We start from the raw sequence: 57,671 nt of genomic DNA, 5'->3' as shown, positions 1-57,671 counted from the left end.
ATGCTAAGAGCAACACGGGGCAAGTCAAAAAACAGACATCCAAAGGCTGGTTTGTTGATTTTTCGAGTTACCCTTAACACAACACCTAGAGGTACGTCATGTCAAAACGCATACATATAGTGAAATTATGTGTAGGCATCGAATCGTATGAGGATTTGGAGCAACGCCTTACCATGCGTGGGGGACAGACTTCAGGTCACGTCACCCGTATGCGCCCAAAACAAGAAGAGGCCCTTTTGAACGGCGGCTCTTTGTACTGGGTCATCAAAGGCGACATTCAAGCGCGTCAAGAAATCAAAGCACTAGAGGAAGTGATCGGCGAAGATGGCATCAAACGCTGCCGCATTGTTTTGGCGAAACCTCTGATCCGCACACAAAACGCGGCGCGGCGCGCGTTTCAAGGCTGGCGTTATCTTAAACCCGAAGACGCCCCTGCCGATATGCCAAAGGGGCGTAAAAACGAAGAAGAGCTGCCCCCAGAGTTGGCCCAATCCCTAGCAGATCTTGGGCTGTTTTAATCCGTCACGCTGGAATTGGGCGCGCTAGTCACCCAATTCCAATTTGTTTTTCAACTCTGACATCACCAGACGATCTTCGTCCAACCAAGGCGCAGTCCGGCTTTTGAACAACGTGGCTTGCGATTTATGAACAGGCTCACCTGACAAAACCTTTAAGTGGTTCGCACGCAAAGTGTCCCCCGTTGATGTGATATCGGCGACGGCCTCAGCCGTCAGGTTTTTCACAGTGCCCTCTGTGGCCCCTTGCGAATCCACCAGTTGATAATCAGCAACGCCATGCGCTTTCAAAAACTCATGTACAAGGTGATGATACTTGGTTGCGATGCGCATGCGAAACCCGTGGCGCGCGCGAAACGCAGCCGCCGCAGCATCCAAATCATCCAGCGTGTCAACATCGACCCATGCTTTTGGCACGGCGATAATCAAGTCGGCATGACCAAACCCCATCGGGGCCAGTTCGCCAAGTTTGCGGTCCCAACCGACAAGTTTATCGCGCACCAAATCAGAGCCAGTGACACCCAAATGGATGCGGCCAGCAGCCAATTCGCGTGGAATTTCTGATGCAGATAAAAGCACCAATTCGATGCCCTCCATGCCCTCAACCACACCCGAATATTCACGTTCGGCACCGGTTTGCTTAAGCGTGATTCCACGCGCTGCGAACCAGTCAAAGGTTTTGTCCATCAAGCGGCCTTTGGATGGAATGCCAAGTTTGATCGTCATAGCACATCCTCCTGAACAGCCAAAATCATCGCGGGGCGCATCACACCACCGACGGCCGGAATAGACCGCCCCTGCCCCAACACAGAGCAAAGCGCATCATAGCGCCCGCCCGTGGCAACCGGCGGCAAATCTGCGCGGCCTTCTGCGTAAAACCCAAAGACAAACCCATCGTAATATTCCATCGATGTGCGGCCATATGATGTTTCAAACTCAAGGTTTTCAACATCCACACCGCGTGCATCCAACGCATCTACACGGGCGCGCAGTTGGTTCACTGCGGGCAAGATCGCTTCCATATCAACGGCAATATCGCGCAAGGCAGACAGCACATTTGGCAAGGTTTCTTTGAGCGACAAAATATCATTGAGTAGCTCAATTTCACCGCTGGAAATCGGTTTCTCAGACGCATCTGTGGACAGTGCCATAACACGATCTAGAATTTCAGTTTCCGTCCGCAGCCCAATCGCGGGCGCGTTTTGGGCAGCCATATTGGCACGCACACGGGCAAAGTTCTCTTCGCGAATTTCCGTGCCTTTGTCGGAAAAGCGGTTCATCAGCGACCGGAAACGACGTGGTCGCCAAATGTGGCGCAGCAAGGCATTGCGACGCGCTTGCGTGGTGTTCAGACCACGCACAGCAGCCATCAAAATACCGATATCGCCTGTGGCAGCACGCAGCCCAAGTGGCGCCAGAACATTTGAAAACAAAGCAAAAACTTCGGCATCAGCTGCCGCAGGATTGTTGCCATCAAACACCTCGTACCCCACCTGAATGTATTCAGGATCGCGGTCCAGCATATCGTCTTGCTTACGAAATACTTCGCCCGCATAGGTGTAGCGCGCTGGGTCAGCACCGCTGTCCATATGCATTTGCACCACGGGCACTGTGAAATCAGGGCGCAGCATCATTTCGCCGCGCGCAGGATCGCTGGTCACATAGGCACGGTGACGAATGTCTTCACCATACAGGTCCAACAGCACCTCGGCGGGCAACAAAATATCCGTTTCAACGCCAAGCGCCCCTTGGCTTTCAAAGTACGCTTTCAGACGTGCAGCTTCGGCCTGCACACGGGATTTGGAAATAGAAGTGACGGGCATTAGGAATACATCTCAATAATTTCGCGCACTTTGGCGATGATATCACCGCGTGGCACCTCATATTGTGAGGGGCGTTCTTTCCATTCTTCAAGCGTGGCATTCTCCGCCAATTTTGCGCCCAAGATCAGGTCTTTGATTTGAATAACACCGCGTTCATGTTCATCGTCACCTTGGATGATCGCAACAGGGCTTTGACGTTTGTCAGCGTATTTCAACTGGTTGCCAAAGTTCTTGGGATTGCCCAAATACATCTCGGCGCGAATACCAGCTTGGCGCAATTCCGAAACCATTTCCATATAATCGCCGATCCGCGCTTTATCCATCACGGTGACCACAATAGGCCCCGCAGGCTGATCGCCCATACGGCCTTTGGCGCGCAAAGCGGCCAGCAAACGGTCAACACCGATGGACACGCCCGTGGCAGGGACTTCTTGGCCAGTAAAGCGTTTGACCAAATCGTCATAACGTCCCCCGCCTGCGACAGACCCAAATTGACGTGGACGGCCTTTTTCGTCTTTGACTTCGAACGTCAATTCGGCCTCGTACACAGGACCAGTGTAGTAGCCCAAACCACGTACAACGCTGGGGTCGATCACGATGCGGTCAGGGCCATAGCCGCCTTGAGCCATCAAATCTGCTATGGTTTCCAACTCGGCCACACCCTCAGCACCCACCTGTGAGTCGCCGACAAGTTCCATGAGACGCGCGACTGTTTCGGCGCCTGTTTCACGTTTGGCATCCATAAAGCCCATGACAATATCTGCCTGCGCATCGGTCAGGCCGGCACCATCGGTAAAGTCTCCACTGTCATCCATGCGGCCTTTGCCCAAAAGCAACCGCACCCCCGCATCGCCAAATTTGTCGAGCTTATCAATGGCGCGCAACACAGTGCCTCGTTCGTCTTCAAACTTGGTAGGATCGCTTGGGTCCAAAACGCCTGCAACCTCCATCACGCCGTTCAAAACTTTGCGGTTGTTGACGCGAATAATATAGTCGCCACGTGGAATGCCAACGGCTTCCAATGTGTCAGACAGCATCATGCAAATTTCGGCATCGGCGGCGACACTTGGCGCACCAACTGTATCAGCGTCACACTGGTAGAACTGACGGAACCGGCCTGGGCCAGGTTTTTCATTACGCCACACAGGGCCCATTGCAAAACGACGGTATGGTGATGGCAAATCATTGCGGTACTGTGCCGCAACCCGCGCCAAAGGGGCGGTCATGTCATAGCGCAAGGCCATCCAATCACCGGGCTTTTCTAGGTCCGCATCCTCTTGCCATGCAAACACACCCTCATTGGGGCGGTCCACGTCTGGTAAGAATTTCCCCAGCGCTTCGACCGTTTCCACAGCCGAGGTTTCCAGCGCCTCAAACCCGTATAGATGATAGACTTCAGCGATCTGATCGAGCATCGTTTTGCGCTCGGTCACTTCAACGCCAAAGTAATCTTGAAAGCCCTTTGGCGTGATGGCCTTGGGGCGCGGGGTCTTTTTGGGCTTTGCCATTGGGGCAGCTCCTGAGGTCTCACGGCACAGCTTTGCTCGCTGCACTTGTGGTTGCACTTGCGCGCGGCATAGCCCAAGGGGGGGATCAGAGCAAGCAATTGGCGCAGATTGCAGGTGAAATCCCCGATGATTTCACCTAAGTTACACATTGTTCAAACATAAGATCGCCAAAGGACCACCCAGATGACAGAGCACGCAAGCCACATGACCCAATCCGAGACACGTATGTTGGCGCTGGAAGAACAGATCGCACATTTAACCAAAACGGTTGAAGACCTGTCTGATGTTGTCGCCCGCCAAGAAAAAGTGATCGATATCTCGACACGCCGTCTTGCCATGCTGATGCAGCGTGAAGCAGGGCGCGAGGCGGATGGTGGCGGCACAATCGCACTGGCAGATCAGCGCCCTCCGCACTGGTAAGCACCTATCAAATGCGGCGCGTTCACCGCATTTCTTGGGTTTTCATACTGCCATCGTGCAGCAATAACTCCAGCCAACCTTTGGCATCGCCGAACTGTTTATAGATCGATACAAAGGCAAGGTTTTGTTCCAATGACTCAATCTTACCTGCGGGGCATGGCGTTTTGTGCGGCACACCGCAAGCAGAGGATTTAATCGCCTCGTATGAATTGTCAGCGCTCGACCACAGCACTTTGTTTTGTGCCGTGGAATAGCGATGCACCTCATGCAGGCTGGGCGCGCCAAACAAGATCAACGCAGCGGTCACTTGCCGCGCGCATCCATCTGAAAACCCAGTGATATACTGCGTGCGCGGCGTGATACTTGTGGGGTCAGTGTCAAACAACTGCCATGTTGCTTTGCCTTTATGCGGGAACTGAGCGACCGCTTTGCCCATGTCTTTTTTACGAGCTTCACAGGTGATCCCCACCGTGCCAAACGGCAAAACTTCGCCGCGTGCAACGGTCGACAACGGTATGTGACGCGCACGGGTCTGACCGTTGGATTTGAATAACCCCAAGAGCGACCGTTTTGGGGTCACGGCCTTTGGCACCACTGGAATTTCAGATCCTTCCGGCACAACCGCTTGCGTATCCGATATAGGTACATTCAAGGGGTTAGGCGCTTTGAGCGCAACGACTTGGGGCGCGCCCGTTGGTTTGCGTTTCAAAAACCCAAACACACCGCCAAGACCAGGTTTCGTCGGTGTGGCGGCGTCTATAACGGCGGTGTTTCCAGAAGTTTCAGCGGTCTCAACCGGAAGATTTATGGCCACGATACCGTTGAGCGCAGTCGCGTCATCTGCCCCCGTTTGCGCGCCATCCACGACTTCAATTTCCGTGCCAGCCAAAACAGATGGTTGCGACTGTTTCGCAGGTTTTAAAAATCCAAACAGACTTTTTTTCTGAGGCTTAGGCTGATCGGCGACACCCAATGCGGCTTGTTCAAAAGCATCGGACAAATGCGCTTGTGCAGTTGAGGTTTGTGTGGCTCCATCCGTGTCGGGACGTGGCGCTGATGCCATGTTTTGCGTGACGGGCAAGCCCATTTGACATGCAGGCAAAACCGCGAGTGCCGCTATAAAACCTATGGCCCGCATCAATAATCCTCCACCATTACCACCCCATCCAGCGACTTGATCGCGCCTTTGATCTCGGGGGTGATATGGAATGGTTGCTCGATTTCGATATCAACTTCACCCGGTAGATCAGGCGCCATCAGACAAAAACTGATCATGCCTTTGGGGCGGGTTTTGGCCTCGGCCGTCACGCGGATCAACAGATCATTCACGGTGCCGACAGCAGAGACTTCGTCACAAAAAATCTTGAGCCCAGCGGCACCGGCATCAGCCACAACGGTTTCCATCACCGCGACAGATCGAATCGTCGGATCAAACTGACCGTCGTTGAATTTGGCTTCTAAAGTGGCCACAACTTTGTCAGTTTGCTCAAACACGGCACGTGCGGCCATCAGGTCTTCGACCTTGCGCGCAAACATGGCAATACCCGAAATCTGCCCCGTGCTGTCAGAAATATTCATCCGAAAATAACGATTCCCTTTGGATGATTTCATCTCGCGAAAGCCCGACACCATCACGCCGACCTGCACCGTCGCGGACCCGTGTTGTTGTGCAAGTCTTTCGGCCTCGGCAATGGTTTGAACTTTTTTACGCTTCAAGGCTGCGGCGTAGTCATCCAGCGGGTGCCCCGATAGGAAAAATCCGATGGCTTTTTGTTCTTCCATCAGGCGCTCGGACGACACCCAATCACTCGCGGGGGACAGGCGCGGCTCGGGCAAATCATCGCCAGCCTCACCAAACAAAGACACTTGGTTAGACGCCTTTTGTTCATGGATCGCAGCGGAATACTGCACCAAGCTGTCCAAACTGTCGAACACGCGGCGACGATTGCTGTCGAGTTGATCAAAAGCACCTGCGCGCGCCAACATTTCCAACGGGCGCTTGCCAACACGTTTGATGTCAACGCGGCGGGCAAAATCAAACAAGGTGACAAAGTCTTTGCCGCCTTCAATGCGCGCATTGACGATCAATTGCATAGCATCGCCGCCAACGTTTTTCAAAGCGCCCAGCGCGTAGACCAGCTTTTGATCGACCACATCAAACGTCGCAAGCGAGCGATTGATGCAGGGTGGAATGATCTCGACATCCAAGCCGCGTTTGACCTCTTCGGCAAAGATCGACAGCTTGTCCGTAAGATGGATATCGCAGTTCATCACACCGGCCATGAATTCAATCGGATGGTTCGCTTTGAGCCACCCCGTTTGGTAGGATACAACCGCATAGGCGGCCGCGTGAGATTTGTTAAATCCGTAGTTGGCGAATTTTTCCAAGAGATCGAAAACCTCAGAGGCCTTTTTCGCAGGGACGCCATTTTTGGCGGCGCCCTCTTCGAATTTCGGGCGCTCGGCGTCCATCGCCTCTTTGATCTTTTTACCCATCGCACGTCGTAGCAAATCAGCCCCGCCAAGCGAATAACCCGCCATGACCTGCGCGATCTGCATCACCTGTTCTTGGTAAACGATGATCCCTTGGGTTTCGGCCAATATGTGATCAATAGACGGATGCACAGATTCAAGTTCTTTGGTACCGTTTTTCACCTCACAATAGGTCGGGATATTTTCCATCGGACCAGGACGATATAGCGCAACAAGCGCCACGATATCTTCGATACAGGTCGGTTTCATCTGGCGCAGCGCTGACATCATGCCCGAGCTCTCAACCTGAAACACAGCAACGGTTTTCGCCGCAGCATAGAGCTTATAGGTTTTCTCATCATCGAGCGGGATCAAGTTAATCTGGTTTTCACCGCCAGCGGCAGGTTCGTACAATGTGTTGCCAGCGGCATCGACATGCAGCGGGCGCCCCGATTTGAAAATCAAATTCATCGCGGATTGAATGACTGTCAGGGTTTTCAGGCCCAAAAAGTCAAATTTCACCAGTCCGGCTTGCTCGACCCATTTCATGTTGAACTGGGTGGCTGGCATGTCAGAACGCGGATCTTGATACAGCGGCACCAACATATCAATAGGCCGATCGCCAATCACAACACCCGCCGCGTGGGTGGATGCGTTGCGCAGCAGGCCTTCGACCTGTTGGCCGTATGTGAGCAGCCGGTCCACGACCTCTTCGTTTTTCGCCTCTTCGCGCAAACGCGGCTCGTCTAACAGCGCCTGTTCGATAGACACAGGTTTGACGCCCTCAACAGGGATCAATTTCGACAAACGGTCGACTTGCCCATATGGCATTTGCAGCACACGCCCAATATCGCGCACGGCCGCTTTCGACAAAAGCGCACCGAACGTGATGATTTGCCCCACTTTGTCACGACCATATTTATCTTGCACATAGCGGATCACTTCTTCGCGGCGATCCATACAAAAGTCGATGTCGAAATCGGGCATGGACACACGTTCAGGGTTCAAAAACCGCTCGAACAGCAAAGAGTATCGCAATGGATCAAGGTCTGTGACCAACAGCGCATAGGCCACCAGTGACCCCGCACCAGATCCACGACCCGGCCCAACAGGAATGCCCTGATCTTTGGCCCATTTGATAAAGTCAGCAACAATCAAAAAGTAGCCCGGAAACCCCATACCTTCGATGATTTTAAGCTCAAAATCCAGACGGGCTTCATATTCACTGACCTCAACCGCGTGCGGAATAATGGCTAAACGGTCACGCAGACCTTGCTCGGCTTGGCGTCGCAGCTCGGCGACCTCGTCATCGGCAAATTTGGGCAAAATCGGGTCGCGTTTGTAAGTTTTAAACGCGCAGCGCTTAGCGATTTCAACTGTGTTCTCAATCGCTTCTGGCAAATCAGCAAACAAGGCCGCCATTTCCGCAGGGCTTTTGAAGTAATGCTGTGGGGTCAAACGGCGACGCGGGCCAGATTGGTCCACATAGGCCCCAGCGCCGATACAAATCAACGCGTCATGGGCCTCATACATGTCAGTTTTCGGGAAATAGACATCATTGGTTGCAACCAGCGGGATATCCATCGCATAGGCCGTTTCAATGAACCAACGCTCTGTCGCCATTTCACCAATGGTGTATTGGCCATTTTCACCGGGATGGCGTTGCAATTCCATATACAAACAGTCGCCATAAATCGTTTTTAAACGATCGACCAAAGCTTGAGCTTTAGGCGTTTGACTGGCTTGGATCAGTTGCCCCAACGGCCCACCCGCGCCGCCTGTCAAACAAATCAACCCTTCGGAATATTGCTGCAACTCATCAAGGCTGACCTGCGGTAATTGCCCACCGTTGTCGATGTACAGACAGGAATTGAGCTTCATCAAATGCTCATACCCGCGTTCGGTTTTCGCCAGCAAAACAACAGGCGCAGGCGGTCGCAATTGTTCGCCCGGTGCCGGCGCGTCAAAGGTCACATCGACCTGGCACCCCACGATAGGCTGCACGCCAGCGCCTGACGCATATTCGGAAAATTCCAATGCACAGAACAGGTTATTGGTGTCGGTCACGGCAACAGCAGGCATGTTCATGTCTGCCACCATGCCACTGAGTTTTTTCAGCCGAAGCGCGCCTTCTAAAAGCGAATATTCGGTATGGGTGCGCAGATGTATGAATGTGGGTGTGCTCATTTGGTTAAGCTACATGAAGCGGATGGGCGGGGCCAAGAGCAAAAGCACTCAAGGCTCCAGTGATTTTTACGCTCATTTTTTGACCAAAAGAACAATCTATAAGCACTTTTTTAAAGATAATGCCTTGCTAATTGGCGCTCAGACACGTTTTCTACTAAAAAGAAACGCATTTTCCGCCGCATCGGATGTGTTTCGTGACAAAAGAAAGCGGCAGGTCAAAGACATGGAGATCACGTTCCGTTTGAATGGCGCGCTCGTAAAAACAGAGCAAAACGCCACCAGCACATTGCTAGATTACCTACGCGAAACACAGCGCCTCACTGGCACAAAAGAGGGCTGTAACGAAGGCGATTGCGGCGCGTGCACCGTGATGATCGAAGACGAACAAGGCCCGCGCGCTTTGAATGCTTGCATCTTGCTCATGCCGCAAATTCACGGAAAATCCATCACAACGGTCGAAGGTCTCGCCCCCAAAGGCGCCCTACACCCTGTCCAAAACGCCATGATCACAGAACATGGATCGCAATGTGGATTTTGCACACCGGGCATAGTGATGTCTCTTGCGACAGCACATGCAGCAGGCGATACAAACATCGAAGACGCGCTTGCAGGCAACCTGTGCCGTTGCACGGGGTACGCCCCTATTTTGCGTGCGGCCCAAAAAGCGGCCAGCGAATCCCCTGTCGCCAAAGTCCCCTTTGAACCAATGGATGAGCCAGCGCTGATAGAGCGCCCTGAGACCATCAATGAACTGGCCGCGCTCTACGCATTGCGCCCCAACGCGACGTTGATTGCAGGGGCAACAGATGTGGGGCTTTGGGTGACCAAACAGTTGCGCTCGCTGGAAGATGTGATTTTCTTGAATGGCGTCCGCGACCTAAAAGGCATCACTGAGACAGCAGACAGTTTCGTGATCGGCGCGATGACCCCTATCGCGGATCTAGGCCCTCTGTTTGCGCAATCCTGTCCGTCTTTGGCCGAAATGTTTCGACGGTTTTCATCCAAGCAAGTACGTTCGGCTGCGACACTGGGCGGCAACATCGCCAACGGGTCCCCGATTGGCGACAGCCCGCCTCCGCTGATCGCACTGGGCGCGACCATCACCTTGCGCAAAGGCGAAGACAGCCGCACAGTTTTGCTTGAAGATTTTTTTGTGGAATACGGCAAACAAGACCGCACGCCATCAGAATTTGTCACGCAGATCACAGTGCCAAAAGCGGGCTTGAATGACCTAAGGGTCTACAAACTGTCCAAACGGTTTGACCAAGATATTTCCGCCGTTTGTGGTGCATTCAATATCACGGTGACAGACGCTAAAGTCAGCGCCGCATGCATCGCTTTTGGTGGCATGGCCGGCACCCCAAAACGCGCCACACATGTGGAACAAGTCCTGATAGGCCAACCTTGGACAGAGGTGACGATTGATGCCGCCCTGCCCGCATTTGATCAAGATTATGAACCTATGACGGACATGCGCGCCTCAGCCGAATATCGTCAAACAACAGCCAAAAACATGCTCAAACGTGTTTTTGCTGACAGCAAAGGCCACACTGTATCAGTGCTTGATGTTCGGGGAGAATCCTCATGAGCGTCGGCACATCTCTCACCCACGATTCCGCTGAACTGCATGTGACAGGGGCCGCGCGCTACATCGACGATATCCCCACGCCAAACGGCACGCTACATCTTGCCTTTGGCCTAAGCCAAGTCGCGCACGCAGACATCACATCGATGAATTTGGATGACGTGCGCAATGCTGATGGAGTTGTTGCGGTCTACTGTGCCGATGATTTTGATCATGTGCCTGACTGTTCTCCTGCGCCTGTTCCCGACGAGCCTTTGCTTTGCACGGGCACAGTGCATTTTCTGGGACAACCTGTGTTTTTGGTTGTGGCCACATCGCACTTGGCCGCGCGCAAAGCGGCGCGTTTGGGCCAGATCACCTATGCTGAAAAACCAGCCATTCTAAGCTACGAAGACGCGCTAGCCGCTAACGCACGCTTTGAAGACGGCCCGCGCATCTACACCAAAGGCGACCCGGCAGCGGTGATTGAATCTGCGCCGCATGTGATCCACGGTCAGATTGATATGGGCGGCCAAGAGCACTTTTATCTCGAAGGCCAAGCCGCCCTTGTCACCCCGCTTGAGGGCGGTGATATGTTGGTGAACTCTTCGACCCAGCATCCAACCGAAATTCAACACAAAGTCGCCCACGCCCTGCACCTTCCTATGCATGCTGTGCGCGTTGAAACGCGACGGATGGGCGGCGGGTTTGGCGGGAAAGAAAGCCAAGGCAACTGGCTTGCCATCGCCTGCGCTATCGCCGCGCGCGATACAGGTCAGCCCTGTAAAATGCGCTATGATCGCGATGACGATATGATGGTCACAGGCAAGCGCCACGATTTTCGCATTTCTTATACCGTAGGGTTTGACGACACGGGTAAAATCGCAGGTGTTGATTTTATTCAAATGACGCGCTGCGGCTGGTCCATCGACCTGAGCATTCCCGTGGCGGATCGTGCGATGCTGCATGCCGATAATGCCTATCATCTGGAACACGCACGCATCGAAAGTCACCGCCTACGCACCAACACACAAAGCGCCACCGCCTATCGCGGTTTTGGCGGACCGCAAGGTATCCTTGGAATTGAACGCGTCATCGACCATATCGCGGCCACTCTAAAACTTGATCCAGCCGATGTGCGGCGCACGAACTATTATGCCGATATGGGAACTGAACCCAAAACCGGCCAAACCACGCCCTATGGCATGCCCGTCACGGACGCCATTTTGCATGCCATGACTGATAGACACTTGGCAGATGCCGATTACACTGCGCGCCGCGTCCAAATTGCCGATTGGAATGCCAAGAACCCGATCCTCAAAAAGGGTATTGGCCTATCCACTGTCAAGTTCGGTATCTCATTCACGCTCACCCATTTGAACCAAGCTGGCGCTTTGGTGCATGTCTATCAAGATGGCTCTATTCAGCTTAATCATGGCGGCACCGAAATGGGCCAAGGGTTGTTCCAAAAGGTCGCCCAAGTCGCCGCCAGCGAATTTGGTGTCAGCATGAACGCCATCAAAATCACAGCAACAGACACCGCCAAAGTGCCCAACACATCGGCCACGGCTGCGTCTTCTGGCGCGGATTTGAATGGCATGGCGGTCAAAGCTGCTTGCAGCACAATCCGCGACCGCATGTCTTTGTTCTTACAAGACTACTTTGGCGCAGACACTGTTTCGTTCCAAGATAATATGGTCACAGTGGGCACGCACAGCCTGTCTTTTCCAGAGGCCGTGAAACTTGCCTATGAAAACCGGATCAGCCTGTCCTCTACTGGGTTCTATAAAACCCCTAAAGTCAAATGGGACCGCATCAAAGGGCAGGGTCGCCCGTTTTACTACTTTGCCTACGGCATCGCGCTGACCGAAGTTGTGCTCGACACACTCACAGGGGAAAACCGCATTTTGCGCAGCGATATTTTGCATGATGCAGGCGCCTCATTGAACCCAAGCTTGGACATCGGTCAAATTGAAGGCGGATATGTGCAAGGCGTCGGCTGGCTTACCACCGAAGAATTGGTGTGGGATGCAAAAGGCCGTTTGCGCACGCATGCGCCCTCGACCTACAAAATCCCAACCGCCAGCGATGCACCTGATGTGTTTAACGTCAAACTGTGGGATGCGCCCAACCCTGAGAAAAGCATCTATCGATCCAAGGCCGTGGGCGAGCCGCCCTTTAATCTTGGCATTTCTGCATTGTTGGCTCTATCAGATGCGGCAAGTGCCTGTGGCCCCAACTATCCAGCGCTTAACGCCCCCGCCACACCAGAAGAATTATTGCGCGCAATCGGGCGTGCACGCGCATGAGCTTTGATCGCAACGCCTTAGAGTTGGCTATCGCAGCCCATGGTCGCGTCGCACGAATCGTTGTGGCCGATGTCAAAGGCTCAACCCCTCGCGAGGTCGGCGCATCAATGCTCGTGTGGCACGGCCCAAATGGTCTGGAACAATCGGGGACGATTGGCGGCGGAACACTTGAATTTGAAGCAATGAAAGCCGCCTTTCACGCTCCGCGCCTGCAACGTATCCCCCTTGGTCCAAGCATGGGACAATGTTGCGGTGGATCCGTCACGCTTTTGACCGAAATCTTTGAAACTGTGGAAAACATCCCACAAGATGCCTATGCGCGGGGACCAAGTGTCATGCCCTTGGCCGTACAAAAAGCGCTCAAAGGCATACGCCGTGAAGGTTTGGCCGCGCCGCGTCTTTTGGGCGACTGGATGATAGAACCAGTCAGCCCACCAGTGCGCCCAATATGGCTATGGGGCGCAGGTCACGTGGGCCGCGCCATCGCAAACGTGCTTGCGCCTTTGCCTCAGTTTTCACTGACATGGATTGATACCAAACAGGATCGTTTTCCAACACTTTTACCAGCAGGCACAACACAACTGATCGCTGCCAATCCCGCCGATTTAGTCGCCCATGCCCCCCAAGATGCAGAGCATTTGGTGCTGACCTATTCCCATGCGCTTGATTTAGAGCTGTGTCATCAAATTCTGTCGCATGAGTTTGCCTTTGCAGGTCTCATTGGCTCCGACACAAAATGGGCACGGTTTCGATCGCGACTTGGGGCACTCGGACACACACCGGCTCAAATAAGCCGCATATGCTGTCCAATTGGGCAACCTGAGCTTGGAAAACACCCCCAAGCCATTGCGGTTGGCGTTGTTGCCCGCCTAATCTGTGGTGAAATCCAAGCTGAGTCTTTGAAATCGCACGCGGGGGGCGCCTAAATTGACAGAACTGCTAAAACTTCAAGGACTCACCAAGGCCTATCTCGGTGTGATCGCCAATGATCACGTCGGGTTTTCAATTGCAAAAGGCGAGGTCCACGCACTGCTTGGCGAAAACGGTGCTGGGAAATCCACACTTGTGAAAATGATCTATGGGCTGACCAAGCCGGACAGTGGCACCATGACACTTCACGGTGCGCCCTATGCGCCAAACTCACCTCAAGCTGCACGTGCCTCAGGTGTTGCTATGGTGTTTCAGCATTTTTCCCTATTTGAAGCACTCAACGTGGCCGAAAATGTCGCGCTTGGGATGGAAAATCCACCAAAAATGAATGACTTGGCGCGGTCAATCCGTGAGGTGTCTCACACCTATGGCCTGCCGCTTGATCCGCACCGCACCGTGGGTGACTTGTCTGCGGGGGAACGCCAGAGAGTCGAGATCATTCGCTGCCTTCTACAAGACCCCAAGCTGTTGATCATGGACGAACCGACGTCGGTGCTGACCCCGCAAGAGGTCGAAATCCTTTTCACGACCCTGCGCAAACTGCAATCTGAAGGCACGTCTATTCTTTATATCTCGCACAAACTCGAAGAAATTCGCAGCCTGTGTGATGACGCAACGATCCTACGGATGGGCAAAGTTGTTGGCACATGCGACCCAAAAACCACAACAGCGCGCGATATGGCCGAGTTGATGGTGGGGGAAACACTGCACATTCCGACACGTGAGGCCAAGGAAAGCGGTGCAGAACTTTTGTCGGTGCAAGGCATTGAATTTGCCCCGCAAAGCCCTTTCGGAACGCGATTAAAAAACCTATCACTGTCAGTGAAATCAGGCGAAATTTTGGGCATCGGCGGCGTGGCGGGCAATGGGCAGGATGAATTGCTGTCCGTGCTCTCAGGCGAAGCCAAAGCCCAAAGTGGTAGTGTCGTATTTGAAGGCCAAGATATCAGCACTCTAGGGCCAAACGCACGACGGGCATTGGGGCTTTTGTCTGCACCAGAAGAGCGGCTCGGCCACGCGGCTGCGCCCAACATGAGCTTGATTGAAAATACAGCGCTCACCGCGACAATTCGCAAAAAACTGAGCAAGAATAATTTTATAAACTGGTCCAAGACCGAAAAGTTTGCGCAAGAAATCATCAAAACCTTTGACGTGCGCACCCCAAGTGCAAATGCCGCTGCACGATCTTTGTCCGGCGGCAATCTGCAAAAATTCGTTATTGGCCGCGAGGTGATGCAAGACCCCAAAGTGTTGGTGGTGAATCAACCGACTTGGGGCGTTGATGCGTCTGCTGCGGCCAGCATTCGCCAAGCGCTGCTCGATTTGGCCGCTGGCGGCGCTGCGGTCATTTGTATCTCGCAAGACTTGGATGAGCTCATGGAAATTTCCGATCATTTCGCAGCCCTCAACGAAGGTAAACTCAGTGTACCCCGTGTCGCCAAAGGGCTAACAGTCGATGAAATTGGCCTGATGATGGGCGGCGCGGAAACCTCCAGCGATACGCAAATCGCAGGCCACGAGGTGTCAGCATGATTTCGTTGATCAAACGCCCGCAACCTTCCAAAACATGGATGGTCGCCACACCGGTTTTGGCTGTGATCGTGACGATGATTTTGGGCGGACTTTTGTTTGCGGCGATGGGCAAAGATCCCTTTGTCGCCATTCGCACCATTTTTTGGGACCCTTTGTTCAGCCCTGATTTCGCAGCCTATTCACGCCCGCAACTTTTGGTAAAAGCCGCCCCGCTGATTTTAATTGCCATCGGACTGAGCCTTGGGTTCAAAGCTGGCATTTGGAACATTGGCGCCGAAGGGCAGTATATTATGGGGGCGATTTGCGGCGCAGCTATCGGCCTTGCTTTTTACCCGATGGAGGCGTGGTTTATCTTTCCATTGATGGTGATCGGTGGGGCTTTGGGCGGTTTCTTATGGGGACTCATTCCGGCCCTGTGCAAAACCAAATTCAATGCGCCCGAAATATTGGTATCGCTAATGTTGGTGTATTTTGCTGAGCAGATCATGATCGCCGTCTCGTTGGGTGCGTTGCGCAACCCCGAAGGCAACGGCTTTCCCGGATCGCGCAACTTGGCGCAATATGCCTCAAGTGCGAACCCTGAATTGATCGCGGGCACTGGCGCGCATTGGGGTGTTATGGCAGCCTTTGCCGCTGTGGTTGCGGCATATGTTTTGCTGAGCAAACACATGCTTGGGTTTCAAATTCGGGTGACTGGCGAAAGCCCCCGCGCCGCTGGGTTTGCAGGGGTCAATTCCAAACGTTTGATTATTTTCTGCCTCGGAACATCTGGCGCTTTGGCAGGGCTGGCGGGGCTTTTTGAAGTCACCGGGCCTGCGGGACAGATCACCACATCCTTCAACACAGGCTATGGGTTTACCGCGATCATCGTCGCCTTTTTGGGCCGCTTGAACCCAATTGGTATTATGTTGGCGGGGCTTTTGCTGGCGCTGACATTTATCGGCGGCGAATTGGCACAATTCATGCTATCGCTTCCCTCGGCCTCGATCCAAGTGTTCCAAGGCATGCTGCTAATGACGCTTTTGGCGATGGATATCTTGGTGAATTACAAAATCGTTTGGCGTAAAAAGGAGGCCGTGTGATGGACCTAGGATCGATCTCACTCGTCGCATTTTTTGCAAGCTTAATGGTTGCCTCAACCCCTATTCTATTGGCGGCTTTAGGCGAAATGGTCACCGAGCGCGCAGGCGTGCTGAACCTTGGCGTTGAGGGTATGATGATCATCGGCGCGATCTGCGGTTTTGCGATTGCGATTGAAAGCGGCTCGGCTGCTGCTGGCTTTTTGGGAGCTGCAGCTGGCGGTGCCTTGCTATCGATGCTGTTCGCGATTTTGACCCAGTTCTTATACGCCACTCAGGTGCCAAGCGGCTTGGCTTTGACCCTGGTTGGGGTTGGTTTGGCATCTTTGATCGGGCAGCCCTATGTGGGCGAAAGCCCGCCCTTGATGGGGAAATTGCACATTCCAGTGTTTGAAAGCATTCCGTTTTTCGGCCCCGTGATGTTTCAGCATGATCCAATTGTATATCTATCGTTGATATTAGCGGTCTTGGTGGGTGTCTTTTTAAAATACACACGTGGCGGTTTGATTTTGCGCGCAGTGGGTGAAAACCACGATGCGGCGCATGCTTTGGGCTATAAAGTTCGGCTGGTGCGGGTGATGGCAATCGGGTTTGGCGGCGCTATGGCTGGATTGGGCGGAGCCTATATTTCCCTGATCCGCGTGCCGCAATGGACCGATGGCATCACGGGTGGCATTGGTTGGATCGCGCTGGCCATTGTTGTCTTTGCATCATGGAAACCTGAACGCGTTGTTTTTGGGGCTTACCTGTTTGGGGGGCTGACAGCATTGCAATTGAACTTGCAAGCCGCGAACATTCCATTGCTGTTTGTACTGCCGTATCTGGTGATGTTGGCAGGCGTGATATATTTTGTGATTGCCGTAGCGGTAGGGTCGTGGAAAAAAACGCTTGATGTTAAGCCAACGCTTAAGACGTTTGCGCAATTTATCGGAGTCGGTCTAGTGCTGTTGTTGATCGGGATTGCGACCAATTACGCATCAAGTCTAGACTTGCTGATGCTATCATCCGCGCCTTTTGTAGCAACGATTGTTGTGTTGGTTGTGATTTCTGCCCGCAGCAAAGGGGCCTCAAATGGGCCTGCGATGTTGGGCAAGATTTTTCAGGCTCACTAGAGCTTGAAACGAAACAGGCTCATATGAGCTTGGGCAAATGGACCGTAAGGTTCGCATTTAAAAGGGGCGTGACAGCCTCAAAACTCTGGGAGTGAACACATGTTCAAAAAAATTCTCGCAACGACAGCTTTGGCTGTTGGTCTTGCTGGTGCGGCATTTGCGGACGACAAAACCAAAGTTGGTTTCGTCTACGTTGGCCCAATCAATGATGGCGGTTGGACCCAAGGTCATGACCATGGACGCCAAGAGCTTGAAAAACATTTTGGCGATAAAGTCGAAACTGTTTTCGTTGAAAACGTACCAGAAGGTCCAGACGCCGAACGTATCATGACGCAAATGGCGCTCACTGGCACAGACATCATTTTCGCCACATCCTTTGGCTTTATGGACCCAACCATCAACGTGGCAGCCAAATTCCCAGATGTGAAATTTGAGCATGCAACAGGCTATAAACAAGCTGACAACGTATCTGTTTACTCTGCACGCTTTTACGAAGGACGCGCCATCCAAGGCACAATCGCGGGTCGCATGACCAAATCCAACATCGTGGGTTACATCGGGTCTGTGCCTATTCCAGAAGTTGTGCGCGGCATCAACTCAGCCTACATCCACGCGAAAAAAGTAAACCCTGATGTCGAATTCAAAGTCATCTGGATCTACGAGTGGATGAACCCAGCCAAAGAAGCCGACGCAGCCAAAGCTTTGCTTGAGCAAGGCGCTGACGTGATTTTGCAGCACACAGATTCTACAGCGCCGCTTGCCGCCGCAAAAGAAGCTGGAGCAATTGGTTTCGGCCAAGCATCTGATATGTATGACTTTGCACCAAACCCACGCGTGTCATCCATCATCGACGACTGGGCGCCATACTACATTGAGCGCACCCAAGCTGTCATGGACGGCACATGGTCTTCCACGAACACATGGGGCGGCATTGCATCAGGCATGGTTGGCATTGGCGAGATCACAGACGCAGTTCCTGCTGACGTGAAAGCCGAAGCATTGGCGATGAAAGATGCCATCGTTGCTGGTACATACCACCCGTTCACAGGACCGCTGAACAAACAAGACGGCACACCTTGGTTGGCCGAAGGCGAAGTGGCTGACGACGGCGCGCTTGCCGGTATGAGCTTCTACGTTGAAGGTCTGACAGGCGAAATTCCACAATAAGCATTGCTTGGATCACGCTTAGGTCACAAAGACCAACACACTGGACAAGGCCCGCCCCACGCGGGCCTTTTTCTTTGCGCAAATGCATGCACTCGAAACTCTGATAGAACACAATCCACTCTATGTTGATGCGCATCAAAGCCAGCCGCTTGACCATATGGGATGTTAAATTACAGTCATTTCCCCAAAAGGTTTCACCATGCATTGGAAAACACAAAACGATGAGATGCGCAGCGCTTTGCGTACATTGAACACTGCCAACAAAGAGATGGCACAGGGCTTTGGAGCGCTTTCAAAAGCAGCTCAAAAAGGCGGTGTGTTGGATTTAAAAACCAAAGAATTTGTAGCGCTTGGCATCGCAATCGCAGATCGCTGTGATCCTTGTATCGGCTTTCATGTCGACGCGCTGAGCAAAACAGGGGCCACCCGCGAAGAGCTTGCCGACATGCTAGGCATGGTGGTGCAAATGGGTGGAGGACCGTCATTGATGTATGCTGCGAAATGCCTTGAATGTTGGGACCAATTGACCGCCTAATCTACTCAGATGTCTTGGGATCAAATCCCTTCAAGATAAAACCCAGGTTTTTCAACAAATCCGCTATATTCACTCAAGCCAATTTCAGGCTCTTCAACCACGATGGGGTCGAAAACAATGATCGCCATGCCGTCATCGCTCTGACTGCGGCCACTATAATAAGACGGGACATCTTAAAACAAATCCAGTCTTGCGCGCAAAACTTGCCGCGATGCCGCAAGAACGCTAGAGTTCGCGCCAGACTATGTCGCGAAGGGAATATGCGATGCGGATTTGCCGAACCAAAGCCGACGTGCGTGATGCCGTCAAAGACTTTCGTGCCAAAGGCGAAACTGTCGGTCTGGTGCCCACAATGGGATATTTACACAACGGCCACATGAGCTTGGTGAGCGTTGCAAAAGCCGCGACATCGCGCGTGGTGGCCACAATTTTTGTCAATCCAACACAGTTTGGCGATGCCGCCGATCTTGATGCTTACCCCCGCGATGAAGCGCGCGATTTTGCCTTGCTCGAAGCAGCGGGCGTTGATGCGGTGTTTGTGCCTTCGGTCACTGAAATGTACCACGCAAATAAACAAACCACAGTCGAAACAGAACAGCTTGCAAACATACTTATGGGAGCCCTGCGCCCCAACCATTACAAAGGCGTGTGCACGGTTGTCAGCAAGCTGTTTAACATTGTTCAGCCAGACAAAGCATTTTTCGGCGAAAAAGATTACCAACAGCTTTTGGTAATCCAAACAATGGTGCGTGATTTGGATATTCCAGTCGATGCCATCGGCGTGCCAACCGTGCGCGATGTCGATGGTTTGGCCCTGTCATCACGCAATGTGCGCCTGACTGCCGATGATCGCCAAGCCGCGCTTATTTTGAACAAAGCACTGGCTTACGGTGATTATGAGGCCTCAGACGGGCGCGAAGCCGCAGAACTTGAACGTGATATTCACGCCTTTATCGCTCGCGAACCACGTGCCACAGTGCAAAGCGTCGACGTGCGCGATGCCTTCACCCTAGAGGTGCCAGTTGGCAAGATCGACAGCCCTGTTGTTATCTTGCTCGCCGCATCCTTTGGCGATGTGCTGCTCATTGATCAACGGGTCAGCGACCCAAGCTAACTGTGGCAATCGCCACAAAACAGGAGACATCCTATGTCCACCCAAACCGAAGTCATTCGTCGCAACACAGTGCCACAAATTGCCAACCGCAAAGGTGGTGAACCTATTGTGTCACTGACATCATACCACGCGCATACCGCTGCTATCGTTGATAAATATGCAGATTTCATTCTTGTGGGTGACAGCTTGGGCATGGTGATGCACGGTATGGAAAGCACCGTTGGCGTTCCTCTTGATCTCATGATCATGCACGGAAAAGCCGTTGTGCGAGGCACGAAAAAAGCACTGATCGTGGTCGACATGCCTTTTGGCTCTTACGAGGAAAGTCCAAATATGGCCTTTCGCAATGCCGCCAAAATCATGAAAGAAACCCAGTGCCAAGCGGTGAAACTTGAGGGTGGCGCACGCATGGCTGAGACGATCAAATTCTTGGTAGAACGCGGCATTCCCGTGATGGCGCACATCGGTCTGACCCCACAATCCAGCCATGTAATGGGCGGCTTTAAAACCCAAGGCCGCGACGAAGACACATGGCCCGCGCATATCGCAGATGCTGTTGCTGTCTGTGAAGCTGGCGCATTTGCAGTTGTCGTCGAAGGCGTGGTCGAACCTCTGGCCGATAAAATCACTGCAGCGGTGGACATTCCAACCATCGGAATCGGTGCCTCTGCAAACTGTGACGGTCAAATTTTGGTGTTAGAAGATATGCTAGGTCTCAACCCTTGGGTGCCCAAGTTCGTCAAAAAATTTGGCAATCTTGGTCCGATGATTGAAGATGCGGTCAGCGAATATGCAGACGAAGTCAAAACCCGCAACTTCCCTGGCCCAGACAACATGTATCAGCCTAAAAAGCCTTAGGAGTTTCAGACGCACAAAGATGTCAGCGAGGGGCGAAACAGTGCAAATTTTCCCCCTTGTGAGGTCCCAAAAACTCCTATTTAGCAAGTGAATTCCCCTATTGGGACCGTCACGAAAGGAGTGACTATGAAACATATACTTTGGCCGCTTCTGGCCCTCACTTTGGCAGCCTGTTCTCCTATGCCTCGCGCCAATCCGTTGTCGCGCGCCCAAGCCGATGGCTTGGCGATTTCTGCGATTGATGTCACCACGACAGGTGCCGCGTTTGAAAGCAAACGCGCCGCAGATTTTAGCGCGCGATTGGACCCCGATCTTACGGCGGCTTTGCAGCGAGAATTTGCGAACCGCATGTCCAGCGATGGCGTCTTGCTCACCGTTGACGTGGCACGTTTGAATGTGGCCGACAGTGGGCGTACTGCTTTTGGGTGGGATCAATCCAAATTGATCGGCCAAGCACGCTTGACCACCCCAGACGGGCAAGTTTTGGCCACCTACCCTATTCAGGTGAACGCAGGCCAAGCCGCCAAAACCCGCACGGGGGCCTTGGTCAGCGCAGCTATTGGCAGCTCTGATAAGAACTACACCAAACTGGTTAACAAATTTTCCGAAGAGCTATTGGTTCTGATGGAAAACTAACCACTTGGGGCGCGCAGCTTGCGCGCCCTTTCGTTCTAATTTGCACAGGTAATATAGAAATCCAGCAGTTTAGTGCGGTCACGCAATATGCTAAAAGGGATGAAAGTAATGGAGATGTCTCATGACCTTTCGACCCGTAAAATCTATCACCGAAGCCCAAGCCACAATGGAAGGTGCGGGCGTGCACCTGTATCGCGCTTTTGGCTTTCATAAGCCGCGCGAATTTGATCCATTCTTGCTCTTCGACGACTTTCGCAATGATGATCCTAAACTCTTTGAAAAGGGGTTTCCGTGGCACCCACACCGTGGAATTGAGACGATCACCTATGTGCTCGACGGAGAAGTTGAACATGGTGACAGTCTTGGAAACCGCGGCGTTTTGGGGGCAGGCTCAGTACAGTGGATGACCGCAGGCTCGGGCATCATGCACCAAGAAATGCCACGCGCAAACCCGCGTGGGCAGATGCACGGGTTTCAACTTTGGGCCAATTTACCATCTCGCCTAAAAATGACGGAACCTCGTTATCAAGACATCCAAGGCTCTGATATTCCTGTTATTATCGACGACGACGGCACCGCTGTCAAAATCGTAACAGGATCATTCTGGGGCAAACGCGGGCCGGTTGACGGCATCGCTGCTGATCCACTGTATCTTGATATTTCGATACCGCCGAATACACGAAAAACCTTTCCAGTGGACACCTACGCCAACACATTCGCGTATGTCTTTGCGGGCAAAGGCAGTTTTCGAGATGCATCCAATCCCTATGGGGTGCGCGTGGAAAAAGAAGTGGCTGGCGAAGAAATCAACATCCGCGACATGACCGGAAACCGCACCTTGGTGAATTTTGACACAGGCGATGAAATCACGGTTCAATCTGGCCCTGAAGGCATTCGATTCTTGCTGATCTCGGGTCAACCGATTCAAGAACCTGTGGCGTGGCATGGACCAATTGTAATGAACACCCAAGACGAGTTGCGACAAGCGATGAAAGACTTGCAAAACGGCACGTTTATTCAAGATCAAAGACAGTGAGACTGCTGAAATCTATCAGCTTTTAAACTAAAACATCGCCAACACACCTAGCCAACCGCGCGCCGCGTCAAATATGACAACACGCGCGGTTTCGTCACCTTCACTTTTACTCTATGACCTGCCAAACTGAACTGGCACGCCTTGGTCTATCACAGGCCCTAAGCGGCGCGCAGAAACCAGATTGCACTTCGGCACACCGAAGCAAACGACAGGCCAAATACAAGTGAATATACTCGCTCTTCGTCCCTCAATCGTTGCGGCCCGCTTTGCCCAGCTTTGTCTTGGGTTCTGTATCGTTATGGCCTGCTTACCAACTGGGACTTTTGCCCAAACTGCACCAGCAGCCACAGAATCAGAACAGACACCAAACGCCCAACCTCCTGAGCCCCAAAAGCCTGTCGCGGCCATAAAGCGCGGAAATGTCACCAACTTACCCTTGCCGCGGTTTGTGTCGCTCAAAGCAACTGAAGCCAATGCGCGGCGTGGCCCATCCTTGAGCCACCGAATCGACTGGGTATTCAAACTACGCGGTTACCCACTTGAAGTCATTGCAGAATACGGCCACTGGCGCCGGGTGCGTGATTTTGAAGATGCCACAGGCTGGGTGCATTACTCGTTGATATCAGGCGTTCGCACGGCACTTGTGCAACAAGAGACAGTAGATTTACATGCGCGCCCCGATCAATCGAGCCGCCTGACGGCGCAAGCAGAAAAAGGCGCTGTGTTGCGCTTGCTTGAGTGCGACATCGACTGGTGTAAAGCCTCGGCGGATGGCCACAAAGGGTGGCTGCGCAAGACAGGTCTATGGGGCATCGGTGGCGACGAGATTTTGGACTAAAAACGACAGCTAAAGGCAACGGCATGGACCATCTCAAATCCCCTTTGTCAGCTCGAAACATTCGCGCGGGCTATAAATCTGCCATCATCCACGCCTATGGTAGCTGGTACGAGGCGCTTGGGCAGAATAAGCATGACTTTTTTACCAAGCTGGCCCAAAAATTCAAACAGCACGATATCTCACCCTATTTGGTAGACGGGAACAGTCGCACCTCTCGCGGGCTTTTGACCCAAACACATCTGCACATCATTGTGGGCGGGCCTGCTATGTATGGTCCTGGCATTTTGCATGCTTTTCCATCCTATATTTGGGGGTTTTGGTATTTTGATGAACTGGGATTTGACTCGAACAGTTCATTGCGTTTGACCAGCTATACCAGCGACAACACTGATCAGGCCGAGGCTGAGTTTTTCTTCAACGGCGTAACCGGATACATGTTGCGAGAAAACGTTTCAACGTTGCGCCAAGAACAACGATTTAACACCCCTTTGTCCCCCGCGACAGCTGTAATTTTTTGCCAAAGAAACAATTTGGCCCTGCCCCGACCAAACCACCTGACAACCGACCAAATGATTGAAACGGCAGCACGATTTGATCCTAATGCAATTGTATATGTCAAACTTCATCCGCATCAATCCAAGGTCGGTCGCCAACATATATTGGAAACCTGCGCTGCCTTTCCAAATGTGCAAACCACAGAAGCTTCGGTTCATGATTTGATCCAATCCGCACGGGTCGTGATCACACAAAACTCCGCTGCGGGATTTGAGGCTTTGATGCAAAAAAAGCCCGTGATCACCTGTGCAAAATCCGATTACTGGCACGCCACATTGACTCCGCACACCATCGAAGACCTGCACGCAGCTCTTGAAAATGGTCCCGAGATCATGCGAGGTTTTGATTACGAGGGCTATTTTTACTGGTTCTTAGCCAAGCGCTGCCTAGAACCCAGCAAAGACAATTTTGCTGACCGCGCATGGGATCGTGTGCGCGACAAATTAATGATTGCTTAGAACCTAAAGCTCACAGGTGCATAAATGCAGACTGATACACGTCTTAATATTTCAGCAGGATTGGCCTCTGTCAGCGTTGCTGTGATCTTGGTTTTGGTCAAGCTTTGGGCATTTGAGCAAACCAGTTCCCTATCGATTGCCACATCTCTGGTCGACAGCGCGTTGGATTTGGTGATGGCACTTGGTGGCTTGATGGCGATTTATTATGCCTCTCGCCCGCCTGACGAAGATCACAGTTTTGGACATACATCTGCCGAAGATTTAGCCGCCCTTGGACAATCCGTTTTTCTGCTTATTTCAAGTGCGATCATTGCGTGGTCTGCCGTGCGCCGCTTGCTAATACCCACCCCAATCGAAGTGATGGACGAGGCACGCGGCATCGCTGTGATGGTGTTTTCCATCTGCCTCACCGCCGGATTGATTGTCTGGCAACGCCGCGTCGCCCGGCGCACTGGGTCAAAAGTGGTCGCTGCAGATAGCCTGCATTATGTGGGCGACTTGATCCCCAACTTGGGCACAATTTTAGCGCTGATTGCCGCCTCTGCGTTTGACCTGCACCGCATTGACAGCGTCGTCGCATTGGGGGCATCGGCGGTTTTGGCCATTGGTGCGTTACGCATTGGAAAATCGGCGCTGGACGCTTTAATGGACCGCCGCGCACCGCAAAGCATGATCACCACAATCGAATCTTTGGCTGCCAATGAACCGGGGGTGCGGGGACATCATGACCTGAAAACCCGCATGGCAGGATCAAAGGTATTCGTGCATTTACACATCGAATTGGATGGCGAACAAAGCCTGCGTGAGGCGCATGACATCGGAAAATCGCTTAAGGCCAAAATCTGTTCGGCCCTGCCCAATTCCGATGTCATTATCCACAAAGACGTGGCGCACGGCGCATAAGGTTTTAGGCCAATCCGCGCCCTTTCAGCATAGCTTCAGGTCCCGGCATACGCCCGCGAAACGCTGTGTAGAGTGCCTCAGGATCAGCAGATCCACCGGCAGACAGAATATGCGTTTCAAGTCGCTTGGCGGTCTGTGCATCAAAGGGGTCAGCCTCTTTGAATGCTTCGAATGCATCGGCGTCCATCACCTCGGACCACATGTAAGAATAGTAGCCACATGAATATCCGTCGCCCGCGAACACATGTTGGAAATGCGGGGCCTCGTGGAACATGGTAGTGGCTTGCGGCATACCCAATTGATCCAAAGTCTCAGCCTGCGATTGCATCGGATCAGCAGGCGCATCGCCATCGTGGAAATTCAAATCAGTCAACGCAGACGCGACATAGCCCACAGTTGTGTAGCCTTGATCATAGGTCTGCGCATCCAGCAATCGCTTGAGCATATCCGCAGGCATAGGTTCGCCTGTCTCAGCATGTGTTGCGAATTCTTGTAAAACTACAGGGACTTCCAGCCAGTGTTCGTAAAGCTGGCTTGGCAACTCAACAAAATCACGCGCCACAGAGGTGCCTGAAATACTTTCAAACGTCACATCAGACAGCATTTGGTGCAACGCATGACCAAACTCGTGAAACAATGTGCGCGCGTCGTCATAGGATAAGAGATTGGGTTTATCGCCAGAGGCCTTGGCAAAGTTACACACATTTAAAACGATCGGCTTGGTGTCGCCCCCGAGTTTCTTTTGTGACCGCATCGCCGTACACCACGCGCCAGAACGTTTTGAGCCGCGTGCAAAATAATCGCCGATAAAAACGGCCAAATGTTCGCCATCGCGCGTGACATTCCACCCTCGCACATCGTCGTGGTACAGCGCAGCATCAAGTGGTTCAAATTCAAGGTTGAACAGACGTGTAGCGCAGGCAAACGCGGCCTCAATCATCCGATCCAGTTGCAAATACGGTTTGAGTTCAGCTTCATCCAAATCGTGTTCGATCTTGCGACGTTTTTCAGAATAGTACCGCCAATCCCACGGCTCAAGCGGCCCTGTGTGACCATCCGCGTGCAGCATATTTTGCAAAATCGCGCCATCTTTTTCGGCGGCAGCTTTGGCAGGGGTCCACACTTCCATCAACAAATCGCGCACGGCATCTGGCGTCTTGGCCATTTGCGTTTCAAGCTTGAACGCCGCGAAACTGTCATAGCCCAACAGCTTGGCACGCTCTTCGCGGAGCTTCAAAATTTCAGCGGAATGGGCGCGGTTGTCGTTGTCTTTGCCGCGTGCGCCACGTGATTTCCAAGCATCAAACACCGCCGCCCGCAGATCGCGACGCGGTGAGAATTGCAAAAACGGCACGAACAAAGACCGCGACGTTGTCAAACAGGGTCCGTCCAATTTCTTGGCCGCGCCAGCCGCACGCATGGCATCCCGTGCAAACTCTGGCAGGCCAATCATATCCGCATCGGACACCTCTAAAAACCAGTCAGATTCGTCCCCCAAAAGGTTTTGCGAAAACTCGGTCCCAAGTGTCGACAGACGTGATTGTATTTTGGCCATACGCGCTTTGTCTTCAGGGGACAGACGCGCGCCAGAGCGGACAAAACTGCGATGCGTCAACATCAAAACACGCAACTGTTCTGCATCCAGATCAAGCGTATCTCGGGTGTTCCACAACGTTTCGATCCGTTCGAACAGCGCTGCGTTCGCCGTGATCTCAGACGAATAATCAGCCAAGATAGGACCAAAATCGCGCTGTAATCCTTCGCGTACGTCGTTGCTATCCGCCCCTGCGATGCCATAAAAAACACCCAAGACTTTCGACAGTAAATCTTCGCATGTCTCCATCGCTGCGATGGTGTTTTCAAAACTTGGGGCCTCGGGGTTTTCTGCAATCGCCTTGATCCCAGCGCGCCCTTCAGCGAGACCAGCCTCAAACGCAGGTTTGAAATGATCGTCGGAAATTTCCACGAAAGGCGGAATGTCGAACGTGGTGGTCCATGGGCGCAAAAACGGGTTGGTCATAAGGGGCTCCTTTGACATCAAGCTATGCGCGCAAAGGGTAAAGTAAAAGGGTTCAGCCGCCGCAAATCGGGCAATCTGTTCGCTTTTTCGTTTTGATCATGCGGGTTTCTGCATAAAGCGCATCATAGATCATCAAACGCCCACCAAGTCCCTGCCCCGCGCCGGTGATATGCTTGACTGCTTCCATCGCGAGCAGGCTGCCCAAGATGCCAGGTAGCGGCGCAGCAACGCCCGCCTCTGAACATGTTGCGGTCATACCGTCTTTCGGTTTATGCGGAAAAACACATTGATAACATGGGGTATTTTTTGCGGGATGATAGAGACTGATCTGACCTTCCCACTGTGTAATTGCAGCCGACAACAACGGCTTATCAGCCTGCACACAAACGGCATTGACCAAGTATCGAGTGTCGAAATTATCAGTCCCATCGATCACAAGATCATAGTCTTCAATCAAGGCTTTGCTGCTGTCATCAAAGCGGCGCTTGTAGGGGCGCACCTCGATAAATGGGTTTTGCGCCAGCATCGCATTTTGGGCTGAAAACACTTTGGGCATGCCTTGCGACGCGTCGTTGTGGATCACTTGGCGTTGCAGGTTCGACGCATCGACGACATCGTCATCAATCACCCCAATTGTGCCCACACCAGAGCCAGCTAAATACTGCAAAACAGGCGCGCCAAGCCCGCCCGCACCAATCACCAGAACCTTTGCATCTTTAAGTTTACGCTGCCCAGGACCGCCGATCTCGCGCAAAATAATGTGGCGCATGTAACGTTCAAGTTCGACAGGTTTAAAAGCGGGCGTGCCATTTTCTTTTTGGGGAGGAACCTTCAGCGCCGCACGGCTTTTCAGCCAGATCAGCGCGAACCAATACAAGGCAATCACGCCCACGATGCCACCCAAAAGCAACCATTCTTTGATACCCCCGCCAAGTGTTTGGCGCAGGCTCGTATCAATAGGCAGCACCGCCACCGCGATTAAAACCCCCACATATAAAATCGCAATCATCGCCACACGTGCAGACACAGGCGCCTTCATCACAGCACCGATGATCCACAATACAATTGCGATGGCAGCAAATAAAATCATGATTTTACGAGGTTCCTGTGGACCCAAATCCGCGTTTGCCGCGCGCTGTGTCGCCCAGCATGTCTGCCAGTTGGTAATCGCCTAGAATGACAGGCGCGACCACGAATTGCGCAATGCGATCGCCGTGCATGATTTGATAGGCGTCCTGCCCGTGATTGATCAGCAAAATACCAATTGGTCCGCGATAATCGGCATCAATGGTGCCCGGCGTGTTGACCATTGAAATACCGTGTTTAAGCGCAAGACCCGAGCGCGGGCGCACTTGCACTTCAAACCCAGCGGGGATTTCCATCGCAAATCCGGTGGGTATCAATGCACGCGCACCAGCTTGCAGTATCACGCCTGCACCGCGATTTTCAGGTGAAAAATTCGCGCGCACATCGGCACCTGCGGCCTGTGCGGTTTCATGTTTGGGCAAGGCAATGCCTGTGTCCGCGCCACCTAGCCAATTGATTTTAATAGAAACACTCATGATGCGGTCAACTCTTGCGCGATCCGCGCCGCCAGTTTTTGCGCCACTTCGGATTTGCCCATACGCGGCCACACATCTGCGTTGCCATTTGAGATCAACGTCACTGCATTTTCTGAACCGCCCATGATGCCCGTATCGGGGCTGACATCATTCGCCACGATCCAATCGCACCCTTTACGGCCAAGTTTCAAAGTGGCATTTTCAATCACATTGTCCGTCTCGGCAGCAAAGCCCACAACCAACTTTGGTCGATTCTTTTTAAGCTGCGCAACACCTGCCAATATGTCAGGATTTTCTGCAAACTTCAGCTCTGGCAATGCTCCGTTTTTCTTTTTAATTTTCGAATGCGTTTCTTGCGCCATACGCCAATCTGCCACGGCAGCCGCAAACACAGCAGCATCCACTGGCAGCGCAGTGTCCACAGCATTTTTCATCTCACGGGCGGTTTCAACCTTGATCACATGCACGCCCGTGGGCGGCGGGATATCCGCGGGGCCCGTGACAAAAATCACATCGGCCCCAAGATCGCGTAGCGCGACCGCGATGGCGGTGCCTTGTGCGCCAGACGACCTGTTGGCGATGTAACGCACAGGATCAATCGGTTCATGGGTAGGACCCGATGTAACCAAAATCTGCTTGCCTTTAAGTGGCCCATCGGTGAGCGCACTGCGAATTGCACCAATAATATCAGGCGTTTCAGATAAGCGTCCGGGACCAAATTCACCACAGGCCATGGTGCCATCTTCTGGCCCAACAAACAGCACGCCATCGGACTTCAACGTCGCAACATTGCGCTGCACCGCTGGGTGCTGCCACATGCGAACGTTCATCGCGGGCGCCACCAAAACGCGTTTATCGGTGGCCATCAAGAGCGTCGACGCCAAATCATTCGCAAGTCCGTTTGCCATTTTACCCAACAAATCCGCAGTCGCGGGGGACACAACCACCAAATCAGCCGCTCGGGACAATTCAATGTGGCCCATTTCCGCTTCGCTGGTGAGATCAAACAGGTCGCGGTTCACTTTTTGCGCGGCCAAAGCGGACACCGACAAAGGCGTCACGAACTCTTCTGCGGCTTTTGTTAAAACCGGCACAACAGTTGCGCCTTCGTCACGCAAACGGCGCATGAGGTCGAGAGATTTAAAGGCAGCGATACCACCACCGATGATCAAAAGAATGCTCTTATCGTTCAACATATTGCGCCCCTTTGGCTTGCCCCAAAGGTGTAAGCCCGCAAAGGCGCAAACTCAAGTCACGAGTGACCCACTGCCTTAGTGCAGCAGGCCTGTTAGTGCCTCGCCATGCCCCGCAAGTGTCGTACGCAATTTGTCAAAAGCAGCGACTTCAACTTGACGGACCCGTTCTTTGGACAGCTTTAGCTCCTCACCAAGGCTTTCCAGAGTGCGCGGATCTTCTGCCAATTTGCGTTGTGTGACAATAAAGCGCTCGCGGTCACTCAGCTTGCTCATCGCATTATTCATCCATGCTTTGAGTTGTGCTTGATCGTGATTTTCTTCGACAACTTCTGTTGTCGTCGCACTGTCATCGGCCAATGTGTCAATCCACTCACGTCCCTCTTCATCGCTCGATTGTGTGGCATTCAGAGAAAAATCAGACCCAGACAAACGTCCATTCATAGACTCAACATCATGCAAGGGCACACCCAACTCAACGGAAATTTTTTCCATCAAATCAGCATGTTCAATTGGGGCACCCGATGACAGAGCCTCGCGTTCAAAACGCGCTTGCACACGACGCATATTGAAAAACAGCGATTTTTGCGACGATGTAGACCCTGTTCGCACCAAAGACCAATTGCGCATTACGTGATCTTGCACAGACGCCTTGATCCACCACACGGCATAGGTCGAAAAGCGGACACCGCGATCAGGGTCAAACTTTTCTGCTGCCTTCATCAGACCCAAAGATGCCTCTTGGATCAAATCATTCATCGGCGCGCCGTAGCGTTTGAATTTCGCAGCCTGCGAAATTGCCAAACGCATGTAAGCCGAAATCAAGCGGTGTAGAGCCGCCTCATCGCGATGATCCCGCCACGCCACGGCCAAAGCGTGCTCTGTGTCGGCGTCAAGCATCTCAGCCTTCATAGACTTACGGGTGAACTGCGTGTCGTGCGAAGCGTCGTAACGTGCCATGTCATCCTCATCTTTTTCGGGTCGCCCGCCTTGCATTTGCGGAGCTTTGATACACCTGTTACGTCTGGCAATTGAATTTGGATGATAAAAAGAGTCGTGGATATGGGTGCGGATATCACTTTGGTTCTTGGGGGAGCATCCTCTGGCAAATCGAACATTGCAGAAATCTTGTGCTTTTCCAGTAACCTACCCCGTATTTACATCGCCACGGCACAAGCCTTTGATGACGAGATGCGTGCGAAAATTGCGCAGCACAAAATTGATCGCGGCGTGCAGTGGCACACGATCGAAGCACCGCTTGACGTTGCAGACACTCTGAAAACCATTGCCCCAAATCACATCGTTTTGCTGGATTGCGCCACCCTTTGGCTGACCAATCATCTGCTGGCAGACAACGATATAGACTCACAAACGCAACTCTTGCTCGACGCCCTGTCAAACTGCGCCAGTTCTGTGGTGATTGTGTCTAACGAAGTGGGGCAAGGCATCGTGCCTGAAAATGCGCTTGCTCGGCGTTTTCGGGTGAGCCAAGGCCAACTCAATCGCAAACTTGCAACACAGGCAAATTGCGTGGTTGGCGTGATGGCAGGCTTGCCTTTCGTGCTAAAAGGTCAACTGCCTGAAGCCCTGAAATCCGGCACACCATCATGAGCCGCCTTTGGCTGGTCCGGCACGGACCGACCCATGCCAAAAGCTTTGTGGGGTGGACCGATCTGCCAGCAGACCTATCAGACACGGCAGCAATTGCGCGGCTCGAATCAGCTTTGCCACATGTGCCTGTGGTGTCATCAACCTTGGACCGTGCGGTCAAAACTGCGGATGCGATCCAAGTCAAACGTCCGCGTCTGCCCCATGATCCGAATTTGCGCGAGTCGCATTTTGGCGCATGGGAAAACCTCACATGGTCCGAAATTGAGGCCCGCGATGCCGCTTTGGCAAGACGTGTTTTTGAAACACCCGGCGATCATGCCCCACCTGGGGGCGAAAGCTGGAATGATTTTAGCGCCCGCGTACATACTGGCATTGATGCAATTGTCGGTGACGCTATCGTGGTGGCACATATGGGCGTGATCCTTGCGGTGCTGCAACGCGCTTTAGGATGCTCGGCATATGACGCCTTGGGCCATAAAATCGACAACCTGTCCGTCACCACAATCATCCGCGCCACACAACACACGCCGCAGTGGTCTGCCCCCTCGATAAATCAAATTATGTGATGAAATCCATGTGAATCATTCGCTTTGACGTGGGCGAATTCTGCCCTAGCCTGCTGTAAACATTGCAGGAGCAAAAACATGTCTTACGATCTATTCATTGGGGACAAAGGCTTTTCAAGCTGGTCTTTACGCGGCTGGCTTTTATTTGAAAAGTTCGATCTCGACGTCAATGTCCACATGCTCGGACTATACAACGGCACGATGAAACAAGAGATGACAAAGCTGGCCCCAGCACGCTTTGTCCCGACAGTGCGTACTCCCGAAGGTTGGATCATCGGCGAAAGCATTGCGATTGTCGAAACACTGGCAGAGCGCCATCCAGATGTAGGGATTTGGCCCAAAAATGCCGAAGCCCGCATCTATGCCCGCTGGTTGGTCGCGGAAATGCACGCAGGGTTTTCAACCTTGCGCAACGATTGCCCGATGCAATTGTTCAAACAAATTCAGAACTTTACCGTATCAGATGCATTGCGCGCTGACATCGACCGCTTAGAGGCGATGCTCGGCGTGGCTTTTGAACGCTTTACTGGAGATGGCACATACACAGGCGGCTGGCTCTTTGGGGCTTACTCTGCCGCCGATGCATTTTACGCCCCTGTTGCGGCGCGTATCGCAGGCTACGGCTTACCTGTTTCAAACCGTTTGGCGGCCTATGTAAACACACACCTTAGCGATCCTGCGTTTCAATCTTGGCGCGCACAAGGTGTGGCCGTTCAATATGATCCATTCCCCTATGATCTGGGCCTAGATCCCAAACCTTGGCCTGAAACCATTTAAGGCCACGTGCAACGTCTGCCTGAAATGCCTCCTGTTAACCAATTACTAACCCTAACCACGCTAGGAAATTTATAGAGGTTAACAGGAGAGCGCTGATGATCGCGCGGACATTTACCGTCGCATTCGAAGGTATCGAAGCACGTCGTGTCGAAGTGCAATGCGCTTTGGCTCCCGGCTTGCCGAATTTCACCATCGTTGGATTGCCCGACAAAGCCGTCACCGAAGCGCGTGAGCGGGTGCGGGCAGCTCTGTCTGCGTTACAAATATCGTTGCCATCGAAAAAAGTCGTGATCAATATGTCCCCTGCCGATCTGCCCAAAACGGGATCGCATTTTGATCTGCCCATCATCTTATCCATCCTCGCAGCCACCGGCGCATTGCCCCTTGAGCGGGTCGAAACATGCCTGTCCTTGGGCGAGCTCTCGCTTGATGGTGCCTTAGTTGGGGTCACGGGGGCACTGCCTGCCGCGCTTAAAGCTGCGGAATTGAACTGTGATCTTTTATGTCCGAAATCTTGCAGCTCCGAAGCTGCATGGGTCGCCGCGACACCCGTGTACGGTGCTGCGCATTTGTCCGAATTGATCAAGCATCTCACAGGTGAGACACCTCTAACCCAAGCCGATCCCGGCGAAGTGTCTTTGCCCGACCACGCGAAATGTCTACGCGATGTCAAAGGGCAAGAAAAAGCAAAACGCGCGCTTGAAGTCGCTGCAGCGGGTCAGCACCACTTGTTTATGGTCGGCACGCCGGGGTCTGGTAAATCCATGTTGGCAACACGGCTTCCGTCAATTTTGCCCCCCTTGAGTGCCAGTGAAGCGTTGGAAACCTCGATTGTTCACTCTTTATCGGGACTGCTCAGCGATGGTGGCATCAGCCGCGCGCGCCCTTTTCGTGAACCGCATCACACTGCTTCAATGGCCGCGATTGTCGGCGGCGGGCGCGGAGCGCAGCCCGGTGAAGTCTCATTGGCGCACAACGGCGTCTTGTTTTTAGATGAGATCCCCGAGTTTCCTCGCGGTGTTTTAGAAAGCCTGCGACAACCCGTTGAAAGTGGCAAGATCATGGTGGCGCGGGCCAATGCTCACATCAAATATCCGGCCCGTTTTATGCTTGTCGCTGCGGCAAACCCCTGTAAATGCGGATATTTGCCTGATCCCAATCGCGCTTGTTCCAAAGTTCCACTTTGTGGCACCGACTATTTGGGCCGCATCTCTGGCCCTTTGATGGATCGGTTTGACCTACGGTTTGAAGTCCCGCCTGTGCAATTCACCGATTTGGAATTGCCTCCCTCAGGTGACAGTTCCAAAATCGTCGCCCAGCGCGTGGCCGCCGCACGCGCCCTGCAAACTGAGCGTTTTGAAGGCATGGGATTGCGCACAAATTCCGAACTTGAAGGGCAGCTTTTAAACGATATAGCCACGCCCGATGCTGAAGGGCGCGATCTTCTGACCAAAGCGGCAGAGCGACTGGGCCTATCTGCCCGTGGCTATCATCGCGTGCTAAAAGTCGCGCGTACCATCGCAGATTTGGATCATTCAGACGATGTGCGTCGCCCGCATGTGGCCGAAGCTCTGAGTTATCGCGTGGTCTCTGGTGTGGCAAACTGATCGTCAATAAATGCGTATAAATCAGCAAGAGCTGCGTCAGCCTCGCTCAAGCGATCATGGAACAACTGCCAAACATGGGGCAAATCATGCCACTCTTTTGAGGTCACGATAACACCTTGCTCTCGTAGTCTGGCCGCCATGCGGCGTCCATCATCCGCTAAAATCTCACTATCGCTCCATTGCAAAAATACTGGTGGCGCATTTTTAAACGGTGCGAACAACGGCGAAGCTCGATGGTCCAGCGGATCGGCGTTGTGCAGATAGTGTTTGCGCACTTCATAAATTCGCTCGACCGGCAAGATAGCATCAGTTTGCGCGTTGGTTGTCAAAGAGTTCCCTTTGAAACTCAAGTCCGTCCACGGCGAAAATGCAAACGCCGCACGTGGGGCATGACCACGCTCGCACAGGTGCGACAGCACAGACAATGTTAGCCCACCACCAGCGCTATCACCGCCAATCACCAGTTGATCCGACACAGGTTCAAGCGCTTCGGCCACAGCACAAGCATCATCAAAGGCGGCGGGAAATGGGTGTTCCGGCGCAAGGCGGTAATTCGGTAAAATCACTTGCAAATGCGTTTTCGCCGCGATGGTCCCCGCAAGCGCACAATGGGTGGACGGCGACCCCATAATATAGGCCCCGCCATGCAAATACAAAAGCGTACCGCGCGCATCTTTAGGGGTTAATTTGCGACACGACACACCGCCGAGCACCACTTTTTCGTCTTTGAGCCCCCGCTCACGCGGGAACCCCATGGCCTGTAATTCAAAGTTTTGACGCTGCACTTGCACCGTTGGAAGCCACGCCAATTTTCGTTTTTCAACAGTACGAAGCCAAAAGTTTAAAACATCACGACGGCGAAACAGCATTTACGCAGACCTTTTTGCCTCAATCGCTTCCCATAGCTTTTCAGCTGTGTTCGTGCCATCAAAGCGTTCCAATTCTTGGATACCCGTTGGCGATGTCACGTTAATCTCGGTCAAGTAATCACCGATCACATCGATGCCGACGAAAATCTGGCCTTTTTCACGCAAAAGTGGCCCGATGGCAGCACAAATTTCCAAGTCACGCGCACTGAGCCCGATTTTTTCAGGCCGTCCGCCAACATGCATGTTGGACCGAGTTTCACCTTTTTGCGGCACACGGTTGATCGCGCCGACAGGTTCACCATCGACCAAGATCACGCGTTTATCGCCGTTCGACACGTCTGGCAGAAATTTTTGTACAATCAAAGGTTCACGATTAATGCCGCAAAACAGCTCATGCAAAGACGACAGGTTTTTGTCATCAGGTCCAAGACGAAATACACCAGCGCCGCCATTGCCATATAGTGGCTTCAAAATGACATCGCCATGCTTGGCTTTGAAAGCTTTGATGGTGTCCAGATCACGCGCGATTGTGGTCGGCGGCGTGAGGTCTGGGAAATTGAGCACCAACAGTTTTTCAGGATAATTGCGCACCCAAAACGGGTCGTTCACCACCAATGTGGTGTCTGCGATCATATCCAACAGATGGGTGGTGGTGATGTAGCCCATGTCAAAAGGTGGATCTTGGCGCAGCCACACCACATCATAGGTGGACAGATCGACCTCGGTCTCTTCTCCCAAAGTGTAGTGATCGCCTTGGACCATTTGAACCGTCACGGGCCAACCGCGCGCGGTGACTTTGCCCTCTTGAAAGGCCAGTTTGTCGGGTGTGTAATAGAACAACTCATGCCCGCGCGCTTGCGCTTCGATCATTATGCGGAATGTGCTGTCTGCGTTGATATCAATGGGACCGATAGGGTCCATTTGGATGGCGACTTTCAAGGACAAAGGCTTGTCTCCTCAAGGAACTTTCTTCCTAGATGGACCACCCCGCGCTTTCATTCAATGGGTGCCGGCGCACAAGGGCTGTGAGAGAGCATTAAATCGCTACATTGATGCATTTTCGTGGATTTCGAGGGTGCCCATATGGTCCACCAGCGCCACATCAATACGCATATCTGTCAAAAATCCCTTGGGTGTGCGTGAAATGTAATCTTCTGCACTGCTGCAAATACGCGCCAATTGGCGCGCAGATAGGCTTTGCGCTGCACGCGCTAGGGTGCTTGACGATTTCACTTCGACAAAAATATAGGCAGCTGACTTTTCGAATATGAGATCAATCTCTCCCGCACGTCCTCGCCAGCGCATTTCACACAAAACATACCCACGCGCGATGTAATCAGCACACACGGCGTCTTCAGCTTGCAAACCTGACAGATAGGCCAACGCGCCACGTGCCTTGCGTTGTTGGGGTGGCCCCTGTTTGATGAACTGCATGTCGAGTGGCATGTGCCAAGTCCTATTCGTTTTTCAGCGCCTTTGATCGCTCAAGTGCCTGTTGGTACACTTGGCGTTTTTGCATACCCAAAGCTTTAGCGACGGACGCAGCCGCGTCTTTGACTGTCATCACAGCCAAAGCTGCATCCAACGCCGTATCTAAATCCTCTGCGCTGGCTTCGACCGCTTCTGCACGGGCAACCAACAGCACGATTTCGCCTTTAAATGCGCGATCTTTCAAGCTTTCGCACAACTCGCCCAAAGTGCCGCTGATCACCTCTTCGAATTTCTTGGTAATCTCACGACAGATGGCCACTTTGCGCGTCTCACCGTAAACATCGCACAATTCGGTTAGAGTTTTGTAAATGCGGTTGGGGCTTTCATATAATCCCAAGGTGGCTTGTACTGTGCCAAATTCCGTAAAGAACGTTTTGCGTGCGCCAGCCGTGCTTGGCGGAAAGCCAACAAACAAGAACCGATCAGATGGCAAACCTGCAATGGTCAACGCAGCAATCATCGCCGAAGGGCCAGGAGCAGAGGTCACAAACAGTCCCGCAGCCAAGGCTTCGCGCGACAAAACGAATCCCGGATCAGCGACAAGTGGCGTGCCCGCTTCGGACGCGTAGGCCACAGATTTGCCTTCTGCCATCAAAGACAGCAAGCGCGGGCGCGCTTTGGCGCCGTTTTGATCATGATACGCAATCATCTTGCGTGCCCCTAAAGGCACACCATGCATATCCATAAGGCGGCGCAACGTGCGTGTGTCTTCGGCCGCCAAAACATCAGCAGAAGCCAATGTATCAAGGGCGCGCAGTGTGATGTCGCGGGCGTTGCCAATCGGGGTTGCAACAAAATGCAAACCAGCGGGAAGGTGCTTTATCTCGAAGTCCAAGGGGTTTCCAAGTCTTTGCGGCGTTTACTCTTGTGGCGCGGTCGCATAGTCTTGCTACCAACAAATTGTTTGCCATTTAAGCTGTCACCGACAGGAGTGAGGTTCCCCTATGTTCGCTGTTCTGAGCACCGCCCGCAAGTCGCTCGCCAAAATTACCGCAGTTGTGTCGATTATGACCTTAGCCGCGTGTGATCCTAGCATGTTCCCTGCCCCCAGCGGCGGCCCAAGCATCAACACAGACAAACCCATTCCTGTAGCACTTTTGGTGCCCTATAACTCTGCGCAAGCCGCAGACAACGGCTTGGCCAAATCCATTGAAAACGCAGCGCGTTTGGCGATGGCTGATTTGGACGGCGTGACAATCGATCTGCGCGTCTACCCCACAGCGGGGCAAGCGGAACAAGCCTCCGCTGCTGCTTCACGTGCAGTGAAAGAAGGCGCAAAGATCATCTTGGGGCCAGTCTATGGCGGATCTGCTAAATTGGCTGGCATCGCGGCTGGCAATGCTGGCGTGAATGTTTTGTCCTTTTCCAACAACACAGATGTCGCTGGTGGCAACGTCTTTATCCTAGGCGCAACTTTTGACAACACAGCCGACCGCTTGGTCCGCTATGCCGCTCAAAAGGGCAAACGCCGGATCGTGGTTGTGAATGCACAAAGCCCTGCTGAAAACGCTGGCGCTGCAGCCATCAAAGGCGCGATTGCGCGCAATGGATCTACAGTGGCTGGCGAGCAAAGCTTCGAATTGAGCCAACAAGGTGTGGTGCAAGCCATCGCGCCCATCGCCAGCACTGTTCGCTCGACAGGCGCTGATGCGGTATTCTTTACCTCAGGCAATGACGGCGCCATGCCGCTTTTGGCACAAATGCTACCAGAAGCTGGAATCAAATCCCCAGATGTCCAATATGTTGGCCTGCAACGCTGGAATTTCCCTACATCCGCAGTTTCATTGCCCGGCCTGCAAGACAGTTGGTTCGCGATCCCTGATCAACGTCTTGTTCAGAATTTCTCGTCCCGGTACGCCGCGGCATATGGCCAAGCGCCTCATGCGCTTGCAGGACTTGCCTATGATGGCATCGCAGCCATCGGCGCACTTGCCAAATCCGGCGATTCCAATGCGCTTACGGCACAAGCTTTGACTCGTGGGTCTGGGTTTGTCGGCGTTAACGGTATCTTCCGCCTCAAAAGCGATGGTACAAACGAACGTGGCCTGTCGGTCGCAACCATTCAAAACAATCAGGTGATCGAGATTGACCCCGCACCCAGAGCCTTTGGTGGCGCAGGACTCTAATAAAGTCCTCGCCTCGTTCATACCGGCCGCGCCGGAAAGTATCATCTGCGCCCCCGAGGCCATCTTTGATATAGATGCCATCGAGACTGCGCTTGAAACCGCTTTTAAAAACGTTTCAAGCGCGGCAGATGTGCGCAACGAAACCGTGCGCATTTTAACCGAGGCCAATGACGCGGGCCGTGCGGCTATCGAAAGCGCTATGATGCAAGCGCCGCGCAATTCGCGCCCCACGACTCATGCCTATGCGTGGCTCACCGATTGTTTGGTCACCACAGTTCTTTATGTGTCACAAACCACATTGCACCCCAATCCCCACCCGTCCGAGGGCGAACGCATCGCTGTCTTGGCCGTTGGGGGATATGGGCGGGCAGAAATGTCACCATTTTCTGACGTCGATCTGCTGTTTCTTGCGCCATATAAAATCACCGGCTGGATCGAAAGTGTCATTGAAAGCATGCTCTATATGTTTTGGGATTTGCATCTCAAAGTGGGGCATTCTTCGCGCACAATTCGTGACTGTATACGATTGGGCAAAGAAGACTACACCATCCGCACCGCTATGCTTGAGCTACGCCACCTGGCGGGCAACCGCGATTTGACGGCTGAATTGCAAACGAAATTACGCAATGATTTGTTCAAGAATACCGCCCGTGAATTTATCGAAGCCAAACTTGAAGAACGTGATGAACGCCACAAAAAACAAGGCGGGCAACGCTATCTTGTTGAACCGAACGTAAAAGAGGGCAAAGGCGGTCTGCGCGATTTGCAGTCTTTGTTTTGGATTGCGAAATACGTGCATGACGTGCGCAATGTCACCGATTTGGTCAAGGCTGGCGTTTTCACTGCGGATGAATTTCGTCAGTTTGATGAGGCTGAAACCTTTTTGCACGCGGTGCGCAATCAGCTGCACATCGTCGCCAATCGCCCTATGGATCAACTGACCTTTGACCTACAGGTCGAAGTCGCAGAGCGCCTTGGGTTTATCGACCATTCTGGGCGCCGCGCTGTGGAACATTTCATGCAGTTCTACTTTGTGCACGCAACACGCGTGGGCGAATTGACTCGCATTTTTATGACGGCTCTCGAAGAGCAACACGTCAAACCTGAGCCAGCCTTGCAGCGTTTTCTCAAACGCAAACGTAAAACCGCTGTCGGATATTACGTGCACCGCGGGCGTTTGAATGTTGATGATCCAAAAGCATTTTTAACCGACAAATTGAACCTTTTGCGTATCTTTGAAGAAAGCCTGCGCACAGGGAACTTGATGCACCCTGACGTGATGCGATTATTGTCTGCCAATCTTGATTTGTTTGACGAAGAATTTCGCGCGCGCCCCGAGGCAAAACGCATTTTCCTAGATATTTTACTAAAACACGGCAACCCCGAACGGGGACTGCGCCGGATGAACGAATTGGGTGTTTTGGGTGCATTTATCCCAGAGTTTCAACATATTGTCGCGATGATGCAATTCAATATGTACCACAGCTACACCGTTGACGAGCACACGATCCAAGTGGTGTCCAACCTTGCGCAAATCGAACGCGGCGAGCTGATAGAAGAGCTGCCCGTGGCCTCTGGCATTTTGGAACGCGGTGTCAATCGCAGGGTCTTGTATGTCGCGTTGCTGCTGCATGATATAGGCAAAGGCCGCAAAGAAGATCACTCAGTCATTGGCGCACAAATCGCCCGCAAAGTCGCACCGCGTCTGGGGCTTAAACCTGCAGATTGTGACACTGTTGAATGGTTGGTGCGCTACCATCTGTTGATGTCAGATATGGCGCAAAAGCGTGATATTTCCGATCCACGCACCGTGCGTGATTTTGCCAAAGCCGTCAAAACCCGTGAACGACTTGATCTTTTGACCGTGCTCACCGTGTGTGACATTCGCGGTGTTGGACCCAATGTTTGGAACAATTGGAAAGCTGTGTTGCTGCGCAATCTTCACGCGCAAACCGCCGATGCTTTGGAACACGGGCTTGAAGCGGTAAACCGCAGCACCCGCGAAGGTGACGCCAAAAAAGCACTCCGCGATGCCTTGTCTGACTGGACCGCAAAAGATCGAAAAACCGAACTTCAACGCCATTATGGCCCTTACTGGTCTGGCGTGCCGACGTCGGTGCATCTTGTACTCGCCAATCTGCTAAAGAACATTAAAGGCGATGAGATTAAGATCGAATTGAAAGCCGACGAAGACCGCGACGCCACCCGCATCTGCTTTGCGATGCACGATCACCCTGGTATTTTTTCGCGCCTGTCAGCTGCTTTGGCGCTTGTGGGGGCCAATGTCGTCGATGCACGCACCTACACCACCAAGGATGGTCATGCGACAGCGGCGTTTTGGGTGCAAGACGGCGATGGTCACCCCTATGATAAAACCCGTTTGACCCGCCTAAAACAGATGATCAACAAAACGCTAATGGGCGAAGTTGTACCGCGTGAAGCGCTGGTTTCACGCGACAAAATCAAAAAGCGTGAAAGCAAATTCCGTGTGCCAACATCGATCATTTTCGACAACGAAGGCTCGGAAATCTTCACCATCATCGAAGTGGATTCCCGCGATCGTCCGGGGCTTTTGCATGATTTGACCCGCGCTTTAGCTTCAAACCACATCACCATCGCCACAGCGCAAATTGCCACTTATGGCGCGCAGGTTGTGGATGTTTTCTACGTGAAAGACATGTTTGGCATGAAAATCCATTCCGAAAGCAAACGTGCAGCCCTTGAGCGAAAATTGCACGAAGCCATTGAACAAGGTGCGCAAAGAGCACGCGAATCATGAAACCCATTCGTTTGATGCGCGGCTTTTTGACCGTGGGCGGCTGGACATTAATGAGCCGCGTTTTGGGCTTTGTGCGCGACGCGTTGATCGCGGCCTATTTGGGCGCAGGGCCCGCAGCAGAAGCCTTTGTTGTGGCTTTTTCCTTGCCCAACATGTTTCGCCGTTTCTTTGCTGAAGGCACACTCAACGTCGCTTTTGTGCCGATGTTCGCCAAAAAAGTAGAAGCTGGCGAAGACGCGCGCGGTTTTGCCGAAGACACCCTGTCTGCCTTGGCAGGCATGTTACTGGTATTGACCATCGCCTCAATGATTTTCATGCCTCTTTTGGTGTCATCCATGGCGGCAGGTTTTATCGGTGACAGCCGGTTTGACTTGGCGGTTCACTATGGGCGCATCACCTTTCCATACGTGTTGTTCATCTCACTTGGGGCACTGTTTTCTGGCATATTGAATGCCACAGGGCGCTTTGCTGCCGCTGCCGCTGCCCCTGTCATGCTCAACATCATCTTATCCATCGCTATGGTTGGCGCACATATAGTGAGCTTTGATGTGGCCACTGCTTTGGTTTGGGCCGTGCCTGTGGCGGGGATTGCGCAGCTCAGCATTGTTTGGATCGTAGCAAAACGTGCAGGGTTTTCACTGGTCCCGCGCCTGCCCCGCATGACGCCTGAGTTGAAAGCATTATTCATTTTAGCAGGCCCTGCCGCCCTTGCCGGCGGAGTTGTGCAGATCAACTTGCTGGTCGGTCGGCAAGTTGCCTCTTTTGCAGAAGCAGGTGCTTTGCAATATCTCAATCTTGCGGACCGTTTGTACCAATTGCCGCTTGGCGTCGTGGCGATTGCGATTGGTGTGGTGCTTTTGCCCGACCTGTCGCGCCGCCTACAAGCGGGCGACAGCACAGGCGCGCGCAGAGCCTATAATCGAGCGTTTGAATTTGCATTACTTTTGACCATTCCTGCGGCAGTGGCGCTCATTGTTATGCCCCAAGCACTAATTGGTGTGCTGTTTCAACGCGGTGCCTTTTCGGTCAGCGATGCTCAGGCAACAGCCATGGCCGTTGCGATTTATGGACTTGGCCTGCCAGCCTTTGTCATCCAAAAAGTGTTGCAACCGCTGTATTTTGCGCGCGAAGACACCAAAACACCGTTCCGTTTTGCCGTTTATTCTATGGTGGTGAATGCAGGATTGGCAATTGGGTTGTCATTCTGGATCGGTTATTTGGCTGCGGCCGTCGCCACATCTTTGGCGGCATGGAGCATGGTCATATTGCTGTGGGTCGGTAAGAAATCCATGGGCGACGATGTCACGGCTGACGCACAACTGCGCCACCGCACACCGCGTATTTTAATCGCGGCCATTGCAATGGGGGGCATTTTATATGCAGCACAAATTGCGCTCGCCCCGCTGTTCGATGTCTCGCGTTTGCTTGCCACGGTTATGTTGATCATCCTAGGGATCATCAGCTACTTTGGGATAGGGCAAGCTATTGGGGCGCTGAACCTGCGCGACATCAAATCATCAGTCAAGCGCGGCGGATAACCCCGCGCTTGACCTGCCAAACCTTTATCGTTTACGCAATTTGGCCAAGATGCGTGGAAACGCCCCCGGCACCAATAGAGGCGACACCAAAAAGCCCGCCACAAAGCCGGACAATTCAGCAACCCATGTGGGATCGCCGCCAAATATCAGCCCAAATGCCAACTGAATGCCCATCAAAAATGCGATCAGAGAAAACGCCCGCAGTTTGTTTTGCTGCATCGCGCCAAGGCCAAGCCACAAAATAAATGTGTAAGATCCAATCAGACCATAAGCACCAGGATAGCCACCCAAAAGCGGCATACTTGAATTCATAATCAGCCCATAGGCCAATGATCCGATCACAGCGGCCAAGGCAAAGACGGCAATAAACGCGACATTGCCGAAAACTTCGCCAACCATTTTTCCCAACGCAAGTATAAACACGATCACCATGACCACCTGCAAGGCTGAGGCGTGGATCACAGAGTAGCTGAGAAACCGAATGACGTGTTCCAGCGGCCAGTTGTTTTGCGCTCGCATAGCCTCAAACACAGAATTGAAGAACCCGTAATCTTCCATCGCGGCAACGCGCCAGCCCACGGCTTCGGGGCCACCGATGATGCCGTATGATCCGATTTGGAATAAAAGTTCGATCCCGCCGATCAGCACCGCCAAGGCGATCACAGCGGGCGGCAATGCATTAAACGGCATTTCTTCGCGATTAAACGGGGATTGGTCGGACATGTGCTTTGGCTTCCTTGACGCTAATGTTCTGCATAGGTAAGCCAAGGATACTTAATAATCCAGTGACGGAGTTCCAAATGGACAAGCCAGCCTTTACCCCCCGTGTTTTTTCGGGAATCAAACCTTCGGGCGGCCTCACCCTTGGCAACTACTTGGGCGCGATCAAGCGTTTCGTAGATATGCAAGGCGGTGAGTTTGAAACCATTTATTGCGTGGTCGACATGCACGCCGTGACTGTTTGGCAAGATCCAAAGGACCTGCACCATGCGACACGTGAAGTTGCAGCAGGCTACCTTGCGTCAGGGATAGACCCTGACAAATCGATCTTGTTCAACCAGTCCCGCGTGTCTGCCCATGCTGAACTCGGCTGGCTGTTCAACTGTGTCGCGCGTGTCGGTTGGATGAACCGCATGACCCAGTTCAAAGACAAAGCAGGCGAAAATTCCGAAGGCGTGTCTTTGGGGCTTTATGCTTATCCTGCTTTGATGGCGGCTGATATTTTGGCCTATCACGCGACGCATGTACCTGTGGGCGAAGATCAAAAGCAACACGTGGAATTGACCCGCGACATCGCCAACAAATTCAATCACGACTACAAGGTGGATTTTTTCCCTGAAACTATCCCTGTGATCGAAGGGCCGGCCATGCGGGTGATGAACCTGCGCGATGGCACGAAAAAGATGTCCAAATCTGGTGAGTCAGACATGGAACGCATCAACATGACCGATGATGCAGACAAGATTGCGAAAAAATTCAAAAAGGCCAAGACAGATCCCGATGGCATTCCTGAAACGCTAGAGGGATTGGATGGTCGCCCTGAAGCACGCAATCTGGTCAACATCTATGCGGCCTTGAACGACATGACAAACGAGGCGGTTGTGGCGGAATATGCTGGCGCGGGCTGGGGGAAATTCAAACCAGCATTAGCTGATTTGGCGGTTGAAAAACTTGCGCCCATTTCCATCGAAATGCAGCGTTTTATGGATGATCCCGCTGAAATTGACCGCATCATGGCCAAAGGTGCTGCAAAAGCCAAAGCCATTGCCGACCCAATTTTGGACAAAACCTTCGATATTATGGGTTTTGTGCGCTAAGATGCGGATACCATTTAGAACATCAAAGGGCGCCTCATCGGGCGCCCTTTTCACATTTTAGGGACCTAAACGGGTGTTCGCTTAAGAACCATTCGTGAGCAAAAATGTATAATTGTGCAAAATTGCGAAAATAGTAATGTGGCGTCAAAGGAGACATCCAATGACACAAGACATCACATCAAACGCAGCACATCCCGACAGTCGTATCGGCCACGTGCATTTAAAAGTTTCCAACCTAGACCAAGCCATCGCGTTTTACAGCGGCATCCTTGGATTCGAACTACAAGTGCGTATGGGCAATGACGCCGCATTTTTGGGTGCTGGCGGCTATCACCACCATATCGGATTAAACACTTGGGAAAGTGCTGGCGCGGGCCCTGCCCCAAAATTCGCAACGGGGCTTTATCACACCGCATTTTTGTTCCCCACACGCAAAGATTTAGCGCTTGTGATCAAACGCGTCACTGACGCGGGTCTGTCGTTTACCGGTGCCGCAGATCACGGAGTGTCCGAGGCGATCTATTTGGATGATCCAGATGGAAACGGGGTCGAGTTATATGTTGATCGCCCCAAAGCTGACTGGCCCACAGATGCGAACGGCAAGATCGTCATGTACAATAAGCCCTTCGATTTAAAAGGCGTGATGGCAGAGCTGGACGCATAAACTGTCATAAAATTGAATCCCGTACGCGGTACATTAATCTTAGCGTATCAGCGGTTGTGCAGTGTCACGCCAAGCCCCCTTGCGGCACGCATCCATTCGGACTGTCCCCTTCCGATGGCCGCTATCGCTGGTCCCATTAACACCCTCGACCACGCGTCGGGGGTGTTCTTTTGCATAGATACGCTTGCGCAAACCTGCGCGCTCGGCCATCATTGTACAAAGAGCTGTAAGATTGAGCAGCTTAAGGGAGTGAGCATGCGCAAGTTTCTTGTGGTTTTAGATGACAGCCGTGAATGCCTAAACGCCATGCGGTTTGCCGCGATGCGTGCCGCAAAAACGGAGGGTGGCGTACAGATTTTATCGGTAATTCCACCCGATGAGTTCAATCATTGGATTGGCGTTGCAGACATCATGCGTGAAGAGGCGCGCGAGCGCATTATCGTTCACTTTGAAGTCTTTGCCAAATGGATGCGCGACCGCCAAGGGATTGATCCTGAACTTGTTATTCGCGAAGGCGAGCCAGTGAACGAAATCTTGTCGCAAATCAAAGAAGACCCAACCATCGGCGTTTTGGTCTTGGGTGCGGGCACAGAAAAAAATGGCCCCGGGCCGCTGGTCACCGCCATGATGAAACAAGCAGGTTTTTTGCCGATCCCCATGACATTGGTGCCTGGCGAGATGTCCAAAGATCGCCTTGAGTCCGTCACTTAAGCCGTATCACTATTGATTTGCGTCACGGTCTGTTGCTGCGGGTAAAATGCGCCTTTGGCAAAGGTCAAAGCTATATCGCAAACGCTACACTTTAGAATAGTTCTAAATATTGACTTTTCCATGCGAAAGGCCCATATATGACTGGCGCAGTAAGGAAAGCTGAACATGTTCATTCAAACCGAATCCACACCAAACCCCGCGACCTTGAAATTCTTGCCCGGCCAAACAGTTTTGGACGCAGGTACAGCTGATTTCACAACCGCCGAAGCCGCGATATCTTCGCCACTTGCGAAACGCATCTTCGCTGTCGGAAATGTCAGCGGTGTGTTCTTCGGCAATGATTTTGTCACAGTCACCAAAGATGACGCGATTGATTGGGATCACATCAAACCCGCCTTGCTTGGCGCCATTATGGAACATTTCCAATCTGGCGACCCAGTGATGGAAGGCGAAAGCGGATCACCTGCAGGTCACGCCGCACATGATGGTCCTGACAGCGATATCGTAGATCAAATCAAAGAACTTTTGGACACCCGCGTGCGCCCAGCTGTGGCGCAAGATGGCGGGGACATCACGTTCCATGGGTTCGAAAAAGGCGTTGTTTTCTTACACATGCAAGGTGCTTGTGCCGGCTGTCCATCATCAACGTTGACGTTGAAAATGGGCATCGAAAATCTATTGCGCCATTACATCCCAGAAGTGCTAGAAGTTCGCCCCGTCGCGGCCTAATTCGTGACGCTTTCGAACGCAGCCTGCGCAGCGTTGCACAAAGCCTGCTTTACAATGCCCCGCCCTTGGTCCGAGACCGAGTTCGCGGGGCTTTTGTCTATGAGCGACGTGTTTGTGATCTGCGGCGCGGGACCTTCACTTGCAATGGGACGCGTTGTTGTTGGCGAAGCCGAACTTTTAACACTTGCCGTAGGTCCCGCAGCCCAAGGGCGCGGATTGGGACGCGCGGCTTTGCAAGCCTATGAAACGGAATCCATCGCACGCCATGCAGAGGTTTCATTTTTGGAAGTTGCTGCAAACAACGCAGCCGCGATACATCTGTACCTGTCACACGGCTATAGCGAATCTGGCAAACGTCGCGGGTATTACAGCGCATCTGATGGTACAAAAATTGATGCGCTGGTTCTATCCAAGCCTTTGTTGTGGGCGTAACTTTACGTCAACATCTTAATGTTTTGGCAAACATAGACAGAACAAGGACCAAATGGTAAAATTCTTGTTGACCCTCCCCGTCCAAACCTCCCTAATTCAACAGTGAGCAAACGCGATCTATCGCCTTTGTGGATATGTCCCAGCGGCATGTCTTAATCGATTATGGACATGCCGCAGATGCAAGTCCCAATATAAACACTATGGGAGACGACCATGACCCTGATGAAATCTTTTCTTGGCGCTGCTGCCACTTTGGCACTCACGGCAGGTGCCGTGACAGCTGACCCTGCGATCATTTTTGATCTTGGCGGCAAGTTCGACAAATCATTCAACGAATCCGCTTACGAGGGCGCAGAACGTTGGGCAAAAGAAACTGGCGGATCATACCGCGATGTTGAACTGACATCTGACGCACAGCGCGAACAAGCCCTGCGCCGCTTTGCCGAAAGCGGGTACAACCCCGTTGTGATGGCTGGCTTCTCTTTCGCGACAGCACTCGAAACTGTTGCAGCTGACTACCCAGACACCAAATTCGCCATCATCGATATGGTCGTTGACGCACCAAACGTGCGCTCTGTTGTGTTCTCTGAGCACGAAGGATCATACCTTGTTGGCGTCGCGGCAGCTTATGCAGCCAAAGGCGATACTGTGTCTTTCGTTGGCGGTATGGATATTCCACTGATTTCAAAGTTTGCCTGTGGTTATGCCCAAGGCTTTAAATCTGTGAAACCCGAAGGCAAAGTAATCGTCAACATGACAGGCACCACACCTGCGGCTTGGAACGATCCGGTAAAAGGCGGCGAACTTACACGCGCGCAAAAATCTGCAGGCTCTGAAGTTGTCTTTGCAGCAGCAGGCGGTACAGGTCTTGGTGTGCTTCAAACTGCAAAAGACGAAGGCATGCTCGCCATCGGTGTGGACAGCAACCAAAACTACCTACAGCCAGGCACAGTTTTGACCTCAATGGTCAAACGTGTGGACAACGCTGTTTTTGATGCGTTCACACAAGGCACAGAGCTTGAATCCGGCATCAACGTCATGGACTTGTCTAACGCTGGTGTGTCTGCTGCGATGGATGAAAACAACGCGTCCCTCATCACTGAGGAAATGAAAGCGGCTTTGGCTGATGCAGAAGCAAAAATCATCTCGGGCGAAGTCGTTGTACACGATTACATGTCCGACGAATCCTGCCCAGCGTACTAAGGCTGGATAGAATGGTTTCAACAACCTCACAGGGGCGGCAGACACCTGCCGCCCCTCCCGCATCAGAACCGCTGGCGATTGAACTGCGCGGCATTTCCAAAGCATTCGGCCCTGTCCAAGCAAATAAAGATATCAATATATCTGTGCACAAAGGGTCCATTCACGGTATCATCGGAGAGAACGGCGCGGGCAAATCGACTTTGATGTCGATCTTGTATGGCTTTTACAAAGCCGACAGTGGCACCATTTTGATCAACGGCAAAGAAGTGCACATCACCGACAGCCAAGCCGCGATTTCTGCAGGCATCGGCATGGTGTTTCAACACTTCAAACTGATTGAAAACTTCACCGTTTTAGAAAACGTCGTTTTGGGCGCTGAAGACGGCAGGCTGCTTAGACCATCACTGGCGAAAGCCCGCAAACTGCTCAAGAAATTGTCAGATGAATACGAACTGTCTGTCGATCCTGATGCTTTAATCGAAGATCTCTCTGTTGGGCATCAACAACGGGTTGAGATCCTTAAAGCACTGTATCGCCAAGCTGATATTTTGATCCTTGATGAACCCACAGGCGTTTTGACGCCAGCAGAAGCGGACCATCTGTTCCGCATTTTGCAAGGTCTCAAGGAACAAGGCAAAACCATCATTTTGATCACCCATAAACTGCGCGAAATCATGGACGTCACCGATTCCGTGTCCGTAATGCGGCGCGGCGAGATGACCGACACGGTAAAAACCGCCGAGACTTCGCCCGAAGAATTGGCCGAATTGATGGTCGGTCGCAAAGTTCTTTTGGAAGTGAACAAAGCCCCTGCAACCCCCGGCGCACCGGTTTTAGAAGTCGAAAACCTGACCGTCGTCGACAGCCATGGCGTCACACGCGTCAAAGGCATCGACTTACATGTGCGCGCAGGTGAAATTCTGGGCATCGCTGGTGTGGCTGGCAATGGACAAACCGAGCTTTTAGAGGTGCTAGGCGGTTACCAAAACGGCACAGGCACCATCCGCCTTAAGGGCGAAGAGCTTGATCTCACAGGCAGCGCCTCTGACGGGCAATCACGGCGCGCGCGCGGCATCGCCCACGTGCCAGAAGATCGTCACGACGAAGGTCTGATTCTTGAGTTCTCTGCCTGGGAAAATATCATTTTTGGCTATCACCATGACCCAGAGTATCAAAAAAATGCTTTGATCATGGACAACGCTAAAATCAAAAAAATCGCCCGCGAGAAAATGGAACGCTTTGACACGCGGCCTTTGAACGAAAAACTGGAAGCCAAGAGTTTCTCTGGTGGCAATCAGCAAAAAATCGTTTTGGCTCGCGAAATCGAACGCAACCCTGACTTACTGCTGATCGGCCAACCCACGCGTGGCGTCGACATCGGAGCAATCGAATTTATTCACGAACAAATCGTCGCTCTGCGTGATCAAGGCAAAGCGATCTTGCTGGTCTCTGTTGAGCTGGATGAAATTCTATCGTTGTCAGATCGCATTGCAGTAATGTTTGACGGCAATATCATGGGCGAACGTTTGCCATCTGAAACGGATGAACGCGAACTTGGTATGCTCATGGCGGGCATCAACACCGGTGCAGACGCCGCACAAACTGGGGGCGCTTAACATGCAAGCCATGCCAAAATGGGCGGACGCCGTCCTTATTCCTTTGATCTCAATTTTGTTGGCGTTCTTTTTCTCTGGTTTGATGATTTGGGCCATCGGTAAAGACCCTGTCGTTGCGATCCAAACCATGATCCAAGGCGCGTTCGGGTCCACCAATGGGATCGGTTATACGCTGTATTACACGACCAACTTCATCTTTACGGGGCTGGCAATAGCGGTTGCCTATCACGCGCGCCTGTTCAACATCGGCGGAGAAGGCCAAGTGATGCTTGGCGGTCTTGGCGTTGCTTTGGTCTGCCTTGCAATTGACTGGCCACATTGGGCGCTTGCTCTACCCGCTGCAATGATCGGCGGCGCGGTGTTTGGTGCTGCATGGGCGTTTATTCCCGCTTATTTGCAAGCCAAACGTGGCTCGCACATCGTGATCACAACAATGATGTTCAACTTTATCGCGTCTGCTTTTGTGGGCTATATTTTGTTGAACTACCTCAAAGTCCCGGGATCGATGTCAACGGAAAGCGCTGGCTTTTCAGCGGGCGCACATCTGCCCACGTTCCACGAAATGCTTGCACCTTTTGGCATCAATTTCAGCAAAAATGCCCCTGCGAATATTTCATTCTTGATCGCCCTCTTGGCCGCTTTCGGGTTTTGGGTGCTGATCTGGAAAACCCGCTTGGGATATGAAATTCGCTCATTCGGCGCATCAGAAACCGCTGCAAAATATGCAGGTATCAACCCTGTGCGCATCACCATCATCGCGATGATGATTTCCGGCGCGCTGTGTGGATTGATGGCAATCAACAACGTGATGGGCGAAGCAGAACGTCTGATCGACAATGCCCCCGAAGGCGCGGGATTCATCGGCATCGCCGTGGCGTTGATGGGGCGTAATCACCCCATTGGCATCGTTTTAGCGGCACTGTTGTTTGGGTTTTTATATCAAGGCGGCGCTGAATTGACATTTTGGGAAGCCATTCCCCGCGAATTGATCGTGGTGATCCAAGGTCTTGTCATCATGTTCACTGGCGCACTTGATAATATGGTCCGCGCGCCACTCGAAAAATTGTTTCTTGCTCTGCGCAAGACAAAGGAGGCGTGATCATGGACTACCTGACCATCCTACAAATCCTCGACAGCACCGTGCGCCTTGCCACACCGCTGTTGCTGACCTGCCTTGCGGGTCTATTCTCTGAGCGTGCCGGTATCGTCGATATTGGTCTCGAAGGGAAACTTCTGGCTGCAGCGTTCATGTCGGGCGCAGTGGCCTATGTAACGGGCTCAATCTGGCTTGGGCTTTTGGCAGGTGTTGCAGCATCTTTGGCGTTTTCTATGCTGCATGGCCTTGCGTCCATCACCTTCAAAGGCGACCAACTGATCTCTGGCGTGGCGCTGAATTTTTTGGCTGCGGGGCTGACAGTCGTGATCGGCCAAAGCTGGTTTGCTTTAGGCGGGCGCACGCCATCCCTGTCCGGCAACGGGCGTTTTGGTGAATGGAACCTACCATTTTCAGATGCTTGGTCGAAAATTCCTGTTTTTGGACCAACCTATAACGAATTGATTTCAGGTCACACAGCGCTCACATACATCGCGATTTTGGCGGTGCCTGTGTCATGGTGGGTGCTCTATCGTACACGTTTTGGATTGCGTCTGCGTGCCGTCGGTGAAAACCCCAGCGCGGTTGACACAGCTGGCGTATCAGTGGTGCGACTGCGCTATCTTGCGCTGGTGATTGCAGGTGTGCTTTGCGGGCTTGCGGGCACATATCTGGCGTCTCTTGCCGCTGGTTTTGTCAAAGACATGTCAGCGGGGCGTGGCTATATCGCGCTGGCAGCGCTTATCTTTGCCAAATGGCGGCCATGGTATGCGCTATCAGCAACCCTGCTGTTTGGGCTATTAGAGGCCATTGGCAACAGATACCAATCCATCGCAATCGGCGACTTTGTTATACCAGTGCAATTCATGCAAGCCTTGCCCTATATTTTGACAGTCGTCATCTTGGCTGGCTTCATAGGAAAAGCCATTCCGCCACGCGCAGGCGGCACACCCTATGTAAAAGAGCGGTAAACACCGCCCTAATCTGTACAAATCAAAAAAATGCGAGCCTTTGGGGTCGCATTTTTACTTTTATCCCGCCACACTCTTGGATGTGACCCCGAAACAATTGCATCCATAGCCACAAAAACCGCGAGATCCCGTCTATGCAAATCTTCCTACCCATCGCCGAGGTATCGGTGAACGCCTTTGTTCTTTTGGGATTGGGCGGACTTGTGGGTATTTTATCCGGCATGTTTGGCGTTGGTGGTGGATTTTTGATCACGCCTCTGTTGTTTTTCGTCGGCATCCCGCCCGCCGTCGCGGTGGCCACGTCTGCCAATCAAATCGTCGCCTCATCAGTGTCGGGGGTCCTGGCCCACTTTAAGCGCAAAACAGTTGATCTGCGCATGGGCTCAGTGCTGCTGATTGGGGGGCTTATCGGCTCGGCTATTGGCATGCAAATCTTCAATATGTTGAAAGCACTTGGCCAAGTCGATCTGCTGGTGACACTGTGCTACGTGGTGTTTTTAGGGATCATCGGTGCATTGATGTTGGTGGAATCACTGCGCGCCCTACGCCGCGCCAAAGGGCGTGTAGGCAAAGCGCGCGAGCGCACCAAACACACATGGGTTCACAACCTACCGTTTAAAATGAAATTTCGCGCCTCGGGCCTGTATATTTCTGTGATCCCGCCAATTGTTGTCGGCATATTGGTCGGTATGCTTGGCGCAATTATGGGCGTTGGTGGCGGGTTTATTATGGTGCCAGCCATGATCTATATCCTTGGAATGCCGACGAAAGTCGTGATTGGAACCTCGTTGTTTCAGATCATTTTTGTCACCTCCTTCAACACAATGTTACACGCCTATACCAACCACACGGTGGACATGATGCTGGCAATGATATTGCTTGTTGGTGGGGTCGTAGGCGCACAAATAGGCACGCAAATCGGGTTGAAACTCAAAGCAGAACAACTGCGCATCATGCTGGCACTTTTGGTGCTGATTGTGTGCTTGAAACTTGGCCTTGATTTACTTATTCGCCCAAGCGAACTTTATTCAATCGGTGTGATCTAATGCGGTTTCTTATCGTCATACTCGCCCTATGGGTCGCACCACTCAGCTTGGCCGCCGAACAGGTTGTGGCCGCGCTCAGCCAAAATCGCATTTCAATCACTGCCAATTTTGATGGCTCTGAAATTTTGGTATTTGGTGCAATAAAACGTACCGAAGCTGTACCGGAAAACAGCGCCCTTGACGTGATTGTCACGGTGACAGGTCCGCGCAAACTGGAAACCATTCTGCGCAAAGCTCGACGCTTTGGCATCTGGGTGAATGTCGAAACCGAACGCCTTGGCCATGCTCCGAGCTTTTACAGCGTGGCAGCGACGCGTCCCGTTGAAGATATTGTGGCCTCCAAAACGGATTCGTTGTGGAAAATCACTGCAGACGCGCAAATTTTAAGCGCACGCCGAGGTCTGGCAGCTCGAGAAGCCTTGCTTAGAATTCGCACAGACAATGGACTATACCGTCGCGCAAATGCAGGCGTTGTTTTAACTGAAAACACATTATTCAACACCTCAATCGCTTTGCCCGCGAACCTTGTCGAAGGCGACTACATCACCAGAATTCTGCTGGTTCGTGACGGAGCGGTTTTAGATGACTACAGCACTGCAATTAATGTGCAAAAAGTTGGAATCGAACGCTGGCTGTACAATCTCGCGCACAACAATGCATTGCTCTACGGCTTGCTATCGCTCGTTTTGGCAGCACTTGCAGGCTGGGGCGCGTCCGAAGCCTTTCGCATTTTACGTCGTTAAATCAACGTATCATCGTCTTGCATTTGCAGCGACAATGGCGCGGCTTCAATCGCCTTAAGGTCCGCGACACTCAACGCATTTTCTGGTTTGGCCAGACGCGCGCGGGTCACCCAAAATAGACGCTTTTCAGCCCGCGTGATCGCAACATATGTCAGTCGCTTCCACAAAGGAATCCCAGCTTCCATCCGCCCTGCGCGTGCGGCAGCGAAAATATCTGGCGCAAACACCTGAACATTTTCCCACTGCGACCCCTGCGCTTTGTGAATGGTCACAGCTGCACCATGCAAAAATGCGGCCCCCATGCGCGCTGCAAAGGGAATAAAGGGCTCTTCTTCGCCAGGAAATTCAATTTTGACGATAGAAGCGGCAGAAATATTTGGATCTTGGGCGCCCATCACATGCAGACGAGAAAAACCAGGTTTGCGCCCAGGTCCAAGATAGACAACCTGCGCGCCCTTGATCAAACCCCGCGCCTCTAAGTCGAGCCGTTTTTTGCGGTGCTTGGCGGGTAATTCGATGCCGTCACAGATCAACGGTTCCCCCGCCATAAGTTCATCAGCAGGCGCACCATATACATTACGGAACGCTTGAATCAACCGAATGCGTGTTGCATTGCGCCACACCAAAGCTGGCGAGCGCGCCATCAAATCGCTTTCAACTCGCGTTGCATAGACCACGCGATCATCACGCTTTGATGCGTCTTCAACCATACGCTCAAAATCGTCGTAGCTTAGCGCAGGATCAGCCAAAGCATGGGCAAGATCCAAAATTGGACTGTCATTTTCTTGTCGGTGAATACGGCTCAAGATATGGATATCAGGCTTGGGAAGTTGTTCGAATACCATCGAACCCGCTTGGTTCACAGGCGCAAGCTGAGCGGGATCGCCAAATAAAACAAGGGTTGGAAAAATTTCCTGTAGGTCTTCAAATTGCTTTTTATCAAGCATTGAGGATTCATCAACAAACCCAATATCCAAAGGGTCTTCGCGGCGTTTCCATCCTGTGATGAAATCAGAGCCGCGCAAACCCGCTGCAGCCAAAGCCCCAGGGATAGATTTGTTCAGTTGATAGAAAGCATATGCGCGGTCTAATGCGTCAGGACCCAACCCTTCCATCTCGGGTCGGTCAGCTTCGCCTGCAAGCCATTCCGCAATTCTTTCATAGTCTGGATCATAAACTGGTGTGTACAAAATACGGTGGATCGTCGTGGCAGGCACACCGCGGTTGCGCAGCACCGAGGCGGCTTTATTGGTCGGTGCCAAGATGGCCAGCGTACGCCTGTCTGCACGCTTTTTGCCTTCATAATCGCCCGAAACGATATCAACACCCGCCTCGTCCAACGCCTTGTAAAGCTCGGCCAAAAGCAAGGTTTTGCCTGACCCGGCCTTGCCGATCACCGCACGTACATTAGAATGCCCCTCTTCGAGCGGCGCAATAAAGCCGTCATCCAAATCAACGCCAACACGTTTAAGAACGCTACTGACAGCATCAAAGGCTTCTGCCTGATCATCGGAAAATGTAACAACGTTTTTTGACATGCGCGGACCCTATAGGGACCGCGCCACAGGCACCAGAGTGGATCAACCACCCAATCAAAAATCAAGCAACCGCTTGCATAGGTGTTTGTACAACTGACCTTGGCCCGATGGGGGCAAAGGCGCGACGCAACCACGCTTTTGATGTACCGCGCTCAATCCCCACCTTTGCGAGTGTTGGCCCAAACGCATCTGAATGCATTTGCCAAAGCCCAACGCCTATCTCTTCACGCCCCTCGCCCGCACGACCAATCACATCAGGCGACAAGCCCATAAGACGATAGATGCGTTCCATACGGGGATCAAACACGCCCACAAAGTGGTCCAGTTTGAACTCATCCATCACCTCGCCAGCCCCCAGCGTCAAAGCAGCAGTCACTTTGCGATCAGCATTAGGAGCAAGGCAAAATCGCGTGCATTCCCAAATGAGTGGACTTTCGATGCGCACCCCATCCGTGAGGTGTGAAAAGTGATCATTGACCATCGTGCTGCCAGTTGTTGGCAAAAATCGCATGGACCCGCCATGTGTGCCATTGGGGTTTTCCCAAATCACATACAACGGATTGCAATCATCATATTCATCGCGTTCAAAGCCGGCGTCATTGACGCGCACAGCCCAGCCAAGGCGGGTCTTGAATTGATCAGCACGATCCCGAAACATCGTGTCGCGTAAAAGAGGAAAAAGGTGAAGGGAATCGCCGTAAATGTAACGCAGCATGTGCTAGCTCCTGTGACCGTCTGTGGCCTAATAGCTAGATGGCAAGCGTCACCACAGGCTTTTTACAGCGCGCGCACGGGATATCAGTGTCTTTCGCAAGCGTGCGGTACTCAGCCGAAAACGCAACACACAGCAGGTTATGATGCGTCGTTAAAGGCAATGTTAAACGATAATCACGCCAGTCGACATTGCACGCGCGACAGCATGCGTCGTGTTAAGTGCGCCAAGTTTATGACGCGCAGCTTCGATATAAACGCGCAGGGTATGCTCTGAAATTCCCATTTCTTGGGCCGCCTGCGCCCGCGAGAGCCCTTTGGCTAGATTTGAAATTGCCATCAATTCACGAGGCGATAAAGTTGGTGTTGGCAAAACCGTACCACCGGCTTCAAAGTGCAGAGCTTTTTTGTTGAACTCATGCGCAACGATGATCAAATCTCGCCCGTGGATTTCTATGAAATGTTCCCAATCTTCATCTGCCGCCGTGTTGTTCACAGTGAACAAAGCAAACTGCCCATGCGGGCCGCGGATCGGGATTGTGTATCCTTGGTTCCCCACTCCGAAGTCGATCGCCTCAACAAGAAAAACCTTTGCTGCCTTTGAAGACCAGTCAAGCTGCTTCCAATTCACGGGAGTAAATCGTTGAAAGCACCCAAATATAACCGGATCCATCCGCAGGTATTCTTTGTCGAGATAGCGATCGAC

Annotated in this window: 53 protein-coding genes and 1 pseudogene (1 of these 54 only partly in view); 36 read left to right on the top strand and 18 right to left on the bottom strand. The window is 52.5% G+C overall.

Annotation, left to right across the window (positions count from 1 at the left end; all coding sequences use genetic code 11):
• Window positions 1-98 precede the first annotated feature (98 nt).
• A complete protein-coding gene (locus BM025_RS05485) occupies window positions 99-518 on the top strand; it encodes a DUF1489 family protein (RefSeq protein WP_085848593.1) in 420 nt (139 codons plus the stop codon).
• A gap of 24 nt (window positions 519-542) precedes the next feature.
• Here the strand turns inward: BM025_RS05485 and hisG are convergent, their stop codons facing one another.
• Genes hisG through hisS form a run of 3 tightly spaced genes read right to left on the bottom strand, consistent with a single transcriptional unit; the run spans window position 543 to window position 3,846 of the window.
• The gene (gene hisG, locus BM025_RS05480; RefSeq protein ID WP_085848590.1) at window positions 543-1,241 is read right to left on the bottom strand and encodes an ATP phosphoribosyltransferase; all 699 of its coding nucleotides are present in this window, start codon (window positions 1,239-1,241) and stop codon (window positions 543-545) included.
• Window positions 1,238-2,338: an ATP phosphoribosyltransferase regulatory subunit gene (locus BM025_RS05475; protein ID WP_085848588.1), complete on the bottom strand. Its 1,101-nt coding sequence runs from the start codon at window positions 2,336-2,338 to the stop codon at window positions 1,238-1,240. The genes hisG and BM025_RS05475 overlap by 4 nt, the downstream gene beginning before the upstream one ends.
• Window positions 2,338-3,846 carry a histidine--tRNA ligase gene (gene hisS, locus BM025_RS05470; protein WP_085848586.1) on the bottom strand — a complete coding sequence of 503 codons (1,509 nt, stop codon included), beginning with the start codon at window positions 3,844-3,846 and terminating at the stop codon, window positions 2,338-2,340. Before hisS ends, BM025_RS05475 begins: the two co-directional genes overlap by 1 nt.
• On the opposite strand from hisS, the gene BM025_RS19115 reads away from it, so the two are divergent.
• Both BM025_RS19115 and BM025_RS05465 read left to right on the top strand, forming a co-directional pair.
• Entirely contained in the window at window positions 3,846-3,986 is a 141-nt protein-coding gene (locus tag BM025_RS19115) for a hypothetical protein (RefSeq protein ID WP_170842125.1), read from the top strand. The two genes, hisS and BM025_RS19115, sit on opposite strands and share 1 nt — an antisense overlap.
• 85 nt (window positions 3,987-4,071) lie before the next feature.
• Window positions 4,072-4,266: a SlyX family protein gene (locus BM025_RS05465; RefSeq protein ID WP_085848957.1), complete on the top strand. Its 195-nt coding sequence runs from the start codon at window positions 4,072-4,074 to the stop codon at window positions 4,264-4,266.
• A gap of 22 nt (window positions 4,267-4,288) precedes the next feature.
• Here the strand turns inward: BM025_RS05465 and BM025_RS05460 are convergent, their stop codons facing one another.
• Window positions 4,289-5,404, bottom strand: coding sequence for a hypothetical protein (locus BM025_RS05460; RefSeq protein ID WP_085848583.1), 1,116 nt, complete (start codon window positions 5,402-5,404; stop codon window positions 4,289-4,291).
• Complete coding sequence (gene dnaE, locus BM025_RS05455; protein WP_085848580.1) at window positions 5,404-8,925, bottom strand: DNA polymerase III subunit alpha; 3,522 nt, start codon at window positions 8,923-8,925, stop codon at window positions 5,404-5,406. Before dnaE ends, BM025_RS05460 begins: the two co-directional genes overlap by 1 nt.
• Before the next feature lie 223 nt (window positions 8,926-9,148).
• Between dnaE and xdhA the strand changes: the two genes are divergently transcribed.
• From xdhA to BM025_RS05380, 15 genes and pseudogenes are all read left to right on the top strand, one after another.
• Complete coding sequence (gene xdhA / locus BM025_RS05450) at window positions 9,149-10,513, top strand: xanthine dehydrogenase small subunit (protein WP_085848950.1); 1,365 nt, start codon at window positions 9,149-9,151, stop codon at window positions 10,511-10,513.
• On the top strand, window positions 10,510-12,798 hold the full coding sequence (gene xdhB / locus BM025_RS05445) for a xanthine dehydrogenase molybdopterin binding subunit (RefSeq protein WP_085848577.1): 2,289 nt from the start codon (window positions 10,510-10,512) through the stop codon (window positions 12,796-12,798). Before xdhA ends, xdhB begins: the two co-directional genes overlap by 4 nt.
• Entirely contained in the window at window positions 12,795-13,724 is a 930-nt protein-coding gene (gene xdhC / locus BM025_RS05440) for a xanthine dehydrogenase accessory protein XdhC (RefSeq protein ID WP_085848574.1), read from the top strand. The genes xdhB and xdhC overlap by 4 nt, the downstream gene beginning before the upstream one ends.
• A 1-nt stretch (window position 13,725) precedes the next feature.
• Window positions 13,726-15,261 carry an ABC transporter ATP-binding protein gene (locus BM025_RS05435; protein ID WP_085848571.1) on the top strand — a complete coding sequence of 512 codons (1,536 nt, stop codon included), beginning with the start codon at window positions 13,726-13,728 and terminating at the stop codon, window positions 15,259-15,261.
• Window positions 15,258-16,343 (top strand): ABC transporter permease, encoded by a 1,086-nt coding sequence (locus tag BM025_RS05430; protein WP_085848569.1) that lies wholly within the window; start codon window positions 15,258-15,260, stop codon window positions 16,341-16,343. The genes BM025_RS05435 and BM025_RS05430 overlap by 4 nt, the downstream gene beginning before the upstream one ends.
• A pseudogene (locus BM025_RS05425) lies at window positions 16,343-17,227 on the top strand (ABC transporter permease); the annotation flags it as partial. The gene BM025_RS05430 and the pseudogene BM025_RS05425, both read left to right, overlap by 1 nt.
• Before the next feature lie 324 nt (window positions 17,228-17,551).
• Window positions 17,552-18,619 (top strand): BMP family ABC transporter substrate-binding protein, encoded by a 1,068-nt coding sequence (locus BM025_RS05420; protein WP_085848562.1) that lies wholly within the window; start codon window positions 17,552-17,554, stop codon window positions 18,617-18,619.
• A 199-nt stretch (window positions 18,620-18,818) separates the two neighbouring features.
• Window positions 18,819-19,154, top strand: coding sequence for a carboxymuconolactone decarboxylase family protein (locus tag BM025_RS05415; RefSeq protein WP_085848559.1), 336 nt, complete (start codon window positions 18,819-18,821; stop codon window positions 19,152-19,154).
• Window positions 19,155-19,419: 265 nt separating this feature from the next.
• Window positions 19,420-20,268, top strand: coding sequence for a pantoate--beta-alanine ligase (gene panC, locus BM025_RS05410; protein ID WP_085848555.1), 849 nt, complete (start codon window positions 19,420-19,422; stop codon window positions 20,266-20,268).
• A gap of 33 nt (window positions 20,269-20,301) precedes the next feature.
• Complete coding sequence (gene panB / locus BM025_RS05405; RefSeq protein ID WP_085848552.1) at window positions 20,302-21,126, top strand: 3-methyl-2-oxobutanoate hydroxymethyltransferase; 825 nt, start codon at window positions 20,302-20,304, stop codon at window positions 21,124-21,126.
• Window positions 21,127-21,252: 126 nt separating this feature from the next.
• Window positions 21,253-21,762, top strand: coding sequence for a hypothetical protein (locus BM025_RS05400; RefSeq protein WP_085848549.1), 510 nt, complete (start codon window positions 21,253-21,255; stop codon window positions 21,760-21,762).
• Window positions 21,763-21,883: 121 nt separating this feature from the next.
• Window positions 21,884-22,798 carry a pirin family protein gene (locus BM025_RS05395; protein ID WP_085848546.1) on the top strand — a complete coding sequence of 305 codons (915 nt, stop codon included), beginning with the start codon at window positions 21,884-21,886 and terminating at the stop codon, window positions 22,796-22,798.
• 223 nt (window positions 22,799-23,021) lie between these two features.
• On the top strand, window positions 23,022-23,636 hold the full coding sequence (locus BM025_RS05390; RefSeq protein ID WP_244515494.1) for an SH3 domain-containing protein: 615 nt from the start codon (window positions 23,022-23,024) through the stop codon (window positions 23,634-23,636).
• A gap of 23 nt (window positions 23,637-23,659) precedes the next feature.
• Complete coding sequence (locus tag BM025_RS05385; RefSeq protein ID WP_085848542.1) at window positions 23,660-24,649, top strand: capsular polysaccharide export protein, LipB/KpsS family; 990 nt, start codon at window positions 23,660-23,662, stop codon at window positions 24,647-24,649.
• 24 nt (window positions 24,650-24,673) lie between these two features.
• The gene (locus BM025_RS05380; RefSeq protein ID WP_085848539.1) at window positions 24,674-25,552 is read left to right on the top strand and encodes a cation diffusion facilitator family transporter; all 879 of its coding nucleotides are present in this window, start codon (window positions 24,674-24,676) and stop codon (window positions 25,550-25,552) included.
• 4 nt (window positions 25,553-25,556) lie between these two features.
• Here the strand turns inward: BM025_RS05380 and BM025_RS05375 are convergent, their stop codons facing one another.
• From BM025_RS05375 to BM025_RS05355, 5 genes are all read right to left on the bottom strand, one after another.
• Window positions 25,557-27,572 carry a M3 family metallopeptidase gene (locus tag BM025_RS05375; RefSeq protein ID WP_085848536.1) on the bottom strand — a complete coding sequence of 672 codons (2,016 nt, stop codon included), beginning with the start codon at window positions 27,570-27,572 and terminating at the stop codon, window positions 25,557-25,559.
• A 52-nt stretch (window positions 27,573-27,624) separates the two neighbouring features.
• Window positions 27,625-28,662 carry a HesA/MoeB/ThiF family protein gene (locus tag BM025_RS05370; protein ID WP_085848533.1) on the bottom strand — a complete coding sequence of 346 codons (1,038 nt, stop codon included), beginning with the start codon at window positions 28,660-28,662 and terminating at the stop codon, window positions 27,625-27,627.
• 4 nt (window positions 28,663-28,666) lie between these two features.
• Window positions 28,667-29,134 carry a dUTP diphosphatase gene (gene dut, locus BM025_RS05365; protein ID WP_085848530.1) on the bottom strand — a complete coding sequence of 156 codons (468 nt, stop codon included), beginning with the start codon at window positions 29,132-29,134 and terminating at the stop codon, window positions 28,667-28,669.
• Window positions 29,131-30,330, bottom strand: a complete 1,200-nt coding sequence (gene coaBC, locus BM025_RS05360; RefSeq protein ID WP_085848528.1) for a bifunctional phosphopantothenoylcysteine decarboxylase/phosphopantothenate--cysteine ligase CoaBC — start codon at window positions 30,328-30,330, stop codon at window positions 29,131-29,133. The genes dut and coaBC overlap by 4 nt, the downstream gene beginning before the upstream one ends.
• A 75-nt stretch (window positions 30,331-30,405) precedes the next feature.
• Complete coding sequence (locus BM025_RS05355) at window positions 30,406-31,287, bottom strand: RNA polymerase factor sigma-32 (protein WP_085848949.1); 882 nt, start codon at window positions 31,285-31,287, stop codon at window positions 30,406-30,408.
• Window positions 31,288-31,389: 102 nt separating this feature from the next.
• Here BM025_RS05355 and cobU point away from each other — a divergent pair, with 102 nt between their 5' ends.
• The 4 genes from cobU (at window position 31,390) to BM025_RS05335 (ending at window position 34,888) form a co-directional block, all read left to right on the top strand.
• Entirely contained in the window at window positions 31,390-31,938 is a 549-nt protein-coding gene (gene cobU / locus BM025_RS05350; protein ID WP_085848525.1) for a bifunctional adenosylcobinamide kinase/adenosylcobinamide-phosphate guanylyltransferase, read from the top strand.
• Window positions 31,935-32,504, top strand: coding sequence for a histidine phosphatase family protein (locus BM025_RS05345; RefSeq protein WP_085848523.1), 570 nt, complete (start codon window positions 31,935-31,937; stop codon window positions 32,502-32,504). Before cobU ends, BM025_RS05345 begins: the two co-directional genes overlap by 4 nt.
• Before the next feature lie 78 nt (window positions 32,505-32,582).
• Window positions 32,583-33,281 (top strand): glutathione S-transferase, encoded by a 699-nt coding sequence (locus BM025_RS05340; protein ID WP_085848520.1) that lies wholly within the window; start codon window positions 32,583-32,585, stop codon window positions 33,279-33,281.
• A 95-nt stretch (window positions 33,282-33,376) separates the two neighbouring features.
• Window positions 33,377-34,888: a YifB family Mg chelatase-like AAA ATPase gene (locus tag BM025_RS05335; RefSeq protein WP_085848517.1), complete on the top strand. Its 1,512-nt coding sequence runs from the start codon at window positions 33,377-33,379 to the stop codon at window positions 34,886-34,888.
• Here BM025_RS05335 and BM025_RS05330 read toward each other — a convergent pair.
• From BM025_RS05330 to rsmI, 4 genes are all read right to left on the bottom strand, one after another.
• Window positions 34,858-35,757 (bottom strand): alpha/beta hydrolase, encoded by a 900-nt coding sequence (locus tag BM025_RS05330; protein WP_085848514.1) that lies wholly within the window; start codon window positions 35,755-35,757, stop codon window positions 34,858-34,860. The genes BM025_RS05335 and BM025_RS05330 overlap by 31 nt on opposite strands.
• Window positions 35,758-36,696 carry a glutathione synthase gene (gene gshB, locus BM025_RS05325; RefSeq protein ID WP_085848948.1) on the bottom strand — a complete coding sequence of 313 codons (939 nt, stop codon included), beginning with the start codon at window positions 36,694-36,696 and terminating at the stop codon, window positions 35,758-35,760.
• 105 nt (window positions 36,697-36,801) lie between these two features.
• Window positions 36,802-37,203, bottom strand: coding sequence for a YraN family protein (locus tag BM025_RS05320; protein ID WP_244515492.1), 402 nt, complete (start codon window positions 37,201-37,203; stop codon window positions 36,802-36,804).
• A 10-nt stretch (window positions 37,204-37,213) separates the two neighbouring features.
• Window positions 37,214-38,083, bottom strand: coding sequence for a 16S rRNA (cytidine(1402)-2'-O)-methyltransferase (gene rsmI / locus BM025_RS05315; RefSeq protein ID WP_085848512.1), 870 nt, complete (start codon window positions 38,081-38,083; stop codon window positions 37,214-37,216).
• A gap of 109 nt (window positions 38,084-38,192) precedes the next feature.
• Between rsmI and BM025_RS05310 the strand changes: the two genes are divergently transcribed.
• Genes BM025_RS05310 through murJ form a run of 3 tightly spaced genes read left to right on the top strand, consistent with a single transcriptional unit; the run spans window position 38,193 to window position 43,691 of the window.
• Complete coding sequence (locus BM025_RS05310; RefSeq protein ID WP_085848511.1) at window positions 38,193-39,374, top strand: penicillin-binding protein activator; 1,182 nt, start codon at window positions 38,193-38,195, stop codon at window positions 39,372-39,374.
• Window positions 39,358-42,153 (top strand): [protein-PII] uridylyltransferase, encoded by a 2,796-nt coding sequence (locus BM025_RS05305; protein WP_085848510.1) that lies wholly within the window; start codon window positions 39,358-39,360, stop codon window positions 42,151-42,153. The genes BM025_RS05310 and BM025_RS05305 overlap by 17 nt, the downstream gene beginning before the upstream one ends.
• Window positions 42,150-43,691 carry a murein biosynthesis integral membrane protein MurJ gene (murJ, locus tag BM025_RS05300; RefSeq protein WP_085848509.1) on the top strand — a complete coding sequence of 514 codons (1,542 nt, stop codon included), beginning with the start codon at window positions 42,150-42,152 and terminating at the stop codon, window positions 43,689-43,691. Before BM025_RS05305 ends, murJ begins: the two co-directional genes overlap by 4 nt.
• Window positions 43,692-43,715: 24 nt before the next feature.
• Here murJ and BM025_RS05295 read toward each other — a convergent pair whose 3' ends face one another.
• A complete protein-coding gene (locus BM025_RS05295) occupies window positions 43,716-44,414 on the bottom strand; it encodes a rhomboid family intramembrane serine protease (protein WP_085848508.1) in 699 nt (232 codons plus the stop codon).
• A gap of 77 nt (window positions 44,415-44,491) precedes the next feature.
• Between BM025_RS05295 and trpS the strand changes: the two genes are divergently transcribed.
• The 11 genes from trpS (at window position 44,492) to BM025_RS05240 (ending at window position 54,716) form a co-directional block, all read left to right on the top strand.
• Window positions 44,492-45,508 (top strand): tryptophan--tRNA ligase, encoded by a 1,017-nt coding sequence (gene trpS, locus BM025_RS05290; RefSeq protein WP_085848507.1) that lies wholly within the window; start codon window positions 44,492-44,494, stop codon window positions 45,506-45,508.
• A 160-nt stretch (window positions 45,509-45,668) separates the two neighbouring features.
• Window positions 45,669-46,172, top strand: a complete 504-nt coding sequence (locus BM025_RS05285; protein WP_085848506.1) for a VOC family protein — start codon at window positions 45,669-45,671, stop codon at window positions 46,170-46,172.
• A 255-nt stretch (window positions 46,173-46,427) separates the two neighbouring features.
• Window positions 46,428-46,883 carry a universal stress protein gene (locus BM025_RS05280; protein ID WP_085848505.1) on the top strand — a complete coding sequence of 152 codons (456 nt, stop codon included), beginning with the start codon at window positions 46,428-46,430 and terminating at the stop codon, window positions 46,881-46,883.
• A 165-nt stretch (window positions 46,884-47,048) separates the two neighbouring features.
• Window positions 47,049-47,612: a NifU family protein gene (locus tag BM025_RS05275; protein WP_085848504.1), complete on the top strand. Its 564-nt coding sequence runs from the start codon at window positions 47,049-47,051 to the stop codon at window positions 47,610-47,612.
• A gap of 3 nt (window positions 47,613-47,615) precedes the next feature.
• A complete protein-coding gene (locus BM025_RS05270; protein ID WP_244515489.1) occupies window positions 47,616-48,044 on the top strand; it encodes a GNAT family N-acetyltransferase in 429 nt (142 codons plus the stop codon).
• 213 nt (window positions 48,045-48,257) lie between these two features.
• A complete protein-coding gene (locus BM025_RS05265) occupies window positions 48,258-49,247 on the top strand; it encodes a BMP family lipoprotein (RefSeq protein ID WP_085848502.1) in 990 nt (329 codons plus the stop codon).
• 11 nt (window positions 49,248-49,258) lie between these two features.
• The gene (locus BM025_RS05260) at window positions 49,259-50,863 is read left to right on the top strand and encodes an ABC transporter ATP-binding protein (protein WP_085848501.1); all 1,605 of its coding nucleotides are present in this window, start codon (window positions 49,259-49,261) and stop codon (window positions 50,861-50,863) included.
• A 1-nt stretch (window position 50,864) separates the two neighbouring features.
• Window positions 50,865-51,962 carry an ABC transporter permease gene (locus tag BM025_RS05255; RefSeq protein ID WP_085848500.1) on the top strand — a complete coding sequence of 366 codons (1,098 nt, stop codon included), beginning with the start codon at window positions 50,865-50,867 and terminating at the stop codon, window positions 51,960-51,962.
• A gap of 2 nt (window positions 51,963-51,964) precedes the next feature.
• Window positions 51,965-52,927: an ABC transporter permease gene (locus tag BM025_RS05250; RefSeq protein ID WP_085848499.1), complete on the top strand. Its 963-nt coding sequence runs from the start codon at window positions 51,965-51,967 to the stop codon at window positions 52,925-52,927.
• 134 nt (window positions 52,928-53,061) lie between these two features.
• The gene (locus tag BM025_RS05245) at window positions 53,062-53,973 is read left to right on the top strand and encodes a sulfite exporter TauE/SafE family protein (protein WP_085848498.1); all 912 of its coding nucleotides are present in this window, start codon (window positions 53,062-53,064) and stop codon (window positions 53,971-53,973) included.
• Window positions 53,973-54,716, top strand: a complete 744-nt coding sequence (locus tag BM025_RS05240) for a TIGR02186 family protein (protein WP_085848497.1) — start codon at window positions 53,973-53,975, stop codon at window positions 54,714-54,716. Before BM025_RS05245 ends, BM025_RS05240 begins: the two co-directional genes overlap by 1 nt.
• Here the strand turns inward: BM025_RS05240 and BM025_RS05235 are convergent.
• The 3 genes from BM025_RS05235 to BM025_RS05225 form a co-directional block, all read right to left on the bottom strand.
• Window positions 54,713-56,254: an ATP-dependent DNA helicase gene (locus tag BM025_RS05235; protein WP_085848496.1), complete on the bottom strand. Its 1,542-nt coding sequence runs from the start codon at window positions 56,252-56,254 to the stop codon at window positions 54,713-54,715. The genes BM025_RS05240 and BM025_RS05235 overlap by 4 nt on opposite strands.
• Window positions 56,255-56,315: 61 nt before the next feature.
• Window positions 56,316-56,969: an acyl-homoserine-lactone synthase gene (locus BM025_RS05230; RefSeq protein WP_085848495.1), complete on the bottom strand. Its 654-nt coding sequence runs from the start codon at window positions 56,967-56,969 to the stop codon at window positions 56,316-56,318.
• 162 nt (window positions 56,970-57,131) lie between these two features.
• A protein-coding gene (locus tag BM025_RS05225; protein ID WP_085848494.1) for a helix-turn-helix transcriptional regulator crosses the window boundary here: on the bottom strand, window positions 57,132-57,671 show its 3' portion. It continues 174 nt past the right edge of the window; the window shows 540 of its 714 coding nt (coding positions 175-714); its start codon lies off the right edge, out of view — the gene reads right to left on this strand; its stop codon occupies window positions 57,132-57,134.

This window comes from Pacificibacter marinus (genome assembly GCF_900109555.1).
Taxonomy (GTDB): domain Bacteria; phylum Pseudomonadota; class Alphaproteobacteria; order Rhodobacterales; family Rhodobacteraceae; genus Celeribacter; species Celeribacter marinus_C.
Note: the sequence above shows the minus strand (reverse complement) of the source record. Positions and strands in the feature narration are given on the sequence as shown.

Excerpts from the sequence above, each read along its gene's own strand:
- BM025_RS05250 (WP_085848499.1), top strand. The coding sequence starts at position 51,965 with ATGGACTACCTGACCATCCTACAAATCCTCGACAGCACCGTGCGCCTT.
- BM025_RS05245 (WP_085848498.1), top strand. The coding sequence starts at position 53,062 with ATGCAAATCTTCCTACCCATCGCCGAGGTATCGGTGAACGCCTTTGTT.
- BM025_RS05460 (WP_085848583.1), bottom strand. The coding sequence starts at position 5,404 with ATGCGGGCCATAGGTTTTATAGCGGCACTCGCGGTTTTGCCTGCATGT.
- BM025_RS05295 (WP_085848508.1), bottom strand. The coding sequence starts at position 44,414 with ATGTCCGACCAATCCCCGTTTAATCGCGAAGAAATGCCGTTTAATGCA.
- BM025_RS05280 (WP_085848505.1), top strand. The coding sequence starts at position 46,428 with ATGCGCAAGTTTCTTGTGGTTTTAGATGACAGCCGTGAATGCCTAAAC.
- BM025_RS05415 (WP_085848559.1), top strand. The coding sequence starts at position 18,819 with ATGCATTGGAAAACACAAAACGATGAGATGCGCAGCGCTTTGCGTACA.
- BM025_RS05240 (WP_085848497.1), top strand. The coding sequence starts at position 53,973 with ATGCGGTTTCTTATCGTCATACTCGCCCTATGGGTCGCACCACTCAGC.
- BM025_RS05375 (WP_085848536.1), bottom strand. The coding sequence starts at position 27,572 with ATGACCAACCCGTTTTTGCGCCCATGGACCACCACGTTCGACATTCCG.
- BM025_RS05230 (WP_085848495.1), bottom strand. The coding sequence starts at position 56,969 with ATGCTGCGTTACATTTACGGCGATTCCCTTCACCTTTTTCCTCTTTTA.
- coaBC (WP_085848528.1), bottom strand. The coding sequence starts at position 30,330 with ATGTTGAACGATAAGAGCATTCTTTTGATCATCGGTGGTGGTATCGCT.
- BM025_RS05255 (WP_085848500.1), top strand. The coding sequence starts at position 50,865 with ATGCAAGCCATGCCAAAATGGGCGGACGCCGTCCTTATTCCTTTGATC.
- BM025_RS05370 (WP_085848533.1), bottom strand. The coding sequence starts at position 28,662 with ATGATTTTATTTGCTGCCATCGCAATTGTATTGTGGATCATCGGTGCT.
- hisS (WP_085848586.1), bottom strand. The coding sequence starts at position 3,846 with ATGGCAAAGCCCAAAAAGACCCCGCGCCCCAAGGCCATCACGCCAAAG.
- BM025_RS05330 (WP_085848514.1), bottom strand. The coding sequence starts at position 35,757 with ATGCTGTTTCGCCGTCGTGATGTTTTAAACTTTTGGCTTCGTACTGTT.
- dnaE (WP_085848580.1), bottom strand. The coding sequence starts at position 8,925 with ATGAGCACACCCACATTCATACATCTGCGCACCCATACCGAATATTCG.
- xdhB (WP_085848577.1), top strand. The coding sequence starts at position 10,510 with ATGAGCGTCGGCACATCTCTCACCCACGATTCCGCTGAACTGCATGTG.
- BM025_RS05235 (WP_085848496.1), bottom strand. The coding sequence starts at position 56,254 with ATGTCAAAAAACGTTGTTACATTTTCCGATGATCAGGCAGAAGCCTTT.
- BM025_RS05380 (WP_085848539.1), top strand. The coding sequence starts at position 24,674 with ATGCAGACTGATACACGTCTTAATATTTCAGCAGGATTGGCCTCTGTC.
- BM025_RS05395 (WP_085848546.1), top strand. The coding sequence starts at position 21,884 with ATGACCTTTCGACCCGTAAAATCTATCACCGAAGCCCAAGCCACAATG.
- BM025_RS05320 (WP_244515492.1), bottom strand. The coding sequence starts at position 37,203 with ATGCCACTCGACATGCAGTTCATCAAACAGGGGCCACCCCAACAACGC.
- panC (WP_085848555.1), top strand. The coding sequence starts at position 19,420 with ATGCGGATTTGCCGAACCAAAGCCGACGTGCGTGATGCCGTCAAAGAC.
- xdhC (WP_085848574.1), top strand. The coding sequence starts at position 12,795 with ATGAGCTTTGATCGCAACGCCTTAGAGTTGGCTATCGCAGCCCATGGT.
- BM025_RS05485 (WP_085848593.1), top strand. The coding sequence starts at position 99 with ATGTCAAAACGCATACATATAGTGAAATTATGTGTAGGCATCGAATCG.
- dut (WP_085848530.1), bottom strand. The coding sequence starts at position 29,134 with ATGAGTGTTTCTATTAAAATCAATTGGCTAGGTGGCGCGGACACAGGC.
- BM025_RS05465 (WP_085848957.1), top strand. The coding sequence starts at position 4,072 with ATGTTGGCGCTGGAAGAACAGATCGCACATTTAACCAAAACGGTTGAA.
- BM025_RS05430 (WP_085848569.1), top strand. The coding sequence starts at position 15,258 with ATGATTTCGTTGATCAAACGCCCGCAACCTTCCAAAACATGGATGGTC.
- BM025_RS05385 (WP_085848542.1), top strand. The coding sequence starts at position 23,660 with ATGGACCATCTCAAATCCCCTTTGTCAGCTCGAAACATTCGCGCGGGC.
- BM025_RS05420 (WP_085848562.1), top strand. The coding sequence starts at position 17,552 with ATGTTCAAAAAAATTCTCGCAACGACAGCTTTGGCTGTTGGTCTTGCT.
- BM025_RS05275 (WP_085848504.1), top strand. The coding sequence starts at position 47,049 with ATGTTCATTCAAACCGAATCCACACCAAACCCCGCGACCTTGAAATTC.
- cobU (WP_085848525.1), top strand. The coding sequence starts at position 31,390 with ATGGGTGCGGATATCACTTTGGTTCTTGGGGGAGCATCCTCTGGCAAA.
- BM025_RS05335 (WP_085848517.1), top strand. The coding sequence starts at position 33,377 with ATGATCGCGCGGACATTTACCGTCGCATTCGAAGGTATCGAAGCACGT.
- BM025_RS05475 (WP_085848588.1), bottom strand. The coding sequence starts at position 2,338 with ATGCCCGTCACTTCTATTTCCAAATCCCGTGTGCAGGCCGAAGCTGCA.
- xdhA (WP_085848950.1), top strand. The coding sequence starts at position 9,149 with ATGGAGATCACGTTCCGTTTGAATGGCGCGCTCGTAAAAACAGAGCAA.
- BM025_RS05285 (WP_085848506.1), top strand. The coding sequence starts at position 45,669 with ATGACACAAGACATCACATCAAACGCAGCACATCCCGACAGTCGTATC.
- BM025_RS05400 (WP_085848549.1), top strand. The coding sequence starts at position 21,253 with ATGAAACATATACTTTGGCCGCTTCTGGCCCTCACTTTGGCAGCCTGT.
- panB (WP_085848552.1), top strand. The coding sequence starts at position 20,302 with ATGTCCACCCAAACCGAAGTCATTCGTCGCAACACAGTGCCACAAATT.
- hisG (WP_085848590.1), bottom strand. The coding sequence starts at position 1,241 with ATGACGATCAAACTTGGCATTCCATCCAAAGGCCGCTTGATGGACAAA.
- BM025_RS05260 (WP_085848501.1), top strand. The coding sequence starts at position 49,259 with ATGGTTTCAACAACCTCACAGGGGCGGCAGACACCTGCCGCCCCTCCC.
- BM025_RS05265 (WP_085848502.1), top strand. The coding sequence starts at position 48,258 with ATGACCCTGATGAAATCTTTTCTTGGCGCTGCTGCCACTTTGGCACTC.
- BM025_RS05355 (WP_085848949.1), bottom strand. The coding sequence starts at position 31,287 with ATGGCACGTTACGACGCTTCGCACGACACGCAGTTCACCCGTAAGTCT.
- BM025_RS05340 (WP_085848520.1), top strand. The coding sequence starts at position 32,583 with ATGTCTTACGATCTATTCATTGGGGACAAAGGCTTTTCAAGCTGGTCT.
- murJ (WP_085848509.1), top strand. The coding sequence starts at position 42,150 with ATGAAACCCATTCGTTTGATGCGCGGCTTTTTGACCGTGGGCGGCTGG.
- BM025_RS05345 (WP_085848523.1), top strand. The coding sequence starts at position 31,935 with ATGAGCCGCCTTTGGCTGGTCCGGCACGGACCGACCCATGCCAAAAGC.
- trpS (WP_085848507.1), top strand. The coding sequence starts at position 44,492 with ATGGACAAGCCAGCCTTTACCCCCCGTGTTTTTTCGGGAATCAAACCT.
- BM025_RS05310 (WP_085848511.1), top strand. The coding sequence starts at position 38,193 with ATGTTCGCTGTTCTGAGCACCGCCCGCAAGTCGCTCGCCAAAATTACC.